The sequence below is a fragment of the Streptococcus mitis genome (assembly GCF_009496155.1).
GTDB classification, from domain to species: Bacteria; Bacillota; Bacilli; order Lactobacillales; family Streptococcaceae; genus Streptococcus; species Streptococcus mitis_BQ.
Genome location: NZ_WIJP01000004.1, coordinates 1 through 56,398 on the forward strand (window position 1 = coordinate 1; position 56,398 = coordinate 56,398).

Annotated in this window: 60 protein-coding genes and 3 pseudogenes (1 of these 63 cut by a window edge); 50 read left to right on the forward strand and 13 right to left on the reverse strand. The window is 40.0% G+C overall.

Features of this window, described 5'->3' with window-relative positions; genetic code table 11:
• Both GEZ84_RS03080 and tnpA (GEZ84_RS03085) read left to right on the forward strand, forming a co-directional pair.
• On the forward strand, positions 1-594 hold a 594-nt coding region (locus tag GEZ84_RS03080; RefSeq protein ID WP_153223446.1), incomplete at its 5' end, for a transposase.
• Positions 595-694: 100 nt separating this feature from the next.
• Positions 695-1,101, forward strand: a pseudogene (gene tnpA / locus GEZ84_RS03085) (IS200/IS605 family transposase).
• 325 nt (positions 1,102-1,426) lie between these two features.
• On the opposite strand, the gene gdhA reads toward tnpA (GEZ84_RS03085), so the two are convergent.
• Entirely contained in the window at positions 1,427-2,773 is a 1,347-nt protein-coding gene (gene gdhA / locus GEZ84_RS03090; protein WP_153223447.1) for an NADP-specific glutamate dehydrogenase, read from the reverse strand.
• A gap of 244 nt (positions 2,774-3,017) precedes the next feature.
• Between gdhA and GEZ84_RS03095 the strand changes: the two genes are divergently transcribed.
• The 7 genes from GEZ84_RS03095 (at position 3,018) to GEZ84_RS03125 (ending at position 9,806) form a co-directional block, all read left to right on the forward strand.
• Positions 3,018-3,953, forward strand: a complete 936-nt coding sequence (locus GEZ84_RS03095; protein WP_153223448.1) for a dihydroorotate oxidase — start codon at positions 3,018-3,020, stop codon at positions 3,951-3,953.
• A gap of 32 nt (positions 3,954-3,985) precedes the next feature.
• Entirely contained in the window at positions 3,986-5,023 is a 1,038-nt protein-coding gene (gene holA / locus GEZ84_RS03100; protein WP_153223449.1) for a DNA polymerase III subunit delta, read from the forward strand.
• A gap of 359 nt (positions 5,024-5,382) precedes the next feature.
• Positions 5,383-5,988, forward strand: a complete 606-nt coding sequence (sodA, locus tag GEZ84_RS03105; protein ID WP_140833659.1) for a superoxide dismutase SodA — start codon at positions 5,383-5,385, stop codon at positions 5,986-5,988.
• Positions 5,989-6,144: 156 nt separating this feature from the next.
• Positions 6,145-6,675 carry a YutD family protein gene (locus GEZ84_RS03110; protein WP_153223450.1) on the forward strand — a complete coding sequence of 177 codons (531 nt, stop codon included), beginning with the start codon at positions 6,145-6,147 and terminating at the stop codon, positions 6,673-6,675.
• A 20-nt stretch (positions 6,676-6,695) separates the two neighbouring features.
• Entirely contained in the window at positions 6,696-7,781 is a 1,086-nt protein-coding gene (gene rlmN, locus GEZ84_RS03115) for a 23S rRNA (adenine(2503)-C(2))-methyltransferase RlmN (RefSeq protein WP_153223451.1), read from the forward strand.
• A complete protein-coding gene (locus GEZ84_RS03120) occupies positions 7,781-8,263 on the forward strand; it encodes a VanZ family protein (protein ID WP_153223452.1) in 483 nt (160 codons plus the stop codon). The genes rlmN and GEZ84_RS03120 overlap by 1 nt, the downstream gene beginning before the upstream one ends.
• Position 8,264: 1 nt before the next feature.
• On the forward strand, positions 8,265-9,806 hold the full coding sequence (locus tag GEZ84_RS03125) for an ABC-F family ATP-binding cassette domain-containing protein (protein ID WP_153223453.1): 1,542 nt from the start codon (positions 8,265-8,267) through the stop codon (positions 9,804-9,806).
• A 139-nt stretch (positions 9,807-9,945) separates the two neighbouring features.
• On the opposite strand, the gene GEZ84_RS03130 is transcribed toward GEZ84_RS03125, so the two are convergent.
• Both GEZ84_RS03130 and GEZ84_RS03135 read right to left on the reverse strand, forming a co-directional pair.
• Positions 9,946-10,770 carry a peptidylprolyl isomerase gene (locus tag GEZ84_RS03130; protein WP_153223454.1) on the reverse strand — a complete coding sequence of 275 codons (825 nt, stop codon included), beginning with the start codon at positions 10,768-10,770 and terminating at the stop codon, positions 9,946-9,948.
• Positions 10,771-10,878: 108 nt separating this feature from the next.
• A pseudogene (locus tag GEZ84_RS03135) lies at positions 10,879-11,366 on the reverse strand (hypothetical protein).
• Between the two features lie 177 nt (positions 11,367-11,543).
• On the opposite strand from GEZ84_RS03135, the gene rpsP reads away from it, so the two are divergent.
• The 10 genes from rpsP (at position 11,544) to GEZ84_RS03185 (ending at position 17,178) form a co-directional block, all read left to right on the forward strand.
• Positions 11,544-11,816 carry a 30S ribosomal protein S16 gene (rpsP, locus tag GEZ84_RS03140; protein ID WP_000268760.1) on the forward strand — a complete coding sequence of 91 codons (273 nt, stop codon included), beginning with the start codon at positions 11,544-11,546 and terminating at the stop codon, positions 11,814-11,816.
• Between the two features lie 19 nt (positions 11,817-11,835).
• Complete coding sequence (kphA, locus tag GEZ84_RS03145) at positions 11,836-12,075, forward strand: RNA-binding protein KphA (RefSeq protein ID WP_000379617.1); 240 nt, start codon at positions 11,836-11,838, stop codon at positions 12,073-12,075.
• Between the two features lie 42 nt (positions 12,076-12,117).
• The gene (locus GEZ84_RS03150) at positions 12,118-12,447 is read left to right on the forward strand and encodes a MazG nucleotide pyrophosphohydrolase domain-containing protein (protein WP_153223455.1); all 330 of its coding nucleotides are present in this window, start codon (positions 12,118-12,120) and stop codon (positions 12,445-12,447) included.
• Positions 12,448-12,466: 19 nt separating this feature from the next.
• Positions 12,467-12,646 (forward strand): hypothetical protein, encoded by a 180-nt coding sequence (locus GEZ84_RS03155; RefSeq protein WP_153223456.1) that lies wholly within the window; start codon positions 12,467-12,469, stop codon positions 12,644-12,646.
• A gap of 129 nt (positions 12,647-12,775) precedes the next feature.
• Positions 12,776-13,678, forward strand: coding sequence for a DMT family transporter (locus GEZ84_RS03160; protein WP_153223457.1), 903 nt, complete (start codon positions 12,776-12,778; stop codon positions 13,676-13,678).
• Between the two features lie 149 nt (positions 13,679-13,827).
• Positions 13,828-14,685: an alpha/beta fold hydrolase gene (locus GEZ84_RS03165; RefSeq protein WP_153223458.1), complete on the forward strand. Its 858-nt coding sequence runs from the start codon at positions 13,828-13,830 to the stop codon at positions 14,683-14,685.
• A gap of 97 nt (positions 14,686-14,782) precedes the next feature.
• Positions 14,783-15,571, forward strand: coding sequence for an alpha/beta fold hydrolase (locus GEZ84_RS03170; protein WP_153223459.1), 789 nt, complete (start codon positions 14,783-14,785; stop codon positions 15,569-15,571).
• 29 nt (positions 15,572-15,600) lie between these two features.
• On the forward strand, positions 15,601-16,119 hold the full coding sequence (rimM, locus tag GEZ84_RS03175) for a ribosome maturation factor RimM (RefSeq protein ID WP_153223460.1): 519 nt from the start codon (positions 15,601-15,603) through the stop codon (positions 16,117-16,119).
• Positions 16,109-16,828, forward strand: a complete 720-nt coding sequence (gene trmD, locus GEZ84_RS03180) for a tRNA (guanosine(37)-N1)-methyltransferase TrmD (RefSeq protein ID WP_153223461.1) — start codon at positions 16,109-16,111, stop codon at positions 16,826-16,828. The genes rimM and trmD overlap by 11 nt, the downstream gene beginning before the upstream one ends.
• An 11-nt stretch (positions 16,829-16,839) precedes the next feature.
• Positions 16,840-17,178, forward strand: a complete 339-nt coding sequence (locus GEZ84_RS03185) for an ATP cone domain-containing protein (protein ID WP_001196041.1) — start codon at positions 16,840-16,842, stop codon at positions 17,176-17,178.
• A gap of 29 nt (positions 17,179-17,207) precedes the next feature.
• On the opposite strand, the gene GEZ84_RS03190 is transcribed toward GEZ84_RS03185, so the two are convergent.
• Entirely contained in the window at positions 17,208-17,528 is a 321-nt protein-coding gene (locus tag GEZ84_RS03190) for a hypothetical protein (RefSeq protein WP_153223462.1), read from the reverse strand.
• A 98-nt stretch (positions 17,529-17,626) separates the two neighbouring features.
• Here GEZ84_RS03190 and GEZ84_RS03195 point away from each other — a divergent pair, with 98 nt between their 5' ends.
• Positions 17,627-17,842 (forward strand): YdbC family protein, encoded by a 216-nt coding sequence (locus GEZ84_RS03195; protein WP_000807423.1) that lies wholly within the window; start codon positions 17,627-17,629, stop codon positions 17,840-17,842.
• Positions 17,843-17,895: 53 nt separating this feature from the next.
• Here GEZ84_RS03195 and GEZ84_RS03200 read toward each other — a convergent pair whose 3' ends face one another.
• Together GEZ84_RS03200 and gor are read right to left on the reverse strand one after the other, a co-directional pair.
• On the reverse strand, positions 17,896-18,432 hold the full coding sequence (locus GEZ84_RS03200; protein WP_102210716.1) for a biotin transporter BioY: 537 nt from the start codon (positions 18,430-18,432) through the stop codon (positions 17,896-17,898).
• Between the two features lie 196 nt (positions 18,433-18,628).
• A complete protein-coding gene (gor, locus tag GEZ84_RS03205) occupies positions 18,629-19,975 on the reverse strand; it encodes a glutathione-disulfide reductase (RefSeq protein WP_153223463.1) in 1,347 nt (448 codons plus the stop codon).
• A 286-nt stretch (positions 19,976-20,261) separates the two neighbouring features.
• Between gor and GEZ84_RS03210 the strand changes: the two genes are divergently transcribed.
• The 15 genes from GEZ84_RS03210 to ciaH all read left to right on the forward strand — a co-directional run bounded on the left by GEZ84_RS03210 (position 20,262) and on the right by ciaH (position 35,382).
• Positions 20,262-21,467 (forward strand): efflux RND transporter periplasmic adaptor subunit, encoded by a 1,206-nt coding sequence (locus GEZ84_RS03210; RefSeq protein WP_025169836.1) that lies wholly within the window; start codon positions 20,262-20,264, stop codon positions 21,465-21,467.
• Positions 21,451-22,152 (forward strand): ABC transporter ATP-binding protein, encoded by a 702-nt coding sequence (locus GEZ84_RS03215; RefSeq protein ID WP_000811469.1) that lies wholly within the window; start codon positions 21,451-21,453, stop codon positions 22,150-22,152. Before GEZ84_RS03210 ends, GEZ84_RS03215 begins: the two co-directional genes overlap by 17 nt.
• Before the next feature lies 1 nt (position 22,153).
• The gene (locus GEZ84_RS03220) at positions 22,154-23,413 is read left to right on the forward strand and encodes an ABC transporter permease (RefSeq protein WP_001180432.1); all 1,260 of its coding nucleotides are present in this window, start codon (positions 22,154-22,156) and stop codon (positions 23,411-23,413) included.
• Between the two features lie 123 nt (positions 23,414-23,536).
• Positions 23,537-25,534 carry a methionine--tRNA ligase gene (gene metG / locus GEZ84_RS03225; RefSeq protein ID WP_153223464.1) on the forward strand — a complete coding sequence of 666 codons (1,998 nt, stop codon included), beginning with the start codon at positions 23,537-23,539 and terminating at the stop codon, positions 25,532-25,534.
• A 135-nt stretch (positions 25,535-25,669) separates the two neighbouring features.
• Positions 25,670-25,990, forward strand: a complete 321-nt coding sequence (locus tag GEZ84_RS03230; protein WP_000665422.1) for a PadR family transcriptional regulator — start codon at positions 25,670-25,672, stop codon at positions 25,988-25,990.
• Between the two features lie 3 nt (positions 25,991-25,993).
• Positions 25,994-26,809, forward strand: a complete 816-nt coding sequence (locus tag GEZ84_RS03235; protein WP_153223465.1) for a hypothetical protein — start codon at positions 25,994-25,996, stop codon at positions 26,807-26,809.
• 74 nt (positions 26,810-26,883) lie between these two features.
• A complete protein-coding gene (locus tag GEZ84_RS03240) occupies positions 26,884-27,810 on the forward strand; it encodes an aldo/keto reductase (RefSeq protein ID WP_153223466.1) in 927 nt (308 codons plus the stop codon).
• A 96-nt stretch (positions 27,811-27,906) separates the two neighbouring features.
• Positions 27,907-28,143, forward strand: coding sequence for a DUF2829 domain-containing protein (locus GEZ84_RS03245; protein WP_000141914.1), 237 nt, complete (start codon positions 27,907-27,909; stop codon positions 28,141-28,143).
• Positions 28,136-28,834 (forward strand): 3-oxoacyl-ACP reductase, encoded by a 699-nt coding sequence (locus GEZ84_RS03250; protein ID WP_153223467.1) that lies wholly within the window; start codon positions 28,136-28,138, stop codon positions 28,832-28,834. The genes GEZ84_RS03245 and GEZ84_RS03250 overlap by 8 nt, the downstream gene beginning before the upstream one ends.
• A 10-nt stretch (positions 28,835-28,844) precedes the next feature.
• A complete protein-coding gene (locus GEZ84_RS03255; protein WP_153223468.1) occupies positions 28,845-29,345 on the forward strand; it encodes an NUDIX hydrolase in 501 nt (166 codons plus the stop codon).
• Positions 29,323-30,225 (forward strand): putative PEP-binding protein, encoded by a 903-nt coding sequence (locus tag GEZ84_RS03260; RefSeq protein WP_153223469.1) that lies wholly within the window; start codon positions 29,323-29,325, stop codon positions 30,223-30,225. Before GEZ84_RS03255 ends, GEZ84_RS03260 begins: the two co-directional genes overlap by 23 nt.
• Complete coding sequence (locus tag GEZ84_RS03265; RefSeq protein ID WP_153223470.1) at positions 30,167-30,607, forward strand: ASCH domain-containing protein; 441 nt, start codon at positions 30,167-30,169, stop codon at positions 30,605-30,607. Before GEZ84_RS03260 ends, GEZ84_RS03265 begins: the two co-directional genes overlap by 59 nt.
• A 122-nt stretch (positions 30,608-30,729) precedes the next feature.
• Complete coding sequence (locus tag GEZ84_RS03270; protein WP_153223471.1) at positions 30,730-33,276, forward strand: M1 family metallopeptidase; 2,547 nt, start codon at positions 30,730-30,732, stop codon at positions 33,274-33,276.
• A gap of 107 nt (positions 33,277-33,383) precedes the next feature.
• Entirely contained in the window at positions 33,384-34,058 is a 675-nt protein-coding gene (ciaR, locus tag GEZ84_RS03275) for a two-component system response regulator CiaR (RefSeq protein ID WP_000590636.1), read from the forward strand.
• Positions 34,048-35,382 carry a two-component system sensor histidine kinase CiaH gene (gene ciaH / locus GEZ84_RS03280; RefSeq protein WP_000491802.1) on the forward strand — a complete coding sequence of 445 codons (1,335 nt, stop codon included), beginning with the start codon at positions 34,048-34,050 and terminating at the stop codon, positions 35,380-35,382. The genes ciaR and ciaH overlap by 11 nt, the downstream gene beginning before the upstream one ends.
• A gap of 33 nt (positions 35,383-35,415) precedes the next feature.
• Here ciaH and GEZ84_RS03285 read toward each other — a convergent pair whose 3' ends face one another.
• The gene (locus GEZ84_RS03285) at positions 35,416-35,703 is read right to left on the reverse strand and encodes a DUF3270 domain-containing protein (RefSeq protein WP_153223472.1); all 288 of its coding nucleotides are present in this window, start codon (positions 35,701-35,703) and stop codon (positions 35,416-35,418) included.
• A gap of 139 nt (positions 35,704-35,842) precedes the next feature.
• On the opposite strand from GEZ84_RS03285, the gene GEZ84_RS03290 reads away from it, so the two are divergent.
• From GEZ84_RS03290 to tnpA (GEZ84_RS11015), 8 genes and pseudogenes are all read left to right on the forward strand, one after another.
• Complete coding sequence (locus tag GEZ84_RS03290; RefSeq protein ID WP_153223473.1) at positions 35,843-36,772, forward strand: peptidase U32 family protein; 930 nt, start codon at positions 35,843-35,845, stop codon at positions 36,770-36,772.
• Positions 36,773-36,971: 199 nt separating this feature from the next.
• Positions 36,972-39,422: a bifunctional DnaQ family exonuclease/ATP-dependent helicase gene (locus GEZ84_RS03295; protein WP_153223474.1), complete on the forward strand. Its 2,451-nt coding sequence runs from the start codon at positions 36,972-36,974 to the stop codon at positions 39,420-39,422.
• 36 nt (positions 39,423-39,458) lie between these two features.
• On the forward strand, positions 39,459-40,682 hold the full coding sequence (locus tag GEZ84_RS03300) for an FtsW/RodA/SpoVE family cell cycle protein (protein ID WP_153223475.1): 1,224 nt from the start codon (positions 39,459-39,461) through the stop codon (positions 40,680-40,682).
• A gap of 10 nt (positions 40,683-40,692) precedes the next feature.
• Positions 40,693-41,247: a DJ-1 family glyoxalase III gene (locus GEZ84_RS03305; protein WP_153223476.1), complete on the forward strand. Its 555-nt coding sequence runs from the start codon at positions 40,693-40,695 to the stop codon at positions 41,245-41,247.
• A gap of 85 nt (positions 41,248-41,332) precedes the next feature.
• Positions 41,333-41,896, forward strand: a complete 564-nt coding sequence (locus tag GEZ84_RS03310; protein ID WP_025169837.1) for an HAD family hydrolase — start codon at positions 41,333-41,335, stop codon at positions 41,894-41,896.
• A gap of 13 nt (positions 41,897-41,909) precedes the next feature.
• Positions 41,910-43,856 carry a DNA topoisomerase (ATP-hydrolyzing) subunit B gene (gyrB, locus tag GEZ84_RS03315; RefSeq protein WP_153223477.1) on the forward strand — a complete coding sequence of 649 codons (1,947 nt, stop codon included), beginning with the start codon at positions 41,910-41,912 and terminating at the stop codon, positions 43,854-43,856.
• 80 nt (positions 43,857-43,936) lie between these two features.
• Positions 43,937-45,664, forward strand: a complete 1,728-nt coding sequence (gene ezrA, locus GEZ84_RS03320; protein WP_153223478.1) for a septation ring formation regulator EzrA — start codon at positions 43,937-43,939, stop codon at positions 45,662-45,664.
• A 206-nt stretch (positions 45,665-45,870) separates the two neighbouring features.
• Positions 45,871-46,304, forward strand: a pseudogene (gene tnpA / locus GEZ84_RS11015) (IS200/IS605 family transposase).
• Between the two features lie 24 nt (positions 46,305-46,328).
• On the opposite strand, the gene GEZ84_RS03330 reads toward tnpA (GEZ84_RS11015), so the two are convergent.
• From GEZ84_RS03330 to GEZ84_RS03350, 5 genes are all read right to left on the reverse strand, one after another.
• Positions 46,329-46,493 (reverse strand): hypothetical protein, encoded by a 165-nt coding sequence (locus GEZ84_RS03330; protein ID WP_153223479.1) that lies wholly within the window; start codon positions 46,491-46,493, stop codon positions 46,329-46,331.
• Positions 46,494-46,647: 154 nt separating this feature from the next.
• Positions 46,648-46,947 (reverse strand): DUF1827 family protein, encoded by a 300-nt coding sequence (locus GEZ84_RS03335; RefSeq protein ID WP_000767198.1) that lies wholly within the window; start codon positions 46,945-46,947, stop codon positions 46,648-46,650.
• A 58-nt stretch (positions 46,948-47,005) separates the two neighbouring features.
• Positions 47,006-47,458: an NUDIX hydrolase gene (locus GEZ84_RS03340; RefSeq protein ID WP_153223480.1), complete on the reverse strand. Its 453-nt coding sequence runs from the start codon at positions 47,456-47,458 to the stop codon at positions 47,006-47,008.
• A gap of 130 nt (positions 47,459-47,588) precedes the next feature.
• Positions 47,589-49,847: an ATP-dependent Clp protease ATP-binding subunit gene (locus GEZ84_RS03345; protein ID WP_084929997.1), complete on the reverse strand. Its 2,259-nt coding sequence runs from the start codon at positions 49,845-49,847 to the stop codon at positions 47,589-47,591.
• Between the two features lie 231 nt (positions 49,848-50,078).
• Positions 50,079-50,309, reverse strand: coding sequence for a DUF1797 family protein (locus GEZ84_RS03350; RefSeq protein ID WP_000443570.1), 231 nt, complete (start codon positions 50,307-50,309; stop codon positions 50,079-50,081).
• A 190-nt stretch (positions 50,310-50,499) separates the two neighbouring features.
• Here GEZ84_RS03350 and GEZ84_RS03355 point away from each other — a divergent pair, with 190 nt between their 5' ends.
• The 4 genes from GEZ84_RS03355 to GEZ84_RS03370 all read left to right on the forward strand — a co-directional run bounded on the left by GEZ84_RS03355 (position 50,500) and on the right by GEZ84_RS03370 (position 53,850).
• Complete coding sequence (locus GEZ84_RS03355) at positions 50,500-51,183, forward strand: amino acid ABC transporter permease (protein WP_153223481.1); 684 nt, start codon at positions 50,500-50,502, stop codon at positions 51,181-51,183.
• Entirely contained in the window at positions 51,183-51,917 is a 735-nt protein-coding gene (locus GEZ84_RS03360; protein ID WP_153223482.1) for an amino acid ABC transporter ATP-binding protein, read from the forward strand. Before GEZ84_RS03355 ends, GEZ84_RS03360 begins: the two co-directional genes overlap by 1 nt.
• A 153-nt stretch (positions 51,918-52,070) precedes the next feature.
• Entirely contained in the window at positions 52,071-52,937 is an 867-nt protein-coding gene (locus GEZ84_RS03365; RefSeq protein WP_194252015.1) for a bifunctional methylenetetrahydrofolate dehydrogenase/methenyltetrahydrofolate cyclohydrolase, read from the forward strand.
• 61 nt (positions 52,938-52,998) lie between these two features.
• On the forward strand, positions 52,999-53,850 hold the full coding sequence (locus GEZ84_RS03370; RefSeq protein ID WP_153223484.1) for an NAD(P)H-hydrate dehydratase: 852 nt from the start codon (positions 52,999-53,001) through the stop codon (positions 53,848-53,850).
• 23 nt (positions 53,851-53,873) lie between these two features.
• Here the strand turns inward: GEZ84_RS03370 and GEZ84_RS03375 are convergent, their stop codons facing one another.
• Positions 53,874-54,059 carry a hypothetical protein gene (locus GEZ84_RS03375; protein WP_153223485.1) on the reverse strand — a complete coding sequence of 62 codons (186 nt, stop codon included), beginning with the start codon at positions 54,057-54,059 and terminating at the stop codon, positions 53,874-53,876.
• A gap of 231 nt (positions 54,060-54,290) precedes the next feature.
• On the opposite strand from GEZ84_RS03375, the gene rpiA reads away from it, so the two are divergent.
• The 3 genes in view from rpiA to GEZ84_RS03390 are tightly spaced (at most 14 nt apart) and all read left to right on the forward strand, a layout consistent with a single transcriptional unit that may run on beyond the window.
• A complete protein-coding gene (gene rpiA, locus GEZ84_RS03380; protein WP_319946411.1) occupies positions 54,291-54,974 on the forward strand; it encodes a ribose-5-phosphate isomerase RpiA in 684 nt (227 codons plus the stop codon).
• A 14-nt stretch (positions 54,975-54,988) separates the two neighbouring features.
• The gene (locus GEZ84_RS03385; protein WP_153223486.1) at positions 54,989-56,200 is read left to right on the forward strand and encodes a phosphopentomutase; all 1,212 of its coding nucleotides are present in this window, start codon (positions 54,989-54,991) and stop codon (positions 56,198-56,200) included.
• Between the two features lies 1 nt (position 56,201).
• A protein-coding gene (locus tag GEZ84_RS03390; protein ID WP_153223487.1) for a DUF1697 domain-containing protein crosses the window boundary here: on the forward strand, positions 56,202-56,398 show its beginning. Its footprint extends 364 nt past the window's final position; 197 of the gene's 561 nt are visible here — the first part of the coding sequence; it begins with the start codon at positions 56,202-56,204; its stop codon lies beyond the right edge, outside the window.

The window sequence follows — 56,398 nt, forward strand, 5'->3', positions numbered from 1 at the left end:
GAGTTATATGCCAAAACAAAGGAAAATAGTCTGGACATCGAAACTATTATTGGTGATGCGGCTTATTCAGGAAAGGACAACATTCAACTAGCTCGCAAAGAAAAGATTCATTTGGTGTCAAAACTGAACCCTTCTGTTTCAAAAGGTTACCGTAAAGAAGAGGATGCCTTTGAATTTAATAAAGACGCAGGGCTATTTGTCTGTCCAGAAGGACACATGGCTGTTCGCAAAGCAAGGACAGGGGAAAAATATCAAAATAAGAATCAAGTTATCATTCATTACTTTGACATTGAGAAATGCAAGAATTGCCTTTCCAAGGAAGGGTGTTATCAGGAGGGGGTAAAGTCTAAAACTTATTCAATAACCATTAAGAGTAACGACCATCTTTTCCAGAAGAAATTTCAGGAAACACCTTATTTCAAAGAAATGGTCAGACATCGCTATAAAATCGAAGCGAAGAATGCCGAACTAAAACAGAGACATGGCTTTGATGTCGCAAGGGAATCAGGTCTTTTCAACATGGAGTTACAGGCAGCCACAAGCATCTTCGTGGTCAATATGAAACGAATTATGACCTTAATAAATACAAAATAACCGAGGAATTCGCTCAAATTAACGAGAGATTCCTCGGTTTTCATTTCTTTAAAAGTAAGAGGCTTACTTTTTCAGTGGGATCCTATGTGGGTGCGTATCGATGGTTATATCCAAAAACTCCAAACGAGATAAAATCACCCCTAAGTATAGACGAAAAGTCATCTATAATCAATATCGAAGTAGTTTAGGCGAAATATTTCATCGCTTGTGTAGTTATAAAGGAGTTGAAATTATCGAGGGTCACTTAATGCCAGACCATGTACATATGTTAGTAAGTATTCCACCAAGGATAAGTGTTTCGAGTTTCATGAGTTATTAAAAGGAAAAAGTGCACTCATGATGTTTGACAAACACGCCAATCTCAAGTATAAGTTTGGGAATCGGCATTTCTGGGTGGAAGGTTATTATGTGAGTACGGTGGGACTCAATGAAGACACAATTAAGAAATATATTCAAGATGAGAGAAATTATCCAGTGGATGATTTCTTCACGAGTATGAAAATTTGAAAACGAGTAAAGCATGATATAGCATTAGATAAATTGAGTGTAAAAGAATATGAGGATCCCTTTAGGGATAGTGGTAAGTAATACTAAAGCCTCTTTGAGAGGCAAGTGACGAGTCAAGAGCAATAAGGCTTGAACAACGTGAAAGCCAGCGTCTTTAGGCGCTGGCTGGTAATTTGGGCTTATAGCCCTGGTACAGACCACCCGTTTGACGGGTGGTCGTGATTGTTCTAACAGGGACAAAAGGGGGCGAGTAAGTAATTTCCCAACTGTTTAACTCAACCTAAAAATCCCCAATCGAAGCGATTGAGGATTAAGCAAATGAATCTTAAACAATACCTTGGGCAATCATAGCGTTTGCTACATTTTCAAAGGCAGCAATGTTAGCTCCTGCAAGGTAGTCTTTATCAAGACCATATGTTTCTGAAGTTGTTTTAGCTGTGTTGAAGATATTTGTCATGATATCTTTGAGACGTCCATCAACTTCTTCACGAGTCCATGAGAGGCGAAGACTGTTTTGGCTCATTTCAAGGGCTGAAACGGCTACACCACCAGCGTTGGCAGCTTTGGCAGGTCCGTAGAAGATACCATTTTCTTTGTAAACTTTGATGGCATCAAGGTCGCTTGGCATGTTGGCACCTTCAGAGACACAGATAACGCCTTGAGCAACCAAGCGTTTAGCTGCTTCACCATTGATTTCGTTTTGAGTTGCACATGGAAGAGCGATATCGTAGTTACCAGCGTAAGTCCATACAGAACCTTCATGATAAGTAGCAGTCGCTTTCTCAGCTGCATACTCAGTCAAACGAGCGCGACGTTTTTCTTTAACATCAACCAAAAGATCGAAGTCTATACCATTTTCATCGATGACATAACCATTTGAGTCAGATACAGAGATAACAGTTGCACCGAGTTCAGTTGCTTTTTGAAGAGCGTACTGAGCTACGTTACCAGAACCTGAAATAACAACTTTCTTACCAGCAAAGCTGTTGCCGTTTGCTTTGAGCATTTCTTCAGTGTAGTAAACCAAACCGTAACCAGTTGCTTCTGGACGAATCAAGCTACCACCAAACCCAAGAGGTTTACCAGTCAAGACACCAGCATCAAATTGGTTAAGACGTTTGTATTGACCGTAAAGGTAACCAATTTCACGTCCACCTACACCGATATCACCAGCAGGTACGTCAAGTGATGGTCCGATGTGTTTTTGCAACTCAGTCATGAAGCTTTGGCAGAAGCGCATCACTTCAGCATCTGTTTTACCTTTAGGATTGAAGTCTGATCCACCTTTACCTCCACCGATAGGAAGTCCAGTCAAGACATTTTTAAAGATTTGTTCAAATCCGAGGAATTTCAAGATCCCTTGGTTTACAGTTGGGTGGAAACGAAGTCCGCCTTTGTATGGCCCAACAGCTGAGTTGAATTGAACACGGTAACCACGGTTTACTTGAACTTTTCCATCACGGTCAATCCAAGGAACACGGAAAGAAATCACGCGCTCAGGCTCAGTAATACGTGCCAAGATATTTTCTTCGATATACTCAGGGTGTTTTTCAAATACAGGTTCTAAAGTGTTGAAAAATTCTTCAACAGCTTGGAGGAATTCAGCCTCGTGCCCGTTACGAGCTTTTACAGTTTCAAACACGCTTTGGATATATTCTTTAGCAGATGTCATATCGTTCTCCTTAAATTCTAATTTAATTATGTGTGTCATTATAGCAGAAATTTTTTTAACTGTAAAGAGAAAAACAAAAATTTTCTAAAAATTCTTTCAATTTGATTTTTGGGATTGTTTAAAATTGGAATTTTTTGAAAGTGGATAAAAAACGAACATTTTTCTTATAAATGACTTTCTTAAAGAGAAAAGCTGAAAATATGGTATAATATTAGCAATAAAAGGAATCTGGAGGATCAGAATCATGGTATCAACGAAAACACAAATTGCTGGTTTTGAGTTTGACAATTGCTTGATGAATGCAGCAGGTGTGACTTGTATGACGATAGCGGAGTTAGAAGGCGTTAAAAACTCAGCGGCAGGAACCTTTGTCACTAAGACAGCGACCTTGGACTTCCGTCAGGGAAATCCTGAGCCACGCTACCAAGATGTTCCACTTGGTTCTATCAACTCTATGGGCTTGCCAAATAATGGTTTAGATTATTATTTGGATTATCTTTTGGATTTGCAGGAAAAAGAGCCAAACCGAACTTTCTTCTTATCTCTAGTCGGCATGTCTCCAGAGGAAACCCATACTATCCTGAAAAAAGTCCAAGAGAGTGATTTTCATGGTTTGACTGAGCTAAACCTATCTTGTCCAAATGTTCCAGGTAAACCTCAGATTGCCTATGATTTTGAGACAACAGATCAGATTTTGGCAGAAGTATTTGCCTACTTCACCAAGCCTCTTGGAATTAAATTGCCACCATATTTTGACATTGTTCACTTTGACCAGGCAGCAGCTATTTTCAACAAGTATCCGCTCAAGTTTGTCAATTGTGTTAACTCTATCGGAAACGGCCTTTATATAGAAGATGAGTCTGTCGTTATTCGTCCTAAAAATGGTTTCGGTGGCATTGGCGGCGAGTATATCAAACCAACCGCTCTAGCCAATGTACATGCCTTCTACCAACGCTTAAATCCTCAAATCCAAATCATCGGAACAGGTGGCGTTCTGACTGGTCGTGATGCCTTTGAACATATCCTCTGTGGAGCAAGTATGGTGCAGGTGGGAACGACCCTTCATAAAGAAGGTGTTGGAGCTTTTGAACGCATTACCAATGAACTGAAGGCAATCATGGCGGAAAAAGGGTATGAGAGTCTAGAAGATTTTCGTGGGAAATTGCGCTATATTGATTAAATTCATTAAAAAATCAGAAGAAAGGAGAGAAGATGCTAGCCATTGAAGAGAGTCAGAAGTTGACTTTATCAAATTTACCGAGCCTGAGCCTTTTTACAGGGACAGATCAGGGCCAGTTTGAAGTGATGAAGAGTCAAGTGTTGAAACAGATTGGTTATGATTCTGCTGACCTTAACTTTGCCTACTTTGATATGAAAGAAGTAGTTTACAAGGATGTGGAACTGGAGTTGGTCAGCCTTCCTTTCTTTGCGGATGAGAAAATCGTGATATTGGATCATTTTGTCGATATCACAACAGCCAAGAAACGCTTTTTGACAGATGATGAGCTCAAGTCGTTTGAGGAATACCTTGACAACCCCTCGCCAACAACCAAGTTGTTAATCTTTGCAGAAGGAAAGCTGGATAGCAAAAGACGATTGGTTAAATTACTTAAGCGTGATGCCAAGGTTTTTGATGCAGTAGAAGCCAAAGAACAAGAACTACGTCAGTATTTTCAAAAGTGGAGTCAGACACAGGGTTTGCAGTTTGCTAATAATTCTTTTGAAAATCTCCTTATCAAATCTAGTTTGCAATTTAGCGAAATCCAGAAAAATCTCCTCTTTTTACAATACTATAAGGAAGACTCTGTTATCGAGGAAGAAGATATTGTCAATGCTATTCCCAAGACCTTACAGGACAATATTTTTGATTTAACTCAGTTTATTCTGACTAAAAAGATGGACCAGGCGCGTGATTTGGTTAGAGACTTGACCTTGCAAGGTGAAGATGAAATCAAGTTGATTGCAGTCATGCTAGGACAATTTCGGACTTTTACTCAGGTGAAGATTTTGGCGGAGTCTGGGCAAACAGAATCTCAGATTGCAAGTAGTCTAGGTAGTTTTCTCGGACGCAACCCCAATCCCTATCAAATCAAGTTTGCGCTGAGGGATTCGCGAGCACTTTCCTTGAGCTTTTTGAAGCAAGCTATTTCTTATTTGATTGAGACAGACTATCAGATTAAAACAGGTCTTTATGAAAAAGGTTTCCTTTTTGAAAAGGCACTCTTACAGATTGCTAGTCAGGTCAATTGACATTTTTTTGAAACTACAACCCGCGTCAACATTATCTTGTCGTGGGTTTCTTGCTGATTTGCTTGTTTTATACTCAATGAAAATCAAAGAGCAAACTAGGAACTAGCCGCAGGTTGCTCAAAGCACTGCTTTGAGGTTGTAGATAAGACTGACGAAGTCAGCTCAAAACACTGTTTTGAGGTTGTGGATAGAACTGACGAAGTCAGTAACCATACGTATGGCAAGGCGACGTTGACGTGGTTTGAATTTAGTATTATTCGAAAGTATGTCAGTGATTTCCTTATCTATAAGCAAAAAACTTGAAAAAAGTGAATGTTTACGTTATCATTTTCATATAGAAAGAAAAAGAGGTATTACAGATGGCTATTATTTTACCAGATCTTCCATATGCATATGACGCTTTGGAACCATACATCGATGCGGAAACAATGCACTTGCACCATGACAAACACCATCAAACTTATGTCAACAATGCTAATGCAGCTCTTGAAAAACACCCTGAAATCGGTGAAAATCTTGAAGCCTTGCTTGCTGATGTAGAATCTATCCCAGCTGATATCCGTCAAGCGCTTATCAACAACGGTGGTGGACACTTGAACCACGCTCTTTTCTGGGAATTGATGACTCCTGAGAAAACAGCTCCTTCTGCAGAACTTGCAGCAGCAATCGATGCAACATTTGGTTCATTTGAAGAATTCCAAGCAGCCTTCACTGCAGCAGCAACAACTCGTTTCGGTTCTGGATGGGCATGGTTGGTTGTCAACAAAGAAGGTAAACTTGAAGTGACTTCAACAGCAAACCAAGATACACCAATCTCAGAAGGTAAAAAACCAATCTTGGGCTTGGACGTTTGGGAACATGCTTACTACGTGAAATACCGCAACGTGCGTCCTGACTACATCAAAGCTTTCTTCTCAGTAATCAACTGGAACAAAGTAGATGAATTGTACGCAGCTGCTAAATAATGATAGTTGGAGGGAAGAATTGTTCTTCTCTTTTTAAGGTTATATTATTTTGGTCTGACAAAATCGTCAGACTTTTTTCATTTTTATGAGAAACGTGCTAACTGCTAGAAATTATGGTAGAATAAAGTATTAAGTAATCGTGGAAAAAGGATATCTATGCGAAAAGAAATTGCACCTGAATTATACAACTATAACAAGTTTCCTGGTCCTGAGTTCCATTTACACGGGGACAAGGTCGAAACGGAAGGGATAGCTTTTTCCTTGGTGGAAAACATCAAGGATGCCTTTGATGTGACGGCTTTTAATCAGCGTTTTTCAGAAGTCTTAACCAAGTTTGATTATATTGTGGGAGACTGGAGCAACGAACAGCTTCGCCTACGCGGTTTTTACAAGGATGACCGAACAGAAGAAAAACTTGAAAAAATCAGTCGTTTACAAGACTACCTTTTAGAGTATTGTAGTTATGGTTGTGCCTATTTTGTTCTAGAAAATGAAGCCCCTAAGCGAGCATCATTTGACAAGAAAATGCGTAAGAAGGAAGAAGAACAGCCTTCTAAAAAAGGAAAGAAACAGGCTCAAACAAAACGAAAACCGAATGCAGATAAGAAAAATAGACGTCGTCAGAAAGACCAGCATTCTCAGAAAGAGGACAAGAGGCAACGTCATTTTGTCATTCGTCAGAAGTGAGTAGAGAATAAGGAGAAGAAATGAAACCGTCAATTTATAGTTTAACACGTCAAACCATGCAGGAATGGGTTTTGGATCAGGGAGAAAAGAAATTCCGTGCAGATCAAATCTGGGAATGGCTTTACCGTAAACGTGTCCAGTCATTTGAAGAGATGACCAACCTTTCCAAGGATTTGATTGCTAAGCTTAATGACCAGTTTGTGGTCAATCCCTTGAAACAACGTATTGTTCAAGAGTCTGCTGATGGTACTGTCAAATATCTCTTTGAGTTGCCTGATGGTATGCTGATTGAGACAGTACTCATGCGTCAGCACTACGGTTTGTCAGTCTGCGTAACGACTCAGGTCGGCTGTAATATCGGTTGTACCTTCTGTGCCTCTGGTTTGATTAAGAAGCAACGTGACCTTAATAACGGTGAAATCGTAGCGCAAATCATGCTGGTTCAGAAATACTTTGATGAGCGTGGTCAGGATGAACGCGTCAGTCATATCGTTGTCATGGGAATCGGTGAACCCTTTGATAACTACAACAATGTCTTGAATTTCGTTCGTACTATCAATGATGACAAGGGGATGGCAATCGGTGCTCGTCACATCACGGTTTCAACCTCAGGTTTGGCCCATAAAATTCGTGATTTTGCTAATGAAGGGGTTCAGGTCAATCTTGCGGTTTCCCTTCACGCACCTAACAATGAATTGCGCTCAAGCATCATGAAGATTAACCGTGCCTTTCCGATTGAAAAACTCTTCGCCGCTATCGAGTACTATATCGAAACAACCAATCGCCGTGTGACCTTTGAGTATATCATGCTCAATGAAGTCAATGATGGTGTAGAACAAGCCTTGGAATTGTCTGAATTGCTCAAGAATATCAAGAAATTGTCTTATGTAAACTTGATTCCTTATAACCCAGTTAGTGAGCATGACCAATATAGCCGTAGTCCTAAAGAGCGCGTCCTGGCCTTCTATGATACGCTTAAGAAAAAAGGGGTTAACTGTGTTGTTCGTCAAGAGCATGGTACTGATATTGATGCAGCTTGTGGACAATTGCGTTCTAATACAATGAAACGCGACCGCCAGAAAGCAGTTGCAGCAGTAAATCCTTAATGATGAGGAAGACTTATAATCATGTTTTGGTCTGGGGAGTCATTTTCTATAGCATTTGCATTGTCTATTTTTGCTTTACTCCTCAAGAACAATCTCCCGTGGGAGTGGAAACTCCAGGTATTCAGCATCTTGGACGCCTGGTTTTTCTTTTGACTCCTTTCAATTCTCTTTGGAAACTGGGCGAAGTGAGTGATATGGGACAATTATGTTGGATTTTTCTACAAAATATCCTCAATGTCTTCTTGCTTTTTCCTTTGGTGTTTCAACTCCTTTATCTCCTTCCAAACTTGCGTAAGACAAGAAAAGTGCTCTTTTTCAGTTTTCTTCTAAGCCTAGGAATTGAGTGTACGCAGTTAGTCTTAGATTTTTTCTTTGATTTTAATCGCGTCTTTGAGATTGATGATTTGTGGACCAATACCTTGGGTAGCTATCTGGCTTGGCTCCTCTATAAACGATTACATAAAAACAAGATAAGGAATTAAAATGAGTATTTTAGAAGTTAAAAATCTGAGTCACGGTTTTGGTGACCGTGCAATTTTTGAAGATGTGTCCTTCCGTCTCCTCAAGGGAGAACATATCGGTCTGGTTGGTGCCAATGGTGAAGGAAAATCAACCTTTATGAGCATCGTGACTGGCAAAATGCTGCCAGATGAAGGGAAGGTTGAGTGGTCCAAATATGTGACAGCAGGTTACTTGGATCAGCACTCTGTCCTTGCTGAAGGGCAGTCGGTACGTGATGTTCTCCGTACAGCCTTTGATGAGCTGTTTAAAGCAGAAGTCCGAATCAATGACCTCTATACGGAAATGGCTGAAGACGGTGCGGATGTTGATGCTCTTATGGAAGAAGTTGGCGAACTTCAAGACCGTTTAGAGAGTCGTGATTTCTATACCTTGGATGCTAAGATTGACGAAGTAGCGCGTGCCCTCGGTGTCATGGACTTTGGCATGGATACAGATGTAACCTCTTTGTCAGGTGGACAAAGAACCAAGGTGCTTTTGGCTAAACTCCTCCTTGAAAAGCCTGATATCTTGCTGCTGGACGAGCCGACCAACTACTTGGATGCTGAGCATATTGATTGGCTCAAGCGCTATCTCCAAAACTATGAGAATGCCTTTGTCCTTATTTCACACGATATTCCATTCCTAAATGACGTTATCAATATTGTCTACCATGTGGAAAATCAACAGCTGACGCGTTATTCTGGTGACTACTACCAGTTCCAAGAAGTCTATGCTATGAAGAAATCTCAGCTAGAGGCAGCCTACGAACGTCAGCAGAAAGAGATTGCCGACCTTAAAGATTTTGTCGCACGAAACAAAGCGCGTGTTGCAACACGAAACATGGCCATGTCTCGCCAAAAGAAATTGGATAAGATGGATATTATCGAACTGCAAAGTGAGAAACCAAAACCATCCTTTGATTTCAAACCAGCTCGTACGCCAGGCCGCTTTATCTTCCAAGCCAAGGATTTGCAGATTGGTTATGACCGTCCACTTACAAAGCCCTTAAACCTAACCTTTGAACGTAATCAAAAGGTTGCTATTATCGGGGCAAATGGTATCGGGAAAACAACTCTCTTGAAGTCTCTCTTGGGAATTATTCCACCAATCGCTGGGGAAGTGGAACGCGGTGACTACCTAGAACTCGGTTACTTTGAACAAGAAGTAGAAGGTGGTAATCGTCAAACACCACTAGAGGCTGTCTGGAATGCCTTTCCAGCCCTCAACCAAGCAGAAGTTCGTGCAGCCCTTGCCCGTTGTGGCCTGACAACCAAGCATATCGAAAGCCAGATTCAGGTCTTGTCAGGTGGGGAACAAGCCAAGGTGCGTTTCTGTCTCTTGATGAATCGTGAAAACAACGTTTTAGTGCTGGACGAGCCGACCAACCACTTGGATGTGGATGCCAAGGATGAACTCAAACGTGCTCTCAAAGAATACAAGGGATCTATCCTTATGGTCTGCCACGAGCCAGACTTTTATGAAGGCTGGATGGACCAAATCTGGGATTTTAATAATCTAACTTAAAAATGAGGACAAAAGAAATACAGTACCGAATGTGGGTACTGTATTTTTTGGTTTTTAAGATTTAATACTCTTCGAAAATCAAATTCAAACCTCGTCAACGTTGCCTTGCCGTACTCAAGTACAGCCTGCGGCTAGTTTCCTAGTTTGCTCTTTGATTTTCATTGAGTATAAAATCATAGTCTTTCAGAACTTCGATGCTATCGATAGTAATAGCAGTCGTTGGCTTGTCTTTTTCATCTTTTTCGGCTTTGGCAATTTTATCTACAACATCCATACCGTCAATCACTTGACCAAAGACTGGGTGTTTGCCATCTAGACTAGGGTTTCCCCCTTCTTTATAGGCTTCGATGATTTTCTTTGGATACTTGCTTGTAGGGAGTTTAGCAGAGGTATCTGTAGAGTTTTGGTTGATGAAGAACTGGCTGCCATTGGTGTTTGGTTGACCAGTATTAGCCATAGAAAGAGCACCACGGATGTTATAGAGATAAGGAGTAATCTCGTTTTTGAAACCAGTTCCCTTGTCTTTTGTCTTATCCTTGTCATGCCAGATAGACTGACCACCTGTACCGTCTCCCTTTGGATCTCCAGTTTGAACCATGAAGCCATCTATGACACGGTGGAAGGTAATGCCGTTATAGTAGCCTTCTTTGGCATGAGTGAGGAAGTTTTCAACCGCTAAAGGAGCGAGTTTAGGGAAGAGCTTAATGCGAATATCACCTTGGCTTGTGTGGAGAATTACTTCTGCTTCATCTTCAGCAACTTCCTTAGAAAGTTGCGGGAAATTGGCGTTTTCATTTGTCAAAGCATCATTTAACTCCTTGGCAGATTGGGCAGCTGCTTTGGAGCTTTCCTCAGCGGCCAAGCTAGAATCTACATAGTCATCACCACGCAAACTACGTTGGATGTTGCTACATCCAGCTAGGGCTACAGTGGATAGTAAAAGAAGGGTTGCTAGTTTTTTCATTCTGTTCCTCTCAAAAATTTATTTCTACCATTGTACCCTAAAAGGAAGGGGATTTCAAATATTAGTGACAGGGTGATTCTACTGAAAACCGACCAGAGAACTGATTTCCTAAAAATTCTTCTTTGGATGACGGTCGATAATGCCTGGTATTGTTCCAGTATTTCCTCTCCCTTTGGAGTCAATTTGTAGCCACGAATCGAAAAGTTACTTGCCAATTCCTCTTCTGAAAAGTTGTTATGAAGGGCTTAGTCAAGAACTGCAGACTTCATCTTAGACAGTCCTGTAATTTCCTTGCTTTTGAGAATACTCTTTTTCATGGTAGCATTGAGATGGTCAAGTGAATCAAAAGTTGTTTCAATAACAGCATAACCTTTTTCCACCAGAGTTTTTAGATGCTTAGGGGCATCAATGCCATAAATATACTCAAAGTATTTAGGAAACCAGGTTTCGGTGGTAAAAGTACCAAAGTTGATTCTCCATAGTAGAATGATAGCACCTGCAAGCAAATCATCTGCTAATAAGTCCATATTTCGTTCAGGTGAGATGAAGGGTTTGACTTGATGGTCTTTATAAAATGTTTCTAAAATAGTATTCACGGATAGCTTCTTTCAAACATTTATTTCCTACTTCTAACAAATTTCTAAATGGTTTAAGAATTTTATAGTCTGTCAAGTTTTTTTCTTGACACCTGCCAGAAATCTGCTATAATAGAACATGTGCTAAATAGCTCAGCTATTTCACCGAAATAAAAAATAAGAAAAGAGACTTTAAAAATGGCAGTTAAAATCCGTTTGACTCGTATGGGTTCTAAGAAAAAACCTTTCTACCGTATCAACGTAGCAGATTCACGTTCACCACGTGACGGACGTTTCATCGAAACAGTTGGAACTTACAACCCACTTGTTGCTGAAAACCAAGTAACTTTGAAAGAAGACCGCGTTCTTGCATGGTTAGCTGATGGAGCTCAACCTTCAGATACAGTTCGCAACATCCTTTCAAAAGAAGGCGTATTGAAGAAATTCCACGATTCTAAATTCTCAAAATAAGTTTAAAGTAGGTTGACAGATGGATACGATTGAAAATCTCATTATTGCGATTGTGAAACCCTTGATTTCACAACCAGATGCCTTAACTATCAAGATTGAAGATACACCAGAATTTTTGGAATATCATTTGGATCTTGATCAAAGCGATGTGGGTCGTGTAATCGGTCGTAAGGGTCGCACTATTTCTGCGATAAGAACGATTGTCTACTCTGTCCCAACTGAAGACAAAAAAGTAAGAATCGTTATTGACGAAAAATAAGAAGGGCGGGACGAATGTCTCGCTTTTTTGCAAGGAGAAAGAATGAGAGATTTAACAGTTAGACAACTAGAGGAATATTTACTTGACCATTACCGACAATCTAGAACAGAAGAAGGGCTTTTTATTAAGCTAGTAGAAGAAGTCGGAGAAGTAGCTGAGGTTTTGAATGGTCGTTCTGGTAGAAAAGAGGGCGTTCAGGATTCTAACGAGGAACTAGCAAAAGAACTGGCTGATGTCATTCACTACACCGTCGCAATCGCAGCCATCAACCATATTGATCTTACCAAGACTATCTTTGAGAAAGATAAAACTGCTGCTATTAAGTACCAACATGAACGAGATTTGGAAGGATTTTTGAAGGGGAACCTCTAAGACGATAAGAAATCAATTTTTGACTAATAAAGAAGGTATTAGTAAATATAAGAAAGATAAAGCAATGAAACTGGCAGTTTATATTATCAAAGTAAGGAATTTCCAAGAGGTAGACAAGCTAGAACTTGTGAGACAAGAACGAGAAAAGCAGATCAGACTTGCTGAATCCTTTTCAGGCAATGCACTAGATAAACGCTGATAGCAGGAATAAAATACTAATCCTAGAAATAGCATCTAGGGTTCTACTATGCTACAATGGAAAGACAGTCTCAAAGAAGTCTAGTCAATCAATCTTGAGAATAGCTATTTTTAAAAGGAGTAACAGTCTATGAACGAGAAAACAAAAGCTTACCTAGCAGCCTTATCCTTTTCAGCAATCATTGGATTTTCTTTTTTATTTACTAAGATTGCTTTAGGCTATGCCAGTCCTCTCACAAACTTAGCGCATCGCTATACAATCGCAGCTTTAGTAATGGTCGTTCTTCATCAAACCAAATTTATCAAAGTGAGTTTAAGTAGAAAAGATATTCTTTCTATTCTTCCTATGAGTCTTTTCTATCCTCTTCTCTTTTTTATTTTTCAATCCTTTGCTTTACAGTATATATCGTCTTCTGAAGCTGGAATTTTACAGGCTCTTGTCCCGATTTTTACGCTCCTTTTAGCATCGGCCTTTCTCAAGGAAAAGACAAGCTTGCTTCAAAAGTTCTTTTTATTTTTATCCGTAGCAGGAGTAGTTTTCATCTTCCTTAGTAAAGGAGCTAACTTTGGTACTGAAACTGCTAGCTTTGGCTTTCTCTTGATGTTGGGATCTGTTCTCGCCAATGCAATAAACAATATCCTCAGCAAGTCCAAAGGAGGACGCTATCGGGCTATGGATATGACAGCTGTTGTGATATTTGTTGGCTTCGTCACCTTTAATACGCTGAGTCTGATCTCGCACTATCTAGATGGCAACATATTAGCTTACTTTGTGCCGCTCGGACAGCTTCCTTATCTGCTTTCAGTGCTCTATTTGGGAATTCTAGCCTCTATCGTTACTGGTAGTCTCTCTATCTATGCTATTGTTCGACTTGGAGCATCAACCGTCAGTGTCTTTGGAAATCTTGGGACAGTTTTGACTATTGTAGCCGGAGCTCTTATCCTCCACGAACCAATTTATAGCTACCATGTGATAGGAGCCACTATGATTATTGCTGGAATTTTAGGCATGAATCTGATGAGAAGAAAGTAAAGATTGCTGAGCAGTCTTTTTCTTAATCAAAGTTATTCAGAAAATTCAAAAATTTTAATGTAATCAAGTTTGGGACACGATGATTTTAATATAGCATGATAAAATAGATAAAAAGAACGATACTAGGATAAAGAGGAGAGAGTGTAGAAATGAAGCAAAATGATATAGATGAAGCTATTGCTTTTTATAACAGAAAGACCGAGACTTTGGTACGTCACGTTATACCAGTCGTAGATTGTGATTTGGTTGTTTATCATCGTCCTGGAAATACAAATAAAGGCCACGTTATTTTTTATCATGGAGCTTGTGGACGTAGTCAGATGTGGGCTCACCAGTATGATGCCTTTGAAGGATTTGACCTCTACTTTGTCAATGTTAGAGGACAGGGTGAATCACCTATGAAAGTTGGTTTACCTGACTTAGAAGGCGCTGTTCAAGATGTAGATGCTATTTTGTCCTATTTCCAGCTAGATAAGGTGATATTGGTTGGTCATTCTTGGGGAGGAAATCCACTTCAAGAGTACACCTATCGCCATCCAGAAAGAGTTCTAGCCTTGGTTATGGTGGATAGTTGGGGACAGCACCGTTACCTATCAGATAAAGAGAAAAATCGCATAAAATATAGTTCCCTTATGTATAAAACGATTCCTTGGAAGTTGATTGCAGATAAAAATTCAAAAATGTGTACAGATAATCCTATCACAAGAGAATTAGTCAAGACGGCAATTATAGAAACTGGGAGAGATGTTTTTTTGAACCTTGGAATCACAGGTTTCTTAGCTGTCCATGAGATAGAAGGTTATCAAGGAAATCCTCCTATGCTATTAGTAAGAGGCGAAAATGATTTTCCCAAACACCTAAAAATGATCTACGATGGTATCATTGCCTTAAATCCCAATGCGCGTCAAGTAACAATTGCAGATAGTAAACACCAACCGATGAATGATCATCCTGAAGAGTTTAATCAGCTTATTGGTGAATTCTTTGAAGAAGTAGTAGGCACGTAGGATAGGATCTATCCAACTTGTGAAAATCCTTGGAACGTGATAAAATAAAGGATAAGGATTTTTAATAATTCATTATATAGAATGAGTGGATTTCTTTATGAAGAGGATTGAAGTATCTACAGAAATTGGAAGTCTTTCTGTTGCTTATCAAAAGCAAAAGAAAATGCTAGTTTGTTTAAGTGGCGCAGGTTTGCTACCAAGTTATGAAAATTTTTCACTTATACTTGAAAAACTTCCTCCTACAATTGGTTATTTGACAATTGATTTTCCGAACACAGGTAGGAGTCTGATTCATGACCAAGCTGGAAAAAATCTAGATAATCTTGCAGATGCGGTTTATGAAGTACTTGAAGAATTAGGGATTTCTGAATATATACTTTGTGCACATAGTTTGAGTGGAATTTTAGCTTGCAAATTACTCAAGAAACCAATTAAGTGTCAGGCTTTAGTAGCAATTGAACCGACAACTAAAAAAGTCATGTTTGCTGATTTTTCAGAAAATCCTTATCCAGAAATGGAAGAGCAGATGAGTCTGATTGACGAGTGTGGTCCTGAATTGTATTTTAAGAATTTAACTCAAGAGACATTTAGCCCTGAAATTAATAAAGAAATCTGGGCAATAATGCAAGAAAAAGGCTCAGAGTTGGAAAATCTAGATCCAGGATTTCAGATATCTGGAGAGATTACTGAGGAAGATTTTGAGAATTTGTCGATAGAAGCTTATGCCCCTGTATTTATTTTTTGTCAGGCTTATAGAGAAAAAGAGTACAGAGAATCAGAATATTGGACTTCCAATACTAAACTCATTTTAGGAGGGAATCACCATTATTTACAGTGGTCTGAATCCGAAAAAATTGCGACTATTATTCGAGAATTGTCAGAATAAGATGGAAAGAAATAGATACAGGAGACAAGATGAACTACTTTAATGTTGGGAAAATCGTCAATACGCAAGGATTGCAGGGTGAGATGCGAGTCTTGTCTGTGACAGATTTTGCAGAAGAACGGTTTAAAAAAGGGGCTGAGCTGGCCTTGTTTGATGAAAAAGATCAGTTTGTTCAAACAGTGACCATTGCTAGCCACCGTAAACAGAAGAACTTTGACATTATTAAATTCAAAGATATGTACCATATCAATGCTATTGAAAAGTATAAAGGTTATAGTCTCAAGGTCGCTGAGGAAGATTTAAACGATTTAGATGATGGTGAATTTTACTATCACGAGATTATCGGTTTGGAAGTCTATGAGGGTGATAATTTTGTTGGAACCATCAAGGAAATCCTGCAACCAGGTGCCAACGATGTCTGGGTGGTCAAGCGAAAAGGTAAACGTGATTTGCTCTTGCCTTATATCCCACCAGTGGTTCTCAATGTCGATATTCCAAATAAACGGGTCGATGTGGAAATCTTAGAAGGGTTAGACTATGAAGATTGATATTTTAACCCTCTTTCCAGAGATGTTTTCTCCACTGGAGCACTCAATTGTTGGAAAGGCTCGAGAAAAAGGGCTCTTGGATATCCAGTATCATAACTTCCGAGAAAATGCTGAAAAGGCCCGCCATGTTGACGATGAGCCCTACGGAGGCGGTCAGGGGATGTTGCTCCGTGCCCAACCCATTTTCGATGCCTTTGATGCTATTGAAAAGAAAAATCCGCGCGTCATTCTCCTAGACCCAGCTGGCAAGCAGTTTGATCAGGCTTATGCTGAGGACTTAGCTCAAGAGGAAGAGCTAATCTTTATCTGTGGGCACTATGAGGGGTATGATGAGCGAATTAAGACCTTGGTAACGGATGAGATTTCTTTGGGTGACTATGTCCTGACTGGTGGAGAGTTGGCGGCTATGACCATGATTGATGCTACGGTTCGCCTGATTCCAGAAGTGATTGGCAAGGAGTCCAGCCATCAAGATGATAGTTTTTCTTCAGGCCTTCTAGAATACCCTCAGTACACACGTCCCTATGATTATCGAGGCATGATTGTGCCGGATATTCTGATGAGCGGGCACCATGAAAAGATTCGTCAGTGGCGCCTGTATGAGAGTTTGAAGAAAACCTACGAGCGCAGACCAGATTTGCTTGAACATTATCAACTGACAGCAGAAGAAGAAAAAATGCTGGCAGAAATCAAAGAAAACAAAGAATAAAGGAGATACCTATGCAAGTAATCAAACGTGATGGAGAAATTGCTGAATTTAATCCAGATAAGATTTACCAAGCTATCTTAAAGGCAGCCCAGACTGTCTATGTATTGACAGATGATTTGCGTCAAAACCTTGCACAAGTCACTAAGAAAGTGGTTTTGGATTTGGAAGAAGCCAAGGTGGAACGTGCTACCATTAGCATGATTCAGTCTATGGTTGAACATCGTTTACTGGGTGCAGGTTATATTACCATTGCAGAACACTACATTTCCTATCGTCTACAACGTGACTTGGAAAGAAGTGGTTATGGAGATCATATTGCAGTTCATTTACATTTTGAACAAGTTCGCTAAGAAAAAGAGTGGGATGAAGCAACTACATCTCACTCTTTCTTAAATCTATTTTTTTGGGCTGTTTGGACGGTTGAAGGGACAAATCGCAGGCGTTGAATATCGCTTATGCGGATAATACGAGTCACATTTTTGGCAAAATTTTTCACGATAATTTGCTGGCGTTGTTGATCGTATTTGATGATGTCACCTGTAAAGCTTGTCTCAGACAAGATAAGGTGAACGGCGGTTTGTTTCTGGATAGCCTCTTCAATAGTGGCTGTAAGGGAGTTGCTTTCAGTCTGGTCAGGTTGGTCATGTCCATTTAAAAAATCATGTATTTTACCTAGAACTTGCTGGAATTTATGTCTCATATTGGCCTCCCTTCTTTTATATCAATATTATATAAAATTTTCCTAAAATCTACAAGATTTTACGAATAATCAGATGAAAGTTAAAAAAGGAGAAGAAAATGGCAGAATTTACATTTGAAATCGAAGAGCACTTGCTGACTCTTTCTGAAAACGAAAAAGGTTGGACCAAGGAAATCAACCGTGTGAGCTTTAATGGTGCTCCTGCAAAGTTTGATATTCGTGCTTGGAGCCCAGATCATACTAAAATGGGCAAAGGGATTACTCTCTCCAATGAAGAATTTCAAACAATGGTGGATGCCTTTAAAAGCAACTAGGTTTTCAAAATGAAAGAAAAGGATATTGAGTCATGACAACTCGATATCCTTTTTTAGTTAGCAAAGTAAGCCTGATTTTTAAGGCGTTGAAGTAATGGACGGCTAATAAAACTAATAGCAATAATTTTACCAAGGTCTGGGATAATAAAGGGAAATACCCCCACAGCAAGAGCTTTTTCAAATGGCATTCCAGCTAGGAAATGTAATCCAATGATCCCACCAACAAAAACAAGTGTATCTCCCAAGAGATTTGCTAGAAAAATTCTGACAAAACCACTATCACTGTTAGTTAGAGAAGAGGTAAGTCCAGAATAAACAAGATAAAACCAAAGATATCCTGCAGTAGGACCAATCAAAGCATGAAATCCAGCTCCACCTCCTGCAAAAACAGGAAGACCGATGGCACCTAGAAGAAGATAGAGTCCAACAGAAAGTACAGCCTCTCTCGGTCTAAAGACAGTAGCAATCAAGCCGATTGCAAAGTTCTGCAGAGTGAAGGGAACAGGTCCAATTGGAAGACTGATTTGTGCTAAAACAGCAATGAGAGCAGCCCCAATAGCAGGGATAGCATAAACGTGAGCTTTTTTCAAAATAGTTAACCTCTTTTCTTATGTATAGTAACTATTATACTTAATTTAATATCATTGTCAACCTATTTTTATAACAAAGGTAACAAAAAACTGTAACGGCCGATTTTGCTTACTGGTTAAGTTGGATAATTGTTTTGTTGATTCGAAAACATCAAAAAAGAAGCCGACATATTTGTATCAGCTTCTTTTGTTTCGATTAACGCATGGTTACAAATTCTTCGGATGCAGTTGGGTGAATCGCCACAGTTGCATCAAAGTCTGCCTTGGTTGCTCCCATTTTGATAGCAACAGCAAATCCTTGAATCATTTCATCAACACCGTAGCCAATTCCATGAAGTCCGACAACTTTTTCTTCTGAACCAGTTGTGATCAATTTGAAACGTGTTTCTTGACGGTTGCAAGTGCAAGCAGAGTACATAGAAGTAAAGCTTGATTTGTAAACCTTGATTTGGTCTTGACCGTATTCTTTAATAGCTTGCTCTTCGGTCAATCCAACAGTTCCGATAGCAGGGTGTGAAAAGACAACGGTTGGAATAGTTGAGTAGTCCATTTTAGCAGTTGTTTTTCCGTTAAAGAGACGTTCAGACAAAGTACGTCCAGCCTTGATAGCAACTGGAGTTAGTTCTTTTTCGCCTGTTACATCACCTAGAGCGTAGATTCCTTCAACAACAGTATTTTGGTATTCATCCACTTGGATAAAGCCACGTTCGTTCAGAGTTACTCCAGCTTTTTCAAGTTGCAATCCCTTAACGTTTGGACGGCGACCTGTAGCCCAGATAACTTGGCTAGCTGTGTGACTAGTTCCGTCTTCAAAATGAATGGTAATGCCTTCAGCAGTTTTTTCTAACTTGACAGGGACTTTGTGAGTATGAAGTGGCAAGTTTGTTCTTTCCATTTCCTTGACCAAACCTTCAACGATATAAGAATCAAAACCACGTAAAGGACGATTGCGGCGAACAAAGAGGTCTGTCTTGACACCAAAGGTGTGAAGTACTCCAGCCAATTCAACAGCGATATAACCCGCGCCTAGAATAGCAACTGACTCTGGCAATTCTTCCCAAGCAAATACATCATCAGAAGAGCCACCTAGCTCAGCACCAGGAATATTTGGAATACTTGGGTGGGCACCAGTAGCAATCACGATATGTTTAGCACGAATCAGTTCACCATTTACGCTGACAGTATGAGAATCTACAAATTCAGCATGACCTTCAATCAAGTCTACTCCGTTTCGTTTAAAACTGCCATCATAAGAAGAACGAGCGCGATCAATGTAGGCTTCACGATTGCGACGTAGGGTTGCAAAGTCAAAGTTAAGATCAGTAGTCTTAAAGCCGTAGTCTTCTCCAAATTGATGGAAAGTTTCAGCGATTTGCGCCCCGTACCACATGATTTTTTTAGGAACACAACCGACGTTGACACAGGTTCCACCTAGTTTCTTTTCCTCAATAACGGCCGCTTTGGCACCATGTTCACCAGCACGGTTCATGGTAGCAATTCCTCCGCTGCCTCCACCGATAGCAATGATATCATATTCTCTCATTGAAAACTCCTTTGTACTCTTTTAAATAGTAGAGTGTCATTTTTTGATAGTCATATTCTATCTTTTTTTTGAATTGATTGCAAAAATCTGCTACGTTCAAAAAAAGTTTAAGAAAAGGCTTGCAAAAGGGAAAAATAAAGTATATTATATATCTAGTACAACGATAAAAAATTTCCGAACAATAAGTGAATCCTGAAATGTCATTATTTCGTTCTAAAATGTTATTGTTTCAAATTGATAATTTTTGTATAATATTGTTAAGAACTTTAAATCAAAAAGGAGTTTCATTATGAAAAAGAATGGTAAAGCTAAAAAGTGGCAATTGTATGCAGCAGTTGGTGCTGCCAGTGTAGTTGTATTGGGTGCTGGGGGCATTTTGCTCTTTAGACAACCTTCTCAGACTGCTGTAAAAGATGAGGCTACTCATCTGGTTGTTGCCAAGGAAGGAAGCGTGGCATCCTCTGTTTTATTGTCAGGGACAGTAACAGCAAAAAATGAACAATATGTTTATTTTGATGCTAGTAAGGGTGATTTAGATGAAATCCTTGTTTCTGTGGGTGATAAGGTCAGTGAAGGACAGGCTTTAGTCAAGTACAGTAGTTCAGAAGCCCAGGCGGCCTATGATTCAGCGAGTCGAGCAGTAGCTAAGGCAGATCGTCATATCAACGAACTCAACCAAGCACGCAATGAAGCCGCTTCAGCTCCCGCTCCACAGTTACCAACACCAGCAGGAGGCGAAGGAACTGCAACGCAAACTCCAGCTCCAGTCGCAGGAAATTCAGTATCCTCTATTGATGCACAATTAGGTGATGCTCGTGATGCCCGTGCAGATGCAGCAGCGCAATTAAGCAAGGCTCAAAGTCAGTTGGATGCAATGACGGTTCTCAGTACCCTAGACGGGACTGTGGTCGAAGTCAATCGTAACGTTTCCAAATCTCCAACAGGAGCTAGCCAGGTGGTAGTGCATGTCGTAAGTAATGAAAACTTGCAAGTTAAGGGGGAATTATCTGAATACAATCTTGCAAACCTATCTGTAGGTCAAGAAGTAACCTTTACTTCTAAAGTTTATCAAGATAAGAGATGGACTGGTAAGATTAGCTATATCTCTGATTACCCTAAAAACAATGGCGAAGCAGCAAGTACAGCTACCGCAGCTGCTGGTAATTCTGGTTCTAAATATCCATATACCATTGATGTTACAAGTGAAATTGGTGACTTGAAACAAGGATTCTCAGTAAGTGTTGAGGTCAAGAATAAGAGTAAAGCTATTTTGGTTCCTCTAACAAGTATTGTGACCGAAAATGATAAGAACTATGTCTGGGTGCTTGACGAGCAGAAAAAGGCCAAGAAAGTGGAAGTTGGTTTGGGAAATGCTGATGCAGACAACCAAGAAATCACTTCAGGTCTGACAAATGGAGTCAAGGTCATCAGTAACCCAACGTCTTCTCTAGAGGAAGGAAAAGAGGTGAAGGCTGATGAAGCAACTAATTAGTCTAAAAAATATATGCAGAAGCTACCGTAACGGTGACCAAGAACTGCAGGTTCTCAAAAATATCAACCTAGAAGTGAATGAGGGTGAATTTGTTGCCATCATGGGACCATCTGGTTCTGGTAAGTCTACTCTGATGAATACGATTGGCATGTTGGATACACCAAGCAGTGGAGAATATTATCTTGAAGGCCAAGAAGTAGCTGGACTGGGCGAAAAGCAACTAGCCAAGGTCCGCAACCAACAAATCGGATTTGTTTTTCAGCAGTTCTTTCTTTTATCCAAACTCAATGCTCTGCAAAATGTAGAATTGCCCTTGATTTACGCAGGAGTTTCGGCTTCAAAACGGCGCAAGTTAGCTGAGGAATATCTAGATAAGGTTGAATTGACAGAACGTAGTCATCATTTACCTTCGGAATTATCTGGTGGTCAAAAGCAACGTGTGGCTATTGCGCGTGCCTTGGTAAACAATCCTTCTATTATCTTAGCAGACGAACCGACAGGAGCCTTGGATACTAAAACAGGGAATCAAATCATGCAATTATTAGTTGACTTGAATAAAGAAGGAAAAACTATTATTATGGTAACGCATGAGCCTGAAATTGCTGCTTATGCCAAACGTCAGATTGTCATTCGCGATGGAGTTATTTCATCTGATAGTGCTCAGTTAGAAAAGGAGGAAAACTAAGATGCAGAATCTGAAATTTGCCTTTTCATCTATTATGGCTCACAAGATGCGTTCTTTGCTTACCATGATTGGGATTATTATCGGTGTTTCATCGGTTGTTGTGATTATGGCTCTGGGTGATTCTATGTCTCGACAGCTCAATAAAAATATGACCAGATCTCAAAAAAATATCAGTGTCTTTTTCTCTTCTAAAAAAAGTAAAGATGGATCTTTTACTCAGAAACAATCAGCTTTTACGGTTTCTGGAAAAGAAGAGGAAGTTCATGTTGAACCACCAAAACCGCAAGAATCTTGGGTCAAGGAGGCAGCCAAACTGAAGGGAGTGGATAATTACTATGTAACCAACTCAACGAACGCCATCTTGACCTATAAAGATAAAAAGGTTGAAAATGCTAATTTGACAGGTGGTAACAGAACTTATATGGAGGCTGTTAACAATGAAATTCTTGCAGGTCGTAGTCTGAGAGAACAAGATTTCAAAGAATTTGCAAGTGTCATTTTGCTTGATGAAGAATTATCCATTAGTCTATTTGGATCTCCTCAAGAGGCTATTAACAAGGTTGTAGAAGTCAATGGTTTTAGTTATCGAGTCATTGGTGTTTATACTAGCCAAGAATCTAAAAATTCAAAAATGTATGGTCTTGGCGGCTTACCCATTACCACAAATATCTCTCTTGCTGCGAATTTTAATGTAGATGAAATAGCTAATATTGTCTTTCGAGTGAATGACACAAGTTTGACTCAAACTCTGGGGCCAGAATTAGCACGAAAAATGACAGAGCTTGCTGGCTTGCAACAGGGAGAATATCAAGTGGCAGATGAGTCAGCTGCATTTGCAGAAGTTCAACAATTGTTTAGTTTTATGACGACGATTATTAGTGCCATCGCAGGAATATCTCTCTTTGTTGGAGGGACTGGTGTTATGAACATCATGCTGGTTTCGGTGACGGAACGTACTCGTGAGATTGGTCTTCGTAAGGCTTTGGGTGCAACACGTGCCAATATTTTAATCCAGTTTTTGATTGAATCTATGATTTTGACCTTGCTTGGTGGAGTCATTGGTTTGACAATTGCGACAGGCTTAACCGCTATAGCTGGTATACTTTTACAAGGTTTGATTGCGGGTATAGAAGTGGGAGTGTCAATCCCAGTTGCCCTATTTAGTCTTGCGGTTTCGGCTAGTGTGGGTATGATTTTTGGAGTCTTGCCAGCCAACAAGGCATCGAAACTTGATCCAATTGAAGCTCTTCGTTATGAATAAGATCAACAAGATGGACACTTGTCTATCTTGTTTTTGTATGGATTTCCCTATCGAAAATCCTTAAAAATGTGATATAATGAAGTGTTAGAAAAACAGGTTTCATTTGCCTGGAAAGGAAAAATTATGTCTGAAAAGAATTTTTATATTACAACACCGATTTACTATCCATCTGGTAAACTTCATATCGGTTCTGCCTACACAACTATCGCCTGTGATGTCTTAGCACGTTACAAACGCCTGATGGGCTACGATGTCTTTTATCTGACAGGTCTTGATGAGCATGGTCAGAAAATCCAGCAGAAAGCTGAAGAAGCTGGCATCACACCTCAATCTTATGTTGATGGAATGGCAGTTGGAGTTAAAGAACTCTGGCAATTACTAGATATCTCATACGATAAATTTATCCGTACAACTGATGACTACCATGAAAAAGTTGTCGCACAGGTCTTTGAGCGCTTGCTTGCTCAAGATGATATCTATTTGGGTGAATACTCTGGTTGGTACTCAGTATCAGATGAGGAATTCTTTACAGAAAGCCAGCTTGCGGAAGTTTTCCGTGACGAAGCTGGAAATGTGACTGGAGGTATTGCTCCATCAGGTCACGAGGTTGAATGGGTATCTGAAGAATCATACTTCCTTCGCCTCAGCAAATACCAAGATCGTTTGGTAGACTTTTTCAAAGCTCATCCTGACTTTATCACTCCAGATGGTCGTCTGAATGAAATGTTGCGTAACTTCATTGAGCCAGGTTTAGAGGATTTGGCTGTTTCTCGTACAACCTTTACATGGGGAGTGCCTGTCCCATCAAATCCTAAACACGTTGTCTATGTTTGGATTGATGCCCTTCTTAACTATGCGACAGCTCTTGGCTACGGTCAAGATGAACACGGTAACTTTGACAAGTTCTGGAATGGAACTGTCTTCCACATGGTAGGAAAAGATATCCTTCGATTCCACTCGATTTACTGGCCAATCCTTCTTATGATGTTGGATATCAAATTGCCAGATCGTTTGATTGCCCATGGTTGGTTTGTCATGAAAGACGGTAAGATGTCTAAGTCTAAAGGGAATGTTGTTTACCCTGAAATGTTGGTAGAGCGTTATGGACTAGATCCACTTCGTTACTACCTCATGCGTAGCCTTCCAGTTGGTTCAGACGGAACCTTCACACCAGAGGACTATGTAGGCCGTATCAACTATGAATTGGCCAATGACCTTGGAAACCTCCTCAACCGTACGGTTTCCATGATTAACAAATATTTTGATGGTCAAGTCCCTGCATATGTAGAAGGTGTGACTGAATTTGACCATGCTCTTGCTGACGTTGCAGAACAATCAATCGCAGACTACCATACCCATATGGAAGCAATCGACTACCCACGTGCACTTGAAGCAGTCTGGACTCTTATCTCTCGTACTAACAAATACATCGACGAGACAGCTCCATGGGTCTTGGCAAAAGATGAAGCACTCCGTGACCAATTGGCAAGTGTCATGAGCCACTTGGCAGCCAGCCTTCGTGTCGTAGCTCACTTGATTGAGCCATTTATGATGGAAACCAGTCGTGCAGTCTTGACTCAACTGGGTCTAGCAGAAGTTTCTAGCCTTGAAAACCTGAACTTGGCAGATTTCCCTGCAGGTGTAACTGTAGTTGCTAAGGGAACACCAATCTTCCCACGTCTCGATATGGAAGAAGAAATCGCCTATATCAAGGAACAAATGGAAGGCAACAAGCCAGCTGTCGAAAAAGAATGGAATCCAGATGAAGTTGAACTCAAACTAAACAAGGATGAAATCAAGTTTGAAGACTTTGATAAGGTTGAAATCCGTGTCGCAGAAGTCAAGGAAGTTTCTAAAGTAGAAGGTTCAGATAAGTTGCTCCAATTCCGCTTGGATGCTGGTGATGGTGAAGATCGTCAAATCCTCTCTGGTATTGCGAAATACTATCCAAACGAACAAGAATTGGTCGGTAAGAAAGTTCAAATCGTTGCCAACCTCAAACCACGCAAGATGATGAAAAAATATGTCAGTCAAGGGATGATTCTCTCAGCTGAACATGATGGACAATTAACCCTTCTTACAGTTGATCCAGCTGTACCAAACGGAAGTGTGATTGGGTAAAAATAGACAGGACTAGTTCATGCTAGTTCTGTTTTTTTATTCCAACTATTATGCTTTACAAACTAGTGTGTAAGTGGTATACTAGTTTGTAAAGCTGCTAGTAGGTATTACAAAATAGATTAGAAGGGGGAAGGGATGAAGGAAACTCAACTATTAAAAGGTGTTCTTGAAGGTTGCGTCTTGGATATGATTGGTCAAAAAGAGCGGTATGGTTATGAGTTGGTTCAGACTTTGCGAGAGGCTGGATTTGATACTATCGTTCCAGGAACTATTTATCCTTTGTTGCAAAAGTTAGAAAAAAATCAATGGATAAGAGGCGACATGCGTCCGTCGCCAGATGGTCCAGATCGGAAGTATTTTTCGTTAACGAAAGAAGGAGAAGAGCGTGTCTCGGTCTTTTGGCAACAATGGGACGATTTGAGTCAAAAAGTAGAAGGAATTAAGAATGGAGGGTAAACCATGACGAAAATGAAGTATTATGAAGAAACAAGTGCTTTGTTGCATCAGTTTTCTGAGGAAAATCAGCAGTATTTTGAGGAGCTATGGGATAGTTTTAATCTTGCTGGATTTCTCTATGATGAGGACTATCTTAGAGAGCAGATTTATTTGATGATGTTAGATTTCTCAGAAGCAGAACGAGATGGCATGAGTGCAGAGGAGTATCTAGGTAAGAATCCTAAAAAATTAATGAGAGAGATGCTCAAGGAAGCCCCTCGCAGTTCTATCAAAGAGTCCCTTTTGACGCCAATTCTTGTCCTAGCGGTATTACGCTACTATCAACTATTAGGTGATTTTTCTAAAGGCCCTCTCTTAACAGTCAATTTGCTTACGTTTTTAGGGCAACTTCTTCTTTTTCTGATCGGATTTGGGCTTGTGGCTACAATTTTACGAAGAAGTTTAGTCCAAGATTCTCCTAAAATGAAAATTGGTACCTATATTGTCGTTGGGGTTCTTGTTCTGCTAGTTGTTCTGGGATATGTAGGAATGGCAAGCTTCATACAAGAAGGAGCCTTTTATCTTCCTGCTCCCTGGGATAGTTTATCTGTCTTTACGATTTCGCTGGTCATCAGTATTTGGAATTGGAAAGAAGCGGTCTTTCGTCCCTTTGTCAGTATGATTGTTGCCCACCTTATTGTAGGCTCTCTGCTCCGTTACTATGAGTGGATGGGAATTTCAAATGTTTTTCTTACAAAATTCATTCCTTTAGGAATTCTCTTTATTGGAATCTTTCTCTTGTTCCGTGGGTTTAAGAAGATAAAATGGAGTGAAATATAGTCAAAAAGCCGTTGCAAAGCGGTTTTTTGTTATAATGAAGGGAAGAATATTAGAAATTTAAGGAGAAAAATTTGATGAGATACATAACTCTTGGTCAAGATGACAAAGAATTATCAGAAATTGTTCTCGGAATGATGAGAATAGAAAATAAGTCTGTAAAAGAAGTTGAAGAGCTTGTAGAAACAGCACTTTCTGTTGGAATCAATGCTTTTGACTTGGCTGATATTTATGGTCGTGGTCGTTGTGAAGAACTGTTAGGTCTTGTCCTAAAAAATCGTCCAGATTTAAGAGAAGAGATGTGGATTCAGTCCAAATGTGGCATTCGCATTGAGGAATTTACCTATTTTGATTTTTCTAAGGACTATATCATAAAATCAGTAGATGGTATTTTGCAAAGATTGAAGATAGATCATCTAGATAGCTTGCTTCTTCATCGACCAGATGCTTTGATGGAATCTGACCAAGTAGCAGAAGCCTTTGATCTCCTTTATAAACAAGGTAAGGTTCGAGATTTTGGAGTTTCTAATCAAAATCCTATGATGATGGAGTTACTTAAAAAAGATGTTAAGCAGCCGTTAGCTGTTAATCAGCTACAATTGAGTGCGGCTTTTACACCAGGATTCGAATCAGGTTTTCATGCTAATATGGAAGATAGTCAAGCAGCTATGCGAGATGGCAGCATTTTTGAATATTGCAAATTACACGATGTGGTCATTCAAGCATGGTCTGTCTTACAATTTGGGTATTTTAAAGGGAATTTTGTTGGAAACGAGAAATTTCAAGCTTTAAATCAAGTACTTGATCGTTTAGCTATTAAATATGGTGTAACCCCTTCAACTATTGCCATTTCTTGGATATTGCGTTATCCAGCAAAAATGCAGGCAGTCGTAGGTACAACAAATCCTAAGCACTTGAGAGAAGTTAGCCAAGCGGCAAACTTTAGCTTAACAAGAAAAGAATGGTATGAAATTTATCTTGCTGCAGGGAATAATTTGCCGTAAGTAGAAGCAGATGTAAATAAATCACATTCAAAAAGCCGTTGCAAAGCGGTTTTTTGTTATAATTAAATGAAGAATATAGAATTAAAGGAGAAAAACATGACATTTGAAGAGATCCTACCTGGGTTAAAGGCTAAGAAAAAATATGTACGAACTGGTTGGGGAGGTGCTGAAAACTATGTCCAACTTTTTGACACCATTGAACAAAACGGGGTTGCACTTGAAGTGACACCTTATTTCCTAATCAACGTGTCTGGAGAAGGAGAAGGTTTTTCCATGTGGAGTCCGACACCTTGTGATGTTTTGGCGACAGATTGGGTAGAAGTGAATGACTAAACGTGTATTGATTACAGGAGTGAGTTCAGGGATCGGTCTGGCTCAAGCTCGCCTCTTTTTAGAGAATAGCTATCAAGTTTACGGAGTTGACCAAGGTGAAAATCCACTCTTAGAGGGTGATTTTCACTTTTTACAGAGAGATTTGACCTTGGACTTGGAGCCAATTTTTGACTGGTGTCCTCAGGTGGATGTTTTGTGCAATACTGCTGGAGTTTTGGATGCTTACAAACCACTGTTGGAACAAACAGCGCAGGAAATTCAAGAGATTTTTGAAATCAACTACCTGACTCCTGTTGAGTTGACTCGCTATTATTTGACACAAATGCTGGAGAATAAAAAAGGAATCATAATCAATATGTGTTCCATTGCTTCAAATCTAGCAGGAGGTGGTGGTCACGCCTATACTTCATCTAAGCATGCGTTGGCTGGATTTACCAAGCAGTTGGCTCTAGACTATGCTGAAGATGGAATTCAGGTCTTTGGGATTGCTCCAGGAGCTGTCAAGACAGCTATGACCGCTGCGGATTTTGAGCCAGATGGCCTAGCAGACTGGGTAGCTAGTGAAACACCAATCAAGCGCTGGATTGAGCCAGAGGAAGTGGCAGAAGTCAGTCTCTTTTTGGCGAGTGGAAAGGCATCTGCCATGCAAGGACAAATTCTGACAATAGACGGTGGATGGTCTTTGAAGTAGGAGTAATTGGATGGAAATCAAAAATCACTTTGGAGTCTACGCTGTTTGCTTTGAAAATGGGAAGTTACTCTGCATTGAAAAAACGATAGGCCCTTATCAAAATCGGTACGATCTACCTGGAGGCAGTCAGCAACTTGGTGAAGAACTGACGGAAACGCTGACTAGAGAAGTTATGGAAGAGACGGGATTTACTGTTAGAAGCTACTCTAATCCTCGAATCTACGATGTTTTCGTCAGGGAAGAGTTAAAAAATTTTATGGTTCACCATGTCATGACCTTGTATGATGTTGAAATGAATGAGAGTGCACCTCAAGTTACGATTTCGGAAGCTGTGTCTGATGGTGCGAATGATTCGCTTGGATATATTTGGATGGATATTCAAGAAATCACAGAAGAAAATGCATCGCCATTAGTCTTGAAGGTTAAGTCTGAACTATTAGGATTTCCAGAACTGGACAAGACCTCTTACATGAATTGGAAGGTGAATGATGAGAAACCAACTAGCTCTTAGTGGCGAAAAAATTATTGAAAAAGTTTACCCACAACTATTTCACCACATTGGCATGATTCGTGGGGAATATTTGTTGAGAGAGCTCAATCAAAACATCCTATTACCAAGTTGTCGGCAATTTGTAAAAGATTATCTAGAGACTATCTGCTCCCTGTACTCAGATGAAGAAGTTTGGTATCGTTTTTCTGAATTAACGAATACAGAAGCCAATTGTTTAGTGGGGACTAAAGAGTATTTTGATGAAAATCATCCCTTGTTTGGTTATAGAGGAATTAGGCGTTTACTAGCGTGTCTGGATGAATTTCAGGCTGAGGCAAATGTCGTTACAGAGGTTTATCAAAATAATCCCAATCTGTCTCTTATTTTTCCTTTTGTCAATGATGCTGAACAGTTAAAGCAAGCTATTAGAGTATTGCGTCAGCATGGTTTTACTGGGAAAATTGCCACGATGATTGAATTACCGTCAGCTTATTTTGACTTAGACAGGATACTGGAAACGGGTATTTCAAAGATTGTAGTTGGAATGAATGATTTGACTTCTTTTATTTTTGCGACTGTGAGAAAGAGTCAATGGCATGATATGGAAAGTCCAATAATGTTAGATATGCTGAGACAGATGCAGGATAAAGCAAGGAAGAATAAGATTGATTATGCTGTAGCAGGCTATCTGAATACTTCTTTCATACAAAAAATGAATCAGATGGGTATCGAATGCATTATCCACTATAGTTCTATTCCAGAGATTTTTAATTTAGAGATTGACCATCCAGACCATCTTAAACACATAAAAGAAGAAAGTAAGAAATTACAAAGGAGCGCCCATGACACCGCAAGAAATGTGGAATGCCTACAAGCAAATCAATCCCTCGATTGGAGATGAGATAGATGCTTGGGCTTTTGGAGTGGAACCAGATCTTTTAGCAGATTTGGTTTTAAGAGGCGAAAAAACAGCAACAGCATCAGCCTACGACCTCTATGCACTAGAAGCCGAGTTTCTTCCTCAAGAAGGAACTTTTGATGTCATTTTAGATAGTCAAAATAAGGCTGTCTGTATTGTCGAAATTACAAAGGTTTCTGTCCAGCCCTTCAATCAAGTTTCTGCTCAACATGCCTATAAGGAAGGAGAGGGAGATAAATCCTTAGCTTATTGGCGTCAGGTTCATGAGGATTGTTTCGCCGAGTGGCTGAGAGAAGCAGGATTGACTTTTACACCTGAAAGCAAGGTTGTTTTAGAAGAATTTCGCAAGGTCTACCCACTGTAGACTATTAGAAGGAAGAAAGTTTTGGAAATGACCGTCCAATCCTTTTTTCTCAAGCAAAACATGATATAATAAGTTTGTTTGAAGAAGAGCTCTAGCTCTTAAACTTAGAATAGGAGAAAACTATGCAAGCAGTTGAACATTTCATTAAGCAATTTGTTCCTGAACATTATGATTTATTTTTAGACTTGAGTCGTGAGACCAAGACCTTTTCTGGAAAGGTGACCATCACTGGTCAAGCACAGAGCGACCGTATTTCCCTCCACCAAAAAGACTTGGAAATCGCTTCTGTAGAAGTTGCAGGGGTAGCTCGCCCATTCACAGTTGATCATGACAATGAAGCCCTTCATATTGAATTAGCTGAGGCTGGTCAAGTTGAAGTGGTTATCGCTTTCTCAGGAAAAATTACAGACAACATGACAGGGATTTACCCATCTTACTACACAGTTGATGGAGTCAAGAAGGAAGTCTTGTCTACTCAATTTGAGAGCCATTTTGCGCGCGAAGCCTTCCCATGTGTGGATGAGCCAGAAGCCAAAGCAACTTTTGATCTTTCTTTACGTTTTGACCAAGCAGAAGGTGAATTGGCCTTGTCTAACATGCCAGAAATCGATGTTGAAAACCGTAAGGAAACAGGTATCTGGAAGTTTGAGACAACACCTCGCATGTCTTCTTACCTGTTAGCCTTTGTTGCGGGTGATTTGCAAGGTGTGACGGCTAAAACTAAAAACGGTACCCTTGTAGGTGTTTATTCAACCAAAGCCCACCCACTATCTAACCTTGATTTCTCACTGGATATCGCTGTTCGCTCTATCGAGTTTTACGAAGATTATTACGGAGTGAAATACCCAATTCCACAATCTCTTCACATCGCTCTTCCTGATTTTTCATCAGGTGCCATGGAAAACTGGGGTCTCGTAACCTATCGTGAAGTTTACTTGGTTGTGGATGAAAACTCAACATTTGCTAGCCGCCAACAAGTTGCCCTTGTTGTGGCCCATGAATTGGCTCACCAATGGTTTGGTAACCTTGTTACTATGAAATGGTGGGATGACCTTTGGCTCAATGAAAGCTTTGCTAACATGATGGAGTACGTCTGTGTGGATGCTATTGAACCAAGCTGGAATATCTTTGAAGATTTCCAAACAGGTGGTGTTCCATCTGCCTTGAAACGTGATGCGACTGATGGTGTTCAATCTGTTCACGTCGAAGTTAAACATCCAGATGAAATCAATACGCTCTTTGACGGAGCTATCGTCTATGCCAAAGGAAGTCGCCTCATGCACATGCTTCGTCGTTGGCTAGGAGATGCTGATTTTGCTAAAGGTTTGCATGCCTACTTTGAAAAACATCAGTACAGCAATACAATTGGTCGCGACCTTTGGAATGCCCTAGGTCAAGCATCAGGACGTGATGTTGCAGCCTTTATGGATTCTTGGTTGGAACAACCTGGTTATCCAGTTCTCACTGTCAAAGTTGAAAATGATGTCTTGAAGATTTCACAAAAACAATTCTTCATCGGTGAGCACGAAGACAAGAACCGTCTCTGGGTAGTGCCACTTAACAGCAACTGGAAAGGCTTGCCTGATACACTTGAAACTGAAAGTATCGAAATTCCTGGCTACGTAGCTCTTCTTGCTGAAAATGGCGGAGCCCTTCGTTTCAATACTGAAAATACAGCCCACTACATTACAGATTACCAAGGAGATTTGTTAGAAGCTGTTCTTGCTGACCTAGTTGAGCTGGATAACACAAGTAAACTGCAAATCGTTCAAGAACGTCGTTTGCTTGCTGAAGCAGGGCACATTTCTTATTCTGACTTGCTTCCTGTCCTTGATAAACTTGCTAAGGAAGAATCATACCTTGTCGTTTCAGCTGTTTCTCAAGTAATTTCTGCCCTTGAGCGCTTTATCGATGAAGGAACAGAAGCTGAAAGAGCCTTCAAATCCTTGGTTGCTAAATTGGCTCGTCATAATTATGACCGTCTTGGTTTTGAAGCTAAAGATGGCGAATCAGATGAAGATGAATTGGTTCGTCAGTTAGCTATTTCTATGATGATTCGCTCAAATGATGCAGAGGCTAGCCAAGTCGCTAGCCAAATCTTCGAAGCTCACAAGGAGAATCTTGCAGGACTTCCAGCAGCCATCCGTTCCCAAGTCCTAATCAATGAAATGAAACATCACGAGACCAAGGATTTGGTAGCAACTTATCTTGACCTCTACACTCATGCAACAGATGCAGTCTTTAAACGCCAGTTGGCAGGAGCTCTTGCCTACAGCATAGATGCAGAAAACATTCAAACTCTTCTTGCAACTTGGAAGGACAAATTTGTCGTCAAGCCACAAGACCTTTCTTCATGGTATCTCCACTTCCTCGGACACCAAGCTACTCAAGAAACTGTTTGGGTATGGGCGCGTGAAAACTGGGCTTGGATTAAGGCAGCTCTTGGTGGTGATATGAGTTTTGATAGTTTTGTTATCTTCCCATCACACATCTTTAAAACTCAGCAACGCTTGGCGGAATACAAAGAATTCTTTGAACCGCAACTTTCTGACCTTGCTCTTAGCCGTAACATCGGTATGGGAATCAAGGACATTGCAGCGCGTGTTGACTTGATTAACCGTGAAAAAGCTGCAGTGGAAGCAGTTGTTCTTCAATACGGAACTAAATAATTAAGACTAAATAAAAAGAAAACTCAGCTATCTCATGTAAAATGCAGAGAGTTGAGTTTTTTTTAAGGCAAATTTGATATAATGGTTTTAATAAGGAGGAGTTTCTCATGATAAAAATCTTATTGGTTGAGGATGACCTAGGCCTGTCAAATTCAGTATTTGACTTTTTAGACGATTTTGCAGATGTCATGCAGGTATTTGATGGAGAAGAAGGTCTCTACGAAGCTGAAAGTGGCGTCTATGACTTGATTTTGCTCGATTTGATGTTACCTGAAAAAAATGGCTTCCAAGTCTTGAAAGAATTGCGTGAAAAGGGAATTACGACACCAGTTCTGATTATGACTGCCAAGGAAAGTTTGGATGACAAGGGACATGGATTTGAATTGGGAGCGGATGATTATCTGACCAAACCTTTCTACCTAGAAGAACTCAAAATGCGTATTCAAGCCCTTCTCAAACGTTCAGGCAAGTTTAATGAAAACACCTTGACTTATGGAAATATTGTAGTTAATTTGTCAACAAATACCGTTAAGGTTGAAGATAATCCAGTCGAATTGCTGGGGAAAGAGTTCGATTTACTAGTTTATTTCCTTCAAAATCAAAATGTTATTTTGCCTAAGACTCAGATTTTTGATCGTCTATGGGGATTTGATAGTGATACAACGATTTCAGTTGTAGAAGTCTATGTTTCAAAAGTCCGTAAGAAATTAAAAGGAACCACTTTTGCAGAGAATTTGCAAACCTTGCGCAGTGTTGGGTATATTTTAAAAGATGTTCAGTAAACTAAAAAAAACATGGTATGCGGATGACTTTAGTTACTTTATTCGCAACTTTGGTGTCTTCACTCTGATTTTCTCTACCATGACCTTGATTATTTTGCAGGTCATGCATTCGAGTCTCTACACTTCGGTGGATGATAAGCTTCATGGCTTGAGCAACAATCCTCAGGCAGTTATTCAGTTGGCGTTAAATAGGGCGACAGAAGAGATTAAAGATTTGGAGAATGCTGCTACAGATACTAGTAAGACTGAGGTGAAACCCAATGTCAGTTCCAACACAGAAGTCATTCTTTTTGATAAGAATTTCACTCAGCTCCTTTCTGGAAATAGATTTTTGGGCTTGGATAAGATTAAGTTAGAAAAGAAAGAACTAGGCCATATCTATCAGATTCAGGTTTTTAATAGCTATGGACAGGAAGAAATCTATCGCATGATTTTGATGGAAACCAATATCAGTTCGGTTTCAACCAATATCAAGTATGCGGCTGTCTTGATTAATACCAGTCAGTTGGAGCAAGCTAGTCAAAAGCATGAGCGATTGATTGTGGTTGTGATGGCAAGTTTCTGGATTCTGTCTTTACTTGCCAGTCTCTATCTAGCTAGGGTCAGTGTTCGGCCCCTGCTTGAGAGCATGCAGAAGCAGCAGTCCTTTGTGGAAAATGCCAGTCATGAGTTACGAACTCCACTTGCTGTTTTGCAAAATCGCTTAGAAACCCTTTTCCGTAAGCCAGAAGCTACCATTATGGATGTGAGCGAAAGTATTGCATCTAGTTTGGAAGAAGTCAGAAATATGCGGTTTTTGACGACAAACTTGTTGAATTTAGCACGTAGAGATGATGGGATTAAGCCAGAACTTGGAGAAGTTCCAACTAGCTTTTTTAATACGACTTTCACAAACTATGAGATGATTGCTTCGGAAAATGACCGTGTCTTCCGTTTTGAAAATCGGATTCATCGAACGATTGTCACAGATCAGCTCCTTTTGAAACAACTGATGACCATCCTATTTGATAATGCTGTCAAGTATACTGAAGAGGATGGTGAAATTGATTTTGTGATTTCAGCGACTGATCGTAATCTCTATTTACTTGTTTCTGATAATGGAGTCGGTATTTCCGCAGAAGATAAGAAGAAAATTTTTGACCGTTTTTATCGAGTGGACAAGGCTAGAACTCGTCAAAAAGGTGGTTTTGGTTTAGGATTATCCCTAGCCAAGCAGATTGTAGATGCCTTAAAAGGAAGCATTACTGTTAAAGATAATAAACCAAAAGGAACAATCTTTGAAGTGAAGATTGCCATCCACACACCATCTAAAAAGAAAAAATAAAAATATCGCTCCAGATGGGGCGATATTTTGGATTTATCTTCTACGTTTTCGTTTGATAATAGATCGTTGAACTTTTAAAACAAGTAAGCTGGATCCGATTGCTGCGGCAAAGGCAAGAGCAGTTGATAATTTTAATGCTAAAAAGATAAAACTAAAGATAGCAATACAGATACAAAAAACAGCGATATTAACAAAAAATAGGATTTCCTTGAGATTAGCATCAGATTGCGCTTCAGGTGTGTAATCTTGATAGCGAGGAACCTGCTGGTTTAATTCTTCTTGATAGTCTACCTCATAGGATTGTAATTTTCTTACGGGCATTATTCTCTCCTTAACAGTACATACCTATTTTACCATTTTTTCAGCAGAGAATTATTACAGAAAGGTTACAAAAAGAATAAAGTACCTTTTCATTTTCAAAGAATGGTTAATTTTGGAGAAATATGGTATAATTTTCCTTATGGAAAAGATTATCATTACAGCAACTGCTGAAAGTATTGAACAAGTTAAACAACTGCTAGAGGCTGGCATAGACCGTATCTATGTTGGTGAGAAAGATTTTGGTCTTCGTCTGCCAACAACCTTTAGTTATGATCAATTGCGTGAAATCGCTAAGCTGGTTCATGATGCGGATAAGGAATTGATTGTTGCAGTAAATGCCCTCATGCACCAAGATATGATGGATCGTATCAAGCCTTTCTTAGACTTTTTGGAAGAAATCAAGACAGACTACATTACGATTGGGGATGCAGGTGTCTTTTACGTAGTCAATCGCGATGGTTATTCCTTTAAGACCATTTACGATGCTTCAACTATGGTGACAAGTAGTCGTCAGATTAACTTCTGGGGACAAAAGGCTGGCGCATCTGAGGCTGTTTTGGCGCGTGAAATTCCATCAGCTGAACTCTTCAAAATGCCAGAAATTTTGGAAATTCCTGCTGAAGTTTTGGTGTACGGAGCTAGCGTCATCCACCATTCTAAACGTCCGCTCTTGCAAAACTACTATAACTTTACGCATATCGATGATGAAAAGACTCGTAAGCGTGACCTCTTCTTGGCTGAGCCAAGTGACCCAGAGAGCCACTATTCCATTTTTGAAGACAATCATGGTACCCACATCTTTGCCAACAATGACCTTGATCTGATGACCAAATTGACAGAATTGGTAGAGCATGGTTTTACTCACTGGAAATTAGAAGGGCTCTACACTCCAGGTCAGAACTTTGTTGAGATTGCGAAACTCTTTATCCAAGCGCGTAGCTTGATTCAAGAGGGAAACTTTAGCCATGACCAAGCCTTCTTGCTGGATGAAGAAGTGCGTAAACTTCACCCTAAAAACCGATTCCTTGATACAGGATTTTATGATTACTATCCTGATATGGTTAAATAAAGTAAATGATTCGTTGAGAGAAGGAAGATACAAACATTTCTTCTCTCAATTTTTCTTATTTCTTCACCATTTTCAAAAAATCAGTAGGCTAGGATGCTCTATTTGGTGGGATTTTTAAGCTAAGTAGTGTCCATGAGTTTGAAAATTATCACATGTTTGCAGGTGCCAAATGGCCCTTTTTTTGGTATAATTTTTTATAATGAAAACGATTGGTAATCGCTATGTTGTGGTTGATTTAGAGGCAACTAGCACAGGTAGTAAGGCTAAAATTATCCAAGTGGGAATTGTGGTGATTGAGGATGGGAAAATCGTCGATGAGTATACGACGGATGTCAATCCACACGAACCTCTAGATGCTCATATTAAAGAATTGACAGGGCTAACTGACCAACGTCTGGCGCAAGCACCTGATTTTTCTCAAGTTGCCAGAAAAGTCTTTGACTTGGTGGAGGATGGGATTTTTGTAGCCCATAATGTTCAGTTTGATGCTAATCTCTTGGCGGAAAATTTATTTTTTGAAGGCTATGAACTAAGAAGTCCTCGTGTTGACACGGTCGAATTGGCTCAGGTCTTTTTCCCTGAACTGGAAAAATATAGTTTACCGATTTTGTGTCGAGAATTAGGAATTCCTCTTAAGCACGCTCACACAGCCCTTTCCGATGCCCAAGCTACAGCAGAATTACTCTTATTTCTACGGAAAAAGATGGCCCAGCTTCCGAAAGGTCTCTTGGAACGCTTGCTGGAGATGGCTGACGCTCTCTTATACGAGTCCTACCTGGTTATTGAAGAAATTTATCGCAGTCAATCTATCCTGAGTTTTCCAGACTTGGTCGAAGTTCAAGGACTATATTTCAAGAAAACTACAGCTCCCCTGAAGCCACGAAAACTATCTCGAGATTTTTCTAAAAATATTTCTCTGTTGAACCTTGAAGTGAGGGAACGACAAGAAAGTTTTGCTAAAGAGGTTGGCTTGCTATTGAAAGATGAGCCTGTCTCTCTGATTCAAGCGCCGACAGGGATTGGAAAAACCTATGGCTATCTCTTACCCGCCTTATCTCAAGTGACAGAGCGTCAAATTGTTCTTAGTGTTCCTACAAAGATTCTTCAAAATCAAATCATGGAAGAAGAAGGTAGACGTCTTAAGGAAGTGTTCCATACAGATATTTATAGTTTAAAGGGGCCTCAAAATTATCTGAAGTTGGATGCCTTTTATCGTTCCTTGCAGGAAAATGATGAAAATCGCTTATTTAGACGCTTTAAAATGCAACTCTTGGTCTGGCTGACAGAGACAGAAACGGGAGATTTGGATGAAATTGGGCAACTCTACCGTTACCAACATTTTCTAATAGACCTTCGTCATGATGGGAATTTATCATCCAAGAGCTTATTTGTGACGGAAGATTTCTGGAAACGTAGCCAAGAAAGGGCACAAACCTGCAAGCTTTTAGTGACCAATCATGCCTATCTTGTAACCAGACTTGAAGATAATCCTGAATTTGTCATTGACCGTTTATTGATTATTGATGAAGTTCAAAAAGTTTTGTTGGTCCTAGAAAATCTGCTTCAAGAGACCTACGATATCCAGTCTATTATTGATTTAGTTGATAAGGCTTTACTGGAGGAGCAAAATAAGGTTCAACAACGAATACTAGAAAGTCTTCGCTTTGAGTGCCTCTACTTGATAGAACAATTTCAGTCTGGAAAATCTAGGAAACATATCTTAGAGTCTCTGGCCAATCTTCACCAGTATTTTTCAGAATTAAAAGTAGAAGGCTTTGAGGAGCTAGTTCGCTATTTTACAACTGAAGGTGATTACTGGCTTGAAGCAACTGAAACGAGTCAGAAGAAAATTCAGATTTCTTCTACGAAATCAGGACGCATTCTTCTATCCTCTTTACTTCCTGAGAGCTGTCAAGTCTTGGGAGTATCGGCTACTCTTGAGATTAGTCAGAGAGTTTCTTTGGCCGACCTGTTAGGCTATCCTGAAGCCAAATTTGTCAAGATTGAAGCTGGTAAAAAACAGAATCAAGAAGTGGTCTTGGTAAAAGATTTCCCTCTGGTAACAGAAACTTCCTTAGAAGTCTATGCCAAAGAGGTAGCTGATTTGCTGATGGATGTTCAAGCTTTCCAGCAACCGATTTTGGTTCTCTTTACTGCTAAAGACATGCTTCTAGCAGTATCGGATTTGCTTCCAGTTAGCCATCTGGCCCAGTATAAAAATGGCGATGTTCATCAACTGAAGAAACGCTTTGAAAAAGGTGAACAACAAATCCTGCTTGGTGCAGCAAGTTTCTGGGAAGGAGTCGATTTTTCAAGTCATCCTTTTGTGGTTCAAGTTGTACCAAGACTTCCTTTCCAAAATCCCCAAGAACCCTTGACGAAAAAGATCAATCAGGAACTAATTCAAGAAGGGAAAAATGCCTTTTATGATTATCAATTGCCAATGGCTATTATTCGTTTAAAACAGGCTTTGGGAAGAAGTATGAGACGCGAACATCAACGTTCCTTAACCCTCATTCTGGATAGGAGAATCGTCGGAAAACGATACGGCAAGCAAATAGTGACTTCTCTAGCAAAAGAAGCGACTGTTAAAACCGTCTCTCAATACGAAGTTAATGAGGCTATTGATAAATTTTTAAATGAACTTTGATAAATAGTATTGTATGAAAGTATAAGGTTAGTGTATATGAAACGTTCTCTCGACTCTAGAGTCGATTATAGTTTGCTATTGCCAGTATTTTTTCTACTGGTTATTGGCGTGGTGGCTATCTATATAGCTGTTAGTCATGATTATCCAAACAATATTCTGCCCATTTTAGGGCAACAGGTCGCTTGGATTGCCTTGGGGCTTGTGATTGGTTTTGTGGTCATGCTCTTTAATACAGAATTTCTTTGGAAAGTGACCCCCTTTCTGTATATTTTAGGCTTGGGACTTATGGTCTTGCCGATTGTCTTTTATAATCCAAGCCTAGTTGCATCAACAGGTGCCAAAAACTGGGTATCGGTAAATGGTGTTACCTTGTTCCAGCCGTCAGAATTTATGAAGATATCCTATATCCTCATGTTGGCTCGTGTGATTGTCCAGTTTACAAAAAAACATAAGGAATGGAGGCGTACAGTTCCGCTGGACTTCTTGTTGATTTTTTGGATGATTCTCTTTACCATTCCAGTCCTAGTTCTTTTGGCACTTCAAAGTGACTTGGGGACGGCTTTGGTTTTTGTGGCTATTTTCTCAGGAATCGTCTTACTATCAGGAGTTTCTTGGAAAATTATTATTCCAGTATTTGTGACTGCTGTAATAGGAGTTGCTGGATTCTTAGCCGTTTTTATCAGTAAGGGTGGTCGGGCTTTTCTCCATCAATTGGGGATGCCGACCTACCAAATCAACCGTATTTTGGCTTGGCTCAATCCGTTTGACTTTGCCCAAACAACCACTTACCAGCAGGCTCAAGGGCAGATTGCGATTGGGAGCGGTGGCTTATTTGGTCAGGGGTTTAATGCTTCTAATCTGCTTATTCCAGTTCGAGAGTCGGATATGATTTTCACGGTCATTGCAGAAGATTTTGGCTTTATTGGCTCTGTCTTTGTTATTGCCCTTTATCTCATGCTGATTTACCGTATGTTGAAGATTACACTTAAATCAAATAACCAATTCTACACCTATATTTCCACTGGCTTGATTATGATGTTGCTCTTCCACATCTTTGAGAATGTCGGCGCTGTGACGGGCTTGCTTCCTTTGACTGGGATTCCCTTGCCTTTTATTTCGCAAGGAGGATCGGCTATTATCAGTAACTTGATTGGTGTTGGCTTGCTTTTATCGATGAGTTACCAGACTAATCTAGCTGAAGAAAAGAGTGGAAAAGTCCCATTCAAGCGGAAAAAGGTTGTATTAAAACGAATCAAATAAGGAGAAAATCATGGTTAAAGTAGCCGTTATGTTAGCTCAGGGCTTTGAAGAAATTGAAGCTTTGACAGTTGTAGATGTCTTGCGTCGGGCAAATATCACTTGTGATATGGTAGGATTTGAGGAGCAAGTGACGGGTTCGCATGCAATCCAAGTAAGAGCAGATCGTGTCTTTGATGGAGATTTATCAGACTATGATATGATTGTCCTTCCTGGAGGGATGCCTGGATCTGCACATTTGCGCGATAATCAGACCTTGATTCAAGAGTTGCAAAACTTCGAGCAAGAAGGGAAGAAACTGGCAGCCATTTGTGCGGCACCAGTTGCTCTCAATAAAGCAGGGCTATTGAAAAACAAGGAATACACTTGTTATGACGGTGTTCAAGAGCAAATCCTTGATGGTCACTACGTCAAGGAAACAGTAGTGGTAGATGGGCAATTGACAACCAGTCGAGGTCCCTCAACAGCCCTTGCCTTTGCCTACGAGTTGGTAGAGCAATTAGGAGGAGACGCAGAGAGTTTACGAACAGGAATGCTCTATCGAGATGTCTTTGGTAACAATCAGTAAAACGGGAGTCAAACTCTCGTTTTTTTACTTGGAAAAATCTAGGAAATCATCGCTTTTTTAAGGAAAAAATGGTATAATGAAAGCTATGAAATATCACGATTACATCTGGGATTTAGGTGGAACTTTACTAGATAATTATGAAACTTCAACAGCTGCATTTGTTGAAACATTAGCGCTGTATGGTATCACACAAGATCATGACAGTGTCTATCAAGCTTTAAAGGTTTCTACTGATTTTGCGATTGAGACATTCGCTCCTAATTTAGAGAATTTTTTAGAAAAGTACAAGGAAAATGAAGCCAGAGAGCTAGAACATCCGATTTTGTTTGATGGAGTTTCTGACTTATTGGACGACATTTCAAATCAAGGTGGGCGTCATTTCTTGGTTTCTCACAGAAATGATCAGGTCTTAGAAATTTTAGAAAAAACCTCTATAGCAACCTACTTTACAGAAGTGGTGACTTCTAGCTCAGGTTTTAAGAGAAAACCAGATCCTGAGTCCATGATTTATTTAAGAGAAAAGTATCAGATTAGCTCTGGCTTAGTCATTGGTGATCGACCGATTGATATTGAAGCCGGGCAAGCTGCTGGACTAGCTACCCATTTGTTTACCAGTATCGTGAATTTAAGACAAGTATTAGACATGTAAGAAAAGGAATAAGATGACAGAAGAAATCAAAAATCTGCAGGCACAGGATTATGATGCCAGTCAAATTCAAGTTTTAGAGGGCTTAGAGGCTGTTCGTATGCGTCCAGGGATGTATATCGGATCAACCTCAAAAGAAGGTCTTCATCATCTAGTTTGGGAAATTGTTGATAACTCAATTGATGAGGCCTTGGCAGGATTTGCCAACCATATTCAAGTTTTTATTGAGCCAGATAATTCGATCACTGTTGTCGATGATGGACGTGGTATCCCAGTCGATATTCAGGAAAAAACAGGTCGACCTGCCGTAGAAACTGTCTTTACTGTCCTTCATGCCGGAGGAAAGTTTGGCGGTGGCGGCTACAAGGTTTCAGGTGGTCTTCACGGAGTAGGGTCATCAGTAGTTAATGCCCTTTCCACTCAATTAGATGTTCATGTCCACAAAAACGGCAAGATTCATTATCAAGAGTACCGCCGTGGTCATGTTGTCGCAGACCTTGAGGTGGTTGGAGATACGGATAAAACGGGAACAACAGTTCACTTCACACCAGACCCAGAAATCTTCACTGAAACAACAACCTTTGATTTTGATAAATTAAATAAGCGTATTCAAGAATTGGCCTTTCTAAATCGTGGTCTTCGAATCTCTATCACAGATAAGCGTGAAGGTTTGGAACAAACCAAGCATTACCATTATGAAGGTGGGATTGCTAGTTACGTTGAGTATATCAATGAGAACAAGGATGTTATCTTTGATACACCAATCTACACAGACGGTGAGATGGATGATATCACAGTTGAAGTAGCTATGCAGTACACAACAGGTTATCATGAAAATGTCATGAGTTTCGCCAACAATATTCATACCCATGAAGGTGGAACGCATGAACAAGGTTTCCGTACAGCCTTGACACGTGTCATCAACGATTATGCTCGTAAGAATAAGTTACTGAAAGATAATGAAGACAACTTAACAGGTGAAGATGTCCGCGAAGGATTAACTGCAGTTATCTCGGTTAAACACCCAAATCCACAATTTGAAGGACAAACCAAGACCAAACTGGGAAACAGCGAAGTAGTCAAGATTACCAATCGCCTCTTCAGTGATGCCTTCTCTGATTTCCTTATGGAAAATCCACAGATTGCCAAACGTATCGTAGAAAAAGGGATTCTGGCTGCTAAGGCTCGTGTGGCTGCCAAGCGTGCGCGTGAAGTCACTCGTAAAAAATCTGGTTTGGAAATTTCCAACCTTCCAGGGAAACTAGCAGACTGTTCTTCTAACAATCCTGCGGAAACAGAACTCTTCATCGTTGAAGGAGATTCAGCTGGTGGATCAGCTAAATCTGGTCGTAACCGTGAATTTCAAGCAATCCTTCCAATTCGTGGTAAGATTTTGAACGTTGAAAAAGCAAGTATGGATAAGATTCTTGCTAACGAAGAAATTCGTAGTCTTTTCACAGCTATGGGAACAGGATTTGGTGCAGAATTTGATGTTTCGAAAGCCCGTTACCAAAAACTCGTTTTGATGACCGATGCCGATGTCGATGGTGCCCACATTCGCACCCTTCTTTTAACCTTGATTTATCGTTATATGAAACCAATCCTAGAAGCTGGTTATGTTTATATTGCCCAACCACCAATCTATGGTGTCAAGGTTGGAAGTGAGATTAAAGAATATATCCAGCCAGGTGCAGATCAAGAAATCAAACTCCAAGAAGCTTTAGCCCGTTATAGTGAAGGTCGTACTAAACCGACCATTCAGCGTTATAAGGGGCTAGGTGAAATGGATGACCATCAGTTATGGGAAACAACCATGGATCCCGAGCATCGCTTGATGGCCAGAGTTTCTGTGGATGATGCTGCAGAAGCAGATAAAATCTTTGATATGTTGATGGGGGATCGAGTAGAGCCTCGTCGTGAATTTATCGAAGAAAATGCCGTCTATAGTACACTGGATGTCTAAAAATCGGGAGAAGTAGTTCCCTTGGTCTAAAAAATATGATATAATCATTACGATTGTTTCAAGTAAAAAAGGAGTTTAATATGTCTGCTAGACTAGTAATTTATCTTGCAATTGCAGTTGCTGTTTTCTTCGTGATTGCTTATGCTATTGCAATCTACGTACGAAAACGCAATGAAAGTAAATTAGCAATTTTAGAAGAGAAAAAAGAAGAGTTGTACAATCTTCCAGTTAATGATGAAGTTGAAGCAGTAAAAAACATGCACTTGATTGGACAAAGTCAAGTGACTTTCCGCGAATGGAATCAAAAATGGGTTGACCTATCTCTTAACTCTTTTGCCGATATCGAAAATAATCTTTTCGAGGCAGAAGGCTATAACAACTCATTCCGTTTTTTCAAGGCCAGTCATCAAATTGATCAAATCGAGAGCCAAATTACCTTGATTGAAGAAGATATTGCAGCAATTCGCAATGCCTTGGCAGATTTGGAGAAACAAGAGTCTAAAAATAGTGGACGTGTTCTCCATACCTTGGACTTGTTTGAAGAGTTGCAACACCGAGTTGCTGATCATTCTGAAGAATATGGACAAGGTTTGTCTGAAATCGAAAAACAATTGGAAAATATCCAATCAGAGTTTTCTCAGTTTGTAACTTTAAATTCGTCTGGTGATCCAGTAGAAGCTGCTGTGATTCTGGATAATGCTGAAAATCATATCTTGGCTTTGACACATATTGTTGATCGTATACCAGCAGTTGTAACAACATTATCTAAAGAGCTACCTGATCAGCTAGAAGATTTGGAGGATGGTTACCGTAAGCTTTTAGATGCTAACTATCATTTTGCTGAAACGGATATTGAAGCTCGTTTCCAATTGCTTCATGAAGCTCTTAAGAAAAATCATGAGAATATTGCGCAATTAGAATTGGATAATGCTGAGTACGAAAATACTCAAATCCAAGAAGAGATTAATGCACTTTATGATATTTTTACACGAGAAATTGCTGCTCAGAAAGTTGTAGAAGCTTTAGTAGCAACACTTCCTACTTATCTTCAACACATGAAGGAAAATAATGCTTTATTGATAGAAGATATTGAGCGTTTGAGTAAAAGTTATTTACTTTCTGAATCGGATGCAAGTCATGTTCATAGATTGCAAACTGAATTAGACTCTTTGGAAGAATCTGTAATAGAATTAACTTCAGAACAAGAGGAACATTCTGAGCCATATTCATTACTTGAAGAACGTTTGGAAAACTTACAAGCGACTTTGAAAGAAATTGAGGATGAGCAAGTTGAACTTAGTCAACGTCTTGCTCAGATTGAAAAAGATGATATCAATGCTCGCCAAAAGGCAAATGTTTATGTCAATCGTCTCCATACAATTAAGAGATATATGGAGAAACGCAATCTTCCAGGTATTCCACAAACTTTCTTGAAGTTATTCTTTACGGCAAGCAATAATACGGAAGATTTAATGGCTGAATTAGAACAAAAATTGGTCAATATAGAGTCAGTTAACCGTGTTCTGGAAATTGCAACGAATGATATGGAAGCTTTAGAAACGGAAACTTATAATATTGTACAGTATGCAACCTTAACAGAGCAACTCTTGCAATATTCTAACCGCTATCGCTCATTTGATGAACGCATCCAAGAAGTATTTAACGAAGCTTTAGATATTTTTGAGAAAGAATTTGATTATCATGCTTCGTTTGACAAGATTTCTCAAGCATTGGAAGTGGCAGAACCTGGTGTAACCAACCGCTTTGTTACCTCATATGAGAAAACACGTGAAACAATTCGTTTCTAAATAATAAAAAAAGATTTGGTTTTGTGAGAAGCAGAACCAAGTCTTTTTTATTATTATTATGTGACTATTAGTCCGTCTCGCTCCGTTAGGTGCGAGACAAAAAAACCACCCGCTATGCGGGTGCGCGTCGAAGGTTATACCAAAAAAACTCCGAACGCGATACAATAAAGGTGTTCAAGCCAATTGTAAAGCGAAAGGAGAAAAATATGGCACAAAAGGCTCATAGTTTATCGCACACAAAGTGGCACTGTAAGTATCACATTGTGTTCACCCCTAAGTATAGACGAAAAGTCATCTATAATCAATATCGAAGTAGTTTAGGCGAAATATTTCATCGCTTGTGTAGTTATAAAGGAGTTGAAATTATCGAGGGTCACTTAATGCCAGACCATGTACATATGTTAGTAAGTATTCCACCAAGGATAAGTGTTTCGAGTTTCATGAGTTATTAAAAGGAAAAAGTGCACTCATGATGTTTGACAAACACGCCAATCTCAAGTATAAGTTTGGGAATCGGCATTTCTGGGTGGAAGGTTATTATGTGAGTACGGTGGGACTCAATGAAGACACAATTAAGAAATATATTCAAGATGAGAGAAATTATCCAGTGGATGATTTCTTCACGAGTATGAAAATTTGAAAACGAGTAAAGCATGATATAGCATTAGATAAATTGAGTGTAAAAGAATATGAGGATCCCTTTAGGGATAGTGGTAAGTAATACTAAAGCCTCTTTGAGAGGCAAGTGACGAGTCAAGAGCAATAAGGCTTGAACAACGTGAAAGCCAGCGTCTTTAGGCGCTGGCTGGTAATTTGGGCTTATAGCCATGGGACAAACCACCCGTTTGACGGGTGGTCGTGATTTGTCTATAAAATCTTGTATGATAAAATCTCAAGATAAAAAATTGGAGACGATTTAAAAAGCAAGTCAGAACCTATGTTTGGTCTATAAGGTTCAATAGCTTTCTAATCTCTCCAAAATTTTATTTGGTTGGAATCGAAATCCCAATTAATTTTTCTGAGTAGAGTGTCTTGATATTGGCTTCATCAATAGAGTCCTTATCAATTTTACGTTTCAAGAAAAATTCTTGGATGGCTTCGATTTCAGTTTCTCGAATAGCACGGTGTTTATTTGAGATGAGGATTTCATAGTGAAGCGGAGCTTGGGTAAAAATAACATCTGTATTTCCAGCAGAATAGACCTCAACAAGAGTTGCATCTGTACTCTCTAGCTGGCTTTTTACAAGTTGCGAGTGTGAGTTTGTCGTATTGATAAGCTTCATAATATTTCCTCCGATTTTCTAATTCTATTATAGCACTTTTTGAATAAAGTCGCTTGATTTAGTCAATCTTATGCTGTTTTTTCCAAGATTCAATGGCCCATTTATGACTACCACGTTTGAGATTTTCAATAGCCTCATCAATAGGGAACCAGGCAATATGATTAAAGTCTTCTAGTGGTTTTTGAACTTCCTTGAAAGAAGTCGCTTCATAGAGGTAGGCAGGATTGTAGTAGTAGGTATCACGGTGACGAGAGTAGAAATATTCGTCAGCTTGTCCGTAATAGGTACCAATTTCAGCTGTGAAGCCAAGCTCTTCAATCAATTCACGCTTTAGGGCTTCTTGATGATTTTCACCTGCTTCAATTTCACCACCTGGTAGGAACCAAGCGCCATTTGGTGCTTGAACAAGAACAATTTGTTTTTTCTCAGCATCAGGGATAACTGCATATACTCCATAACGAGCAACATAGTCTGTATTCGCTTCTTTTTCTCCGAAAGTTGGGTTTGCCATTGCATTTTCCTCATTATCTAGTATCGTTATTATTATCATAATGGACAAAGGGCAAGCTGTCAAGAAATTACAGTTATTTTAGTCAAAAAGAAGCAGAAAAATTTCATTTTCTACTCCTTTTCTATAGGATTTATTTTTCTTTTTCAGAAGTTTTTACTTCAGCTTTTTTGGCAGATTTAATCTGAATGTTTCCCTTACTAGTCATAACTGCCTTGAGGTCTTTTTCGCTTGGATTTTCAAGGTAGTAGTCAGTGATTGCGTCTTCAATATAGTCTTGAATAGTACGACGAAGTGGGCGTGCTCCCATTTTTGGATCATAACCGAGGTCAACTAATTTTTCCTTGACCTTTTCAGTTACATCTAAATGAATATTGTTGCTAGAAAGGCGCTTGTTAACATCTGCCAGCATGAGTTCGACGATTTGGAGCAGGTTGTCCTTGCTGAGAGCCTTAAATTCGATAATACCATCAAAACGATTCATAAACTCTGGACTAAAGAAGTTACCGAGTTCACCGAGAACAGAATTGGTACGTCCTTCTCTAGCAGCACCAAATCCAACGCTGGCTTCGGCTTTTCCAGTCCCAGCATTTGAAGTCATGATGATGATAGCGTCCTTGAAGCTAACGGTACGTCCTTGCCCATCTGTCAAACGACCATCGTCCAAGACCTGGAGGAACATGTGCATGACATCTGGATGGGCTTTCTCTACTTCATCCAAGAGAATAAGAGAATATGGGTTGCGGCGGACTTTTTCGGTTAATTGACCAGCCTCATCGTAGCCAACATAACCTGGAGGGGCACCGACCAACTTAGCCACACTGTGTTTTTCCATGTATTCACTCATATCGAAGCGAATCATGCTGTCAGCAGAACCAAAGAGTTCGATAGCTAGTTGTTTGGAAAGTTCTGTCTTACCGACACCAGTTGGCCCGACGAAGAGGAAACTTCCAATTGGACGGTTAGGCGTACCGAGACCGACACGATTACGGCGAATAGCTTTGGCAATCTTATCAACAGCATCATCTTGTCCAATAACATGAGACTTGAGGTCTTCAGCTAGATGGATGAGTTGAGATTGTTCTTTCTCTTTTAAATCACCAACAGGGATATTTGTTTTCTGCTCGATAATATGCTCAATGGTTTTTTCACTGATGATAGGAGTATCCTGGTCTGTGACCTTTTTCTTTTGCATTTCCTTATACTTGGCAATCTGGTCGCGGAAATAGGCTGCCTTCTCAAAATCTTCCTCTCGTGTAGCTTGAGACTTGAGATTTTCGGCTTCAATCAGACGTTGGTCAATGACTTTAGGATCCACAAAATTCAAGGTCAAATTCATCTTAGAACCAGCTTCATCTAGGAGGTCAATGGCCTTGTCAGGTAAGAAGCGATCTTGGATGTAGCGATTGGAAAGAGTTGCAGCTGCTTCAATCGCAGCATCGGTATATTGAACGTGGTGGTAGTCTTCGTATTTTTTTTGAATCCCTTTGAGGATAGTGATTGTTTCCTCCACCGTTGGTTCATCGACTTTAACAGGCTGCATACGGCGTTCTAGGGCAGCATCCTTTTCAATGATACGGTATTCATTGAGGGTAGTAGCACCGACCAGTTGCAGTTCGCCACGAGCAAGGGCGGGCTTGAGGATATTTCCTGCATCCATATTACCATCGCCAGCAGAACCAGCACCGACAATTTCATGGATTTCATCGATAAAGAGGATGATGTCCTCACGCTTGCGAATTTCTTCCATGAGTTTTTGCATGCGTTCTTCAAATTGTCCACGGATCCCCGTTCCTTGAACCAAGCTAACTACATCTAGACGGATGACTTGTTTACCTTGGAGTTTATGTGGAACATCACCATCGACGATTTTTTGAGCTAGACCTTCGACAACGGCAGTTTTTCCGACACCTGGTTCGCCAATAAGAACAGGATTATTCTTGGTTCTGCGATTGAGAATCTCGATGACACGAATAATCTCATCATCGCGCCCAATAACGGGGTCGATATCGCCACGACGGGCAATCTCAGTTACATTGATACCAAATTCTTCCAGCAGACCTTTTTCTTGGCTTGGTGGCGGAGTTTGGGCAGGTCCACGATTTTGAGAACCATAACCGCCGTTACCACCGTAACCTCCACCTGATTGGGTTGGGGGAGTAGGAGGAGTGTTGTTAGAAGGTCTAAAATTGTTTAAGTCATTGAAGAAATCACCAAAGGGATCAAAGTCGCGATTATTCAAATCTGTCATACCTTTAAAGAGGCTATTGTTAGGATCTGTTTTGATAATCTTATAGCAGTTTTGACAGAGGTCAATTTGTTTTTGCTTTCCATTGAGATTAGTATAAAGATGAATTGTTGAGTCGTTGATTTTACAGTTTTGACAAAGCATACATCTACCTCATTTCTTTCTTTAGCCTGACCTGTATAAAGGTCAAAAATAGTCAAATTTCTATACTCTCATTATAACAGGATTGGGGTGTAAAGCAAGTAAAAAGATTGAAGCTTTGAGAAGTTGTTACAATGGAAATATTTGTGGATTTGGACTATAAAAAAAATCCTATTTGTGAGACAAAAAGGATTTTGGTTAGACATGCAGGGTGTAATCCCAGCTTGTTTTGTATTAGTAAAGGAGTTCGTAAATCTCCATTGCAATCAAGTCAATGCTGTCAAAAGTATAAGTTTCGCGAGCTTCTACATCACGAAGGGTAAAGATTGAGCCGTTTTCTTCGTCGTGGCTGTATGCAACTTCTGCAACAACAACTCCTTCGCGTTCAAAATTACGTTTTAAATTTCCGCCGTCTTTAGCCATTGCTTCAAGGCGGTTGATGATTCTAACCAAATGTGATTCCATTTTGATTCTCCTTCATTTCTTATCGTTACTATTTTACCATAAAGGAGGCCAACTTGCCTAGAAAAAACTAAGATTTCTCGCTAATTCTACCAGCTTAAAGATTTTTTGAATAAATTAGATAAAATATTTGAATTTTAATTCAATGCATGTTATAATCATACAGTATTCTATTTTAGAAAGCAGTGTGACTATGAATTTTTCTTTTTTACCTAAGTATTTACCTTATTTTAACTATGGGGCTGTCGTGACGGTTCTCATTTCTATCTGTGTTGTCTTTTTGGGGACTATTTTGGGTGTTGTCTTGGCTTTTGGGCAACGTTCAAAGTTTAAACCGCTTATTTGGCTTGCCAACTTGTACGTTTGGATTTTCCGTGGGACGCCAATGATGGTTCAGATTATGATCGCCTTTGCTCTAATGCATATCAATGCTCCGACTATTCAGGTTGGAATTTTAGGTGTTGATCTTTCTCGTCTGATTCCAGGGATTTTGATTATCTCTATGAACAGTGGTGCCTATGTTTCTGAGACTGTTCGTGCTGGGATTAATGCGGTCCCTAAGGGGCAGTTAGAGGCGGCCTATTCTTTAGGGATTCGTCCTAAAAATGCTATGCGCTATGTGATTTTGCCACAAGCAATCAAAAATATCTTGCCAGCCTTGGGGAACGAATTTATCACTATTATCAAGGATAGTTCCCTCTTATCAGCTATCGGTGTCATGGAGTTGTGGAATGGGGCTACAACAGTTTCTACAACAACCTATCTACCTTTAACACCACTTTTATTTGCTGCATTTTACTACTTGATTATGACCTCTATTTTGACAGTGGCCTTGAAAGCTTTTGAAAAACGTATGGGACAAGGAGATAAGAAATAATGACAGAAACCTTGATAAAAATTGAAAATTTACATAAATCCTTTGGAAAGAATGAAGTATTGAAGGGCATCAACCTCGAGATTAAAAGAGGAGAAGTTGTCGTTATCATCGGTCCTTCAGGGAGCGGGAAATCTACCTTGCTTCGCTCTATGAATTTGTTGGAAGAAGCGACCAAGGGGAAGGTTATCTTTGAGGGAGTCGATATTACAGACAAGAAGAATGACCTCTTTGCCATGCATGAGAAGATGGGCATGGTTTTCCAACAATTCAATCTCTTTCCTAATATGACTGTGATGGAAAATATCACCTTGTCTCCTATCAAGACCAAAGGTGAAAGTAAGGAAGTTGCTGAGAAGAGAGCTCAGGAACTTTTGGAAAAAGTTGGTTTACCAGATAAGGCAACTGCTTATCCACAGAGTTTGTCAGGTGGACAGCAACAACGGATTGCTATTGCGCGTGGTTTGGCAATGGAACCAGATGTTTTACTCTTTGACGAGCCGACTTCAGCCCTGGACCCTGAAATGGTAGGTGAGGTGCTGGCTGTTATGCAAGACCTAGCCAAGTCAGGAATGACTATGGTTATCGTAACGCATGAAATGGGATTTGCCCGTGAGGTGGCAGATCGTGTTATCTTTATGGCAGACGGTGTGGTTGTTGAAGATGGGACACCTGAGCAGATTTTTGAACAAACCCAAGAACAACGGACTAAGGATTTCTTGAGTAAGGTTTTATAATCTATTTTAAAATTTCAAGACAAGATTAGTGAAAAGCTCAACCAGAGCTTTTTCTTATAGTTTGAAACTATAGGATTGCCTAGGAAAGAAGTGTTAGAGGGTACTAGCAGTTTTTGGTATAATGGAAGATATTTGAAAGAAAAGAGAATTGATATGACACAGATTATTGATGGGAAGGCTCTAGCAGCTAAGTTACAAGGGCAGTTGGCTGAAAAGACTGCAAGATTAAAGGAAGAAACAGCTCTAGTACCTGGTTTGGTGGTGATTTTGGTTGGAGACAATCCTGCCAGCCAAGTCTATGTTCGCAATAAGGAGAGGTCAGCACTTGCGGCAGGATTTCGTAGTGAAGTTGTGCGAGTTCCAGATACCATTACCCAAGCGGAATTGTTAGACTTGGTTGCCAAATATAATCAAGATCCAGCTTGGCATGGGATTTTGGTTCAGTTACCTTTACCCAAACATATCGACGAAGAGGCGGTTTTGTTGGCCATTGACCCAGAAAAGGATGTGGATGGTTTCCATCCCCTAAACATGGGACGTCTTTGGTCTGGTCACCCAGTCATGATTCCTTCTACACCTGCAGGAATTATGGAAATGTTTCATGCATATGGGATTGACTTGGAAGGTAAAAATGCGGTCGTCATCGGTCGTTCCAATATCGTTGGAAAACCTATGGCCCAGCTTCTTTTGGCAAAGAATGCTACAGTGACTTTGACCCACTCACGGACTCATAATCTTGCCAAGGTGGCTGCTAAAGCAGATATTCTTGTAGTAGCAATCGGCCGTGCCAAATTTGTGACTCCTGACTTTGTCAAACCAGGTGCGGTTGTCATTGATGTTGGGATGAATCGCGATGAAAATGGCAAGCTCTGTGGGGATGTGGATTATGAGGCTGTTGCACCACTTGCTAGCCATATCACTCCAGTCCCTGGAGGTGTCGGTCCTATGACCATTACCATGCTGATGGAGCAAACTTATCAGGCAGCCCTTCGGACATTGGATAGAAAATTTTCAAAGTAAGATTACAAAAGGAGGTTTACGCCTCCTTTTTGTTGTATAATAAATGCGAGAGGAAAAAACGATGAAAGTGATTGATCAAGCCTTACTAGAAAAAGTCATTATTGAACGTTCTTGTACAAGTCATAAAGGAGACTACGGTCGTCTGCTGTTGCTGGGTGGAACTTATCCTTATGGTGGTGCTATTATCATGGCTGCTTTAGCAGCTGTAAAAAGCGGTGCAGGATTGGTGACCGTTGGAACGGACAGGGCAAATATTCCAGCTCTGCACAGCCATTTACCTGAGGCTATGGCCTTTGCTCTTCAAGACCAGCAATTGTTAAAAGAGCAGTTGGAGAAGGCAGAGGTTGTTTTGCTGGGGCCTGGTTTACGAGACGATACTTTTGGAGAAAATCTAGTCAAACAGGTTTTTGCTAGCTTAAGACAAAATCAGATTTTGATTGTAGACGGAGGAGCCTTGACCATCCTTGCTAGAACAAGTTTGTCGTTGCCATCTAACCAGCTTATCATAACTCCTCACCAAAAAGAATGGGAAAAGCTGTCTGGTATTGCTATTGAAAAGCAAAACGAAGGTACAACATTTAGTGCCCTAACTTCCTTCCCTCAAGGAACAATTTTGGTAGAGAAGGGTGCAGCTACTCGTATTTGGCAAGTTGGTCAATCTGATTTTTACCAGTTACAGGTTGGCGGTCCCTATCAGGCGACTGGTGGTATGGGAGATACACTGGCTGGAATGATTGCAGGATTTGCAGGCCAATTTCAACAGGCCAGTCTCTACGAACGTGTGGCAGTAGTAACCCATCTTCATTCAGCCATAGCCCAAGAACTAGCTCAAGAACATTATGTGGTCTTGCCGACGGAAATCAGTAGTCATCTTCCCAAAATAATGAAAAAAATATCTCAAAAAGGCACCTGATAGTTCAGGCGCCTTTATATCTTTTAGAAAAATCCTTTAATCTTTCCAACGAGGCCATCTAGACTTTCAGAACCAGAAATCAACTGCTGAGCTTGAGAGAAGTATTCTCCAAGTTGGTCTTGATTTTCTGCAACAAATGTTTTTGCAGCTTCGAAATCTTTTGTTTCGATTAATTCTTTTACTTGGTTAAACAAATCTAATGGGTTCATCTTATTTCTCCTTTTCTGTACTTAACTATTTAATCATCTTTATGATAAAAAATCAACTGTTGTTGCTTTTGGCTAGGACCTGTTTTTATCTACAAGTTCTCATAACTAAGATTCTAACTACCAAAACAAGGTGGACATAAAAATAAAAATGTTCGGTTTTTTCTAGTGTATCCATGAAATAAAAACGGATACATGTTATAATAGAAATAGCTCTTTAATGGAGGTGTTTGAGTGGAAAATCTGAAGAAAATGGCAGGTATCAAGGCTGCTGAATTTGTCAATGATGGGATGGTTGTCGGACTGGGAACGGGTTCTACTGCCTACTATTTTGTCGAAGAAATTGGTCGTCGTATAAAGGAAGAAGGATTGCAGATTACAGCTGTAACAACTTCTAGTGTGACTAGTAAACAGGCTGAAGGGCTTAATATCCCACTCAAGTCTATTGACCAAGTAGACTTTGTTGATGTGACGGTTGATGGGGCGGATGAAGTGGATAGCCAGTTTAATGGAATCAAAGGCGGCGGTGGTGCCCTTCTCATGGAGAAGGTTGTAGCAACGCCCTCCAAAGAATACATTTGGGTGGTGGATGAAAGCAAGCTGGTAGACAAACTAGGTGCTTTTAAACTGCCAGTAGAAGTAGTTCAGTATGGCGCAGAACAGGTTTTTCGTCGTTTTGAGCGAGCTGGCTACAAACCAAGTTTCCGTGAAAAAGACGGTCAACGTTTTGTGACCGATATGCAGAATTTTATCATTGACCTTGCCTTGGATGTCATTGAAGATCCAATTGCTTTCGGACAAGAATTGGACCATGTCGTTGGTGTTGTAGAACACGGATTATTCAACCAAATGGTAGATAAGGTCATCGTTGCTGGACGAGACGGAGTTCAGATTTTAACTTCAACAAAAGCAAAATAATAAGGAGATACACTATGTCAAAATTTAATCGTATTCACTTGGTGGTACTAGATTCTGTAGGAATCGGTGCTGCACCAGATGCTAATAACTTTGTCAATGCAGGGGTTCCAGATGGAGCCTCTGACACACTGGGACACATTTCAAAAACAGTTGGTTTGAATGTGCCAAACATGGCTAAAATCGGCCTAGGAAATATTCCTCGTGAAACTCCCCTTAAGACTGTTCCAGCTGAAAGCAATCCAACAGGTTATGCAACAAAATTGGAGGAAGTATCTCTTGGTAAGGATACTATGACTGGACACTGGGAAATCATGGGACTTAACATTACGGAGCCTTTCGATACTTTCTGGAACGGATTCCCAGAAGAAATCTTGACAAAAATCGAAGAATTCTCAGGACGAAAGATCATTCGTGAAGCCAACAAACCTTACTCGGGAACAGCTGTTATTGATGACTTTGGACCACGTCAGATGGAAACTGGAGAGTTGATTATCTATACTTCAGCTGACCCTGTTTTGCAAATTGCTGCCCACGAAGATATTATTCCTTTGGACGAATTGTACCGTATCTGTGAATACGCTCGTTCGATTACGCTTGAGCGTCCAGCCCTTCTAGGACGTATCATTGCTCGTCCTTATGTAGGTGAACCAGGTAACTTTACTCGTACTTCAAACCGTCGTGACTTGGCGGTATCTCCATTTGCACCAACTGTTTTGGATAAATTGAACGAGGCTGGTATCGATACTTACGCAGTTGGTAAGATTAATGATATCTTCAACGGTGCTGGTATCAACCATGACATGGGCCACAACAAGTCAAATAGTCATGGAATTGATACACTATTGAAGACTATGGGCCTTGCTGAGTTTGAAAAAGGCTTCTCATTCACAAACTTGGTTGACTTTGATGCCCTTTATGGTCATCGTCGCAACGCTCACGGCTACCGTGATTGCTTGCATGAGTTCGATGAACGCTTACCTGAAATTATCGCATCCATGAGAGAGAATGACCTTCTCTTGATTACTGCGGATCACGGGAACGACCCAACTTACGCAGGAACAGACCACACTCGTGAATATATTCCACTTTTGGCCTACAGCCCTGCCTTTAAAGGCAATGGTGTCATTCCAGTAGGACATTTTGCAGATATTTCAGCGACTGTTGCCGATAACTTTGGTGTGGAAACTGCCATGATTGGGGAAAGTTTCTTAGATAAATTGGTATAAGATGACGCACTATGCTTTGCTGGTGAGAGGCATCAATGTTGGGGGTAAGAATAAGGTCGTTATGGCGGAGCTTCGTCAAGAATTGACAGAGTTGGGACTGGAAAAGGTTGAAAGCTACATCAACAGTGGCAATATTTTCTTTACTTCGACAGATGCCAAAGCCCGATTGGTCGAAATGTTAGAGGCTTTCTTTGAAGT

Bases quoted from the DNA above. Each gene is read 5' to 3' on its own strand.
- GEZ84_RS03360 (WP_153223482.1), top strand. From the start codon at position 51,183: ATGACAGAAACCTTGATAAAAATTGAAAATTTACATAAATCCTTTGGA.
- GEZ84_RS03260 (WP_153223469.1), top strand. From the start codon at position 29,323: ATGAGAAACCAACTAGCTCTTAGTGGCGAAAAAATTATTGAAAAAGTT.
- kphA (WP_000379617.1), top strand. From the start codon at position 11,836: ATGGATACGATTGAAAATCTCATTATTGCGATTGTGAAACCCTTGATT.
- GEZ84_RS03385 (WP_153223486.1), top strand. From the start codon at position 54,989: ATGTCAAAATTTAATCGTATTCACTTGGTGGTACTAGATTCTGTAGGA.
- GEZ84_RS03240 (WP_153223466.1), top strand. From the start codon at position 26,884: ATGAGATACATAACTCTTGGTCAAGATGACAAAGAATTATCAGAAATT.
- GEZ84_RS03125 (WP_153223453.1), top strand. From the start codon at position 8,265: ATGAGTATTTTAGAAGTTAAAAATCTGAGTCACGGTTTTGGTGACCGT.
- GEZ84_RS03235 (WP_153223465.1), top strand. From the start codon at position 25,994: ATGACGAAAATGAAGTATTATGAAGAAACAAGTGCTTTGTTGCATCAG.
- ciaR (WP_000590636.1), top strand. From the start codon at position 33,384: ATGATAAAAATCTTATTGGTTGAGGATGACCTAGGCCTGTCAAATTCA.
- GEZ84_RS03355 (WP_153223481.1), top strand. From the start codon at position 50,500: ATGAATTTTTCTTTTTTACCTAAGTATTTACCTTATTTTAACTATGGG.
- GEZ84_RS03345 (WP_084929997.1), bottom strand. From the start codon at position 49,847: ATGCTTTGTCAAAACTGTAAAATCAACGACTCAACAATTCATCTTTAT.
- GEZ84_RS03170 (WP_153223459.1), top strand. From the start codon at position 14,783: ATGAAGAGGATTGAAGTATCTACAGAAATTGGAAGTCTTTCTGTTGCT.
- GEZ84_RS03310 (WP_025169837.1), top strand. From the start codon at position 41,333: ATGAAATATCACGATTACATCTGGGATTTAGGTGGAACTTTACTAGAT.
- GEZ84_RS03195 (WP_000807423.1), top strand. From the start codon at position 17,627: ATGGCAGAATTTACATTTGAAATCGAAGAGCACTTGCTGACTCTTTCT.
- trmD (WP_153223461.1), top strand. From the start codon at position 16,109: ATGAAGATTGATATTTTAACCCTCTTTCCAGAGATGTTTTCTCCACTG.
- GEZ84_RS03370 (WP_153223484.1), top strand. From the start codon at position 52,999: ATGAAAGTGATTGATCAAGCCTTACTAGAAAAAGTCATTATTGAACGT.
- GEZ84_RS03365 (WP_194252015.1), top strand. From the start codon at position 52,071: ATGACACAGATTATTGATGGGAAGGCTCTAGCAGCTAAGTTACAAGGG.
- rimM (WP_153223460.1), top strand. From the start codon at position 15,601: ATGAACTACTTTAATGTTGGGAAAATCGTCAATACGCAAGGATTGCAG.
- GEZ84_RS03150 (WP_153223455.1), top strand. From the start codon at position 12,118: ATGAGAGATTTAACAGTTAGACAACTAGAGGAATATTTACTTGACCAT.
- GEZ84_RS03290 (WP_153223473.1), top strand. From the start codon at position 35,843: ATGGAAAAGATTATCATTACAGCAACTGCTGAAAGTATTGAACAAGTT.
- ezrA (WP_153223478.1), top strand. From the start codon at position 43,937: ATGTCTGCTAGACTAGTAATTTATCTTGCAATTGCAGTTGCTGTTTTC.
- GEZ84_RS03375 (WP_153223485.1), bottom strand. From the start codon at position 54,059: ATGAACCCATTAGATTTGTTTAACCAAGTAAAAGAATTAATCGAAACA.
- metG (WP_153223464.1), top strand. From the start codon at position 23,537: ATGTCTGAAAAGAATTTTTATATTACAACACCGATTTACTATCCATCT.
- GEZ84_RS03165 (WP_153223458.1), top strand. From the start codon at position 13,828: ATGAAGCAAAATGATATAGATGAAGCTATTGCTTTTTATAACAGAAAG.
- GEZ84_RS03285 (WP_153223472.1), bottom strand. From the start codon at position 35,703: ATGCCCGTAAGAAAATTACAATCCTATGAGGTAGACTATCAAGAAGAA.
- GEZ84_RS03340 (WP_153223480.1), bottom strand. From the start codon at position 47,458: ATGGCAAACCCAACTTTCGGAGAAAAAGAAGCGAATACAGACTATGTT.
- GEZ84_RS03185 (WP_001196041.1), top strand. From the start codon at position 16,840: ATGCAAGTAATCAAACGTGATGGAGAAATTGCTGAATTTAATCCAGAT.
- GEZ84_RS03220 (WP_001180432.1), top strand. From the start codon at position 22,154: ATGCAGAATCTGAAATTTGCCTTTTCATCTATTATGGCTCACAAGATG.
- rpsP (WP_000268760.1), top strand. From the start codon at position 11,544: ATGGCAGTTAAAATCCGTTTGACTCGTATGGGTTCTAAGAAAAAACCT.
- gdhA (WP_153223447.1), bottom strand. From the start codon at position 2,773: ATGACATCTGCTAAAGAATATATCCAAAGCGTGTTTGAAACTGTAAAA.
- ciaH (WP_000491802.1), top strand. From the start codon at position 34,048: ATGTTCAGTAAACTAAAAAAAACATGGTATGCGGATGACTTTAGTTAC.
- GEZ84_RS03110 (WP_153223450.1), top strand. From the start codon at position 6,145: ATGCGAAAAGAAATTGCACCTGAATTATACAACTATAACAAGTTTCCT.
- GEZ84_RS03265 (WP_153223470.1), top strand. From the start codon at position 30,167: ATGACACCGCAAGAAATGTGGAATGCCTACAAGCAAATCAATCCCTCG.
- GEZ84_RS03120 (WP_153223452.1), top strand. From the start codon at position 7,781: ATGATGAGGAAGACTTATAATCATGTTTTGGTCTGGGGAGTCATTTTC.
- gor (WP_153223463.1), bottom strand. From the start codon at position 19,975: ATGAGAGAATATGATATCATTGCTATCGGTGGAGGCAGCGGAGGAATT.
- GEZ84_RS03330 (WP_153223479.1), bottom strand. From the start codon at position 46,493: ATGGCTATAAGCCCAAATTACCAGCCAGCGCCTAAAGACGCTGGCTTT.
- GEZ84_RS03270 (WP_153223471.1), top strand. From the start codon at position 30,730: ATGCAAGCAGTTGAACATTTCATTAAGCAATTTGTTCCTGAACATTAT.
- GEZ84_RS03255 (WP_153223468.1), top strand. From the start codon at position 28,845: ATGGAAATCAAAAATCACTTTGGAGTCTACGCTGTTTGCTTTGAAAAT.
- GEZ84_RS03295 (WP_153223474.1), top strand. From the start codon at position 36,972: ATGAAAACGATTGGTAATCGCTATGTTGTGGTTGATTTAGAGGCAACT.
- GEZ84_RS03190 (WP_153223462.1), bottom strand. From the start codon at position 17,528: ATGAGACATAAATTCCAGCAAGTTCTAGGTAAAATACATGATTTTTTA.
- sodA (WP_140833659.1), top strand. From the start codon at position 5,383: ATGGCTATTATTTTACCAGATCTTCCATATGCATATGACGCTTTGGAA.
- GEZ84_RS03215 (WP_000811469.1), top strand. From the start codon at position 21,451: ATGAAGCAACTAATTAGTCTAAAAAATATATGCAGAAGCTACCGTAAC.
- holA (WP_153223449.1), top strand. From the start codon at position 3,986: ATGCTAGCCATTGAAGAGAGTCAGAAGTTGACTTTATCAAATTTACCG.
- GEZ84_RS03335 (WP_000767198.1), bottom strand. From the start codon at position 46,947: ATGAAGCTTATCAATACGACAAACTCACACTCGCAACTTGTAAAAAGC.
- rlmN (WP_153223451.1), top strand. From the start codon at position 6,696: ATGAAACCGTCAATTTATAGTTTAACACGTCAAACCATGCAGGAATGG.
- GEZ84_RS03230 (WP_000665422.1), top strand. From the start codon at position 25,670: ATGAAGGAAACTCAACTATTAAAAGGTGTTCTTGAAGGTTGCGTCTTG.
- gyrB (WP_153223477.1), top strand. From the start codon at position 41,910: ATGACAGAAGAAATCAAAAATCTGCAGGCACAGGATTATGATGCCAGT.
- GEZ84_RS03130 (WP_153223454.1), bottom strand. From the start codon at position 10,770: ATGAAAAAACTAGCAACCCTTCTTTTACTATCCACTGTAGCCCTAGCT.
- GEZ84_RS03160 (WP_153223457.1), top strand. From the start codon at position 12,776: ATGAACGAGAAAACAAAAGCTTACCTAGCAGCCTTATCCTTTTCAGCA.
- GEZ84_RS03300 (WP_153223475.1), top strand. From the start codon at position 39,459: ATGAAACGTTCTCTCGACTCTAGAGTCGATTATAGTTTGCTATTGCCA.
- GEZ84_RS03250 (WP_153223467.1), top strand. From the start codon at position 28,136: ATGACTAAACGTGTATTGATTACAGGAGTGAGTTCAGGGATCGGTCTG.
- GEZ84_RS03245 (WP_000141914.1), top strand. From the start codon at position 27,907: ATGACATTTGAAGAGATCCTACCTGGGTTAAAGGCTAAGAAAAAATAT.
- GEZ84_RS03095 (WP_153223448.1), top strand. From the start codon at position 3,018: ATGGTATCAACGAAAACACAAATTGCTGGTTTTGAGTTTGACAATTGC.
- GEZ84_RS03305 (WP_153223476.1), top strand. From the start codon at position 40,693: ATGGTTAAAGTAGCCGTTATGTTAGCTCAGGGCTTTGAAGAAATTGAA.
- GEZ84_RS03350 (WP_000443570.1), bottom strand. From the start codon at position 50,309: ATGGAATCACATTTGGTTAGAATCATCAACCGCCTTGAAGCAATGGCT.